41 protein-coding genes and 1 pseudogene are annotated in these 57,429 nt (G+C 45.1%); 25 read left to right on the top strand and 17 right to left on the bottom strand.

All coding sequences use genetic code 11. From position 1 onward, the window contains the following. Window positions 1-63 precede the first annotated feature (63 nt). The 5 genes from QUA23_RS25320 to QUA23_RS25300 are packed head-to-tail and all read left to right on the top strand — an operon-like array spanning window position 64 to window position 7,640. On the top strand, window positions 64-408 hold the full coding sequence (locus QUA23_RS25320) for a hypothetical protein (protein WP_333110567.1): 345 nt from the start codon (window positions 64-66) through the stop codon (window positions 406-408). Next, a complete protein-coding gene (dpdF, locus tag QUA23_RS25315) occupies window positions 408-2,954 on the top strand; it encodes a protein DpdF (protein WP_333078596.1) in 2,547 nt (848 codons plus the stop codon). The genes QUA23_RS25320 and dpdF overlap by 1 nt, the downstream gene beginning before the upstream one ends. Further along, on the top strand, window positions 2,951-3,829 hold the full coding sequence (gene dpdG / locus QUA23_RS25310) for a protein DpdG (protein ID WP_333078597.1): 879 nt from the start codon (window positions 2,951-2,953) through the stop codon (window positions 3,827-3,829). The genes dpdF and dpdG overlap by 4 nt, the downstream gene beginning before the upstream one ends. Window positions 3,830-3,831: 2 nt before the next feature. Then, window positions 3,832-6,924, top strand: a complete 3,093-nt coding sequence (gene dpdH, locus QUA23_RS25305) for a protein DpdH (RefSeq protein WP_333078598.1) — start codon at window positions 3,832-3,834, stop codon at window positions 6,922-6,924. After that, window positions 6,921-7,640: a hypothetical protein gene (locus QUA23_RS25300; RefSeq protein ID WP_333078599.1), complete on the top strand. Its 720-nt coding sequence runs from the start codon at window positions 6,921-6,923 to the stop codon at window positions 7,638-7,640. The genes dpdH and QUA23_RS25300 overlap by 4 nt, the downstream gene beginning before the upstream one ends. Before the next feature lie 122 nt (window positions 7,641-7,762). Here the strand turns inward: QUA23_RS25300 and QUA23_RS25295 are convergent, their stop codons facing one another. Together QUA23_RS25295 and QUA23_RS25290 are read right to left on the bottom strand one after the other, a co-directional pair. After that, window positions 7,763-8,599, bottom strand: a complete 837-nt coding sequence (locus QUA23_RS25295; RefSeq protein ID WP_333078600.1) for an SAM-dependent methyltransferase — start codon at window positions 8,597-8,599, stop codon at window positions 7,763-7,765. Window positions 8,600-8,743: 144 nt separating this feature from the next. Further along, entirely contained in the window at window positions 8,744-10,309 is a 1,566-nt protein-coding gene (locus QUA23_RS25290; RefSeq protein WP_333078601.1) for an ABC transporter permease subunit, read from the bottom strand. A gap of 251 nt (window positions 10,310-10,560) precedes the next feature. Here QUA23_RS25290 and QUA23_RS25285 point away from each other — a divergent pair. Further along, a pseudogene (locus QUA23_RS25285) lies at window positions 10,561-11,133 on the top strand (Uma2 family endonuclease). Window positions 11,134-11,266: 133 nt separating this feature from the next. On the opposite strand, the gene QUA23_RS25280 reads toward QUA23_RS25285, so the two are convergent. Both QUA23_RS25280 and QUA23_RS25275 read right to left on the bottom strand, forming a co-directional pair. Next, window positions 11,267-12,343 carry a branched-chain amino acid ABC transporter permease gene (locus QUA23_RS25280; RefSeq protein WP_333078602.1) on the bottom strand — a complete coding sequence of 359 codons (1,077 nt, stop codon included), beginning with the start codon at window positions 12,341-12,343 and terminating at the stop codon, window positions 11,267-11,269. A gap of 176 nt (window positions 12,344-12,519) precedes the next feature. Further along, complete coding sequence (locus QUA23_RS25275; RefSeq protein ID WP_333078603.1) at window positions 12,520-13,881, bottom strand: branched-chain amino acid ABC transporter substrate-binding protein; 1,362 nt, start codon at window positions 13,879-13,881, stop codon at window positions 12,520-12,522. A 324-nt stretch (window positions 13,882-14,205) separates the two neighbouring features. On the opposite strand from QUA23_RS25275, the gene QUA23_RS25270 reads away from it, so the two are divergent. From QUA23_RS25270 to QUA23_RS25255, 4 genes are read left to right on the top strand one after another with little or no spacing between them, the layout of a single operon-like run. Then, entirely contained in the window at window positions 14,206-14,502 is a 297-nt protein-coding gene (locus QUA23_RS25270) for a DUF1778 domain-containing protein (protein WP_333078604.1), read from the top strand. Continuing rightward, window positions 14,493-15,005 (top strand): GNAT family N-acetyltransferase, encoded by a 513-nt coding sequence (locus QUA23_RS25265; RefSeq protein WP_333078605.1) that lies wholly within the window; start codon window positions 14,493-14,495, stop codon window positions 15,003-15,005. The genes QUA23_RS25270 and QUA23_RS25265 overlap by 10 nt, the downstream gene beginning before the upstream one ends. A gap of 39 nt (window positions 15,006-15,044) precedes the next feature. Next, window positions 15,045-15,179 (top strand): hypothetical protein, encoded by a 135-nt coding sequence (locus tag QUA23_RS25260; RefSeq protein WP_333078606.1) that lies wholly within the window; start codon window positions 15,045-15,047, stop codon window positions 15,177-15,179. Beyond that, window positions 15,148-15,441 carry a nucleotidyltransferase domain-containing protein gene (locus QUA23_RS25255; RefSeq protein WP_333093931.1) on the top strand — a complete coding sequence of 98 codons (294 nt, stop codon included), beginning with the start codon at window positions 15,148-15,150 and terminating at the stop codon, window positions 15,439-15,441. Before QUA23_RS25260 ends, QUA23_RS25255 begins: the two co-directional genes overlap by 32 nt. Before the next feature lie 83 nt (window positions 15,442-15,524). Here the strand turns inward: QUA23_RS25255 and QUA23_RS25250 are convergent, their stop codons facing one another. The 5 genes from QUA23_RS25250 to QUA23_RS25230 all read right to left on the bottom strand — a co-directional run bounded on the left by QUA23_RS25250 (window position 15,525) and on the right by QUA23_RS25230 (window position 20,433). Continuing rightward, entirely contained in the window at window positions 15,525-16,013 is a 489-nt protein-coding gene (locus QUA23_RS25250) for a hypothetical protein (RefSeq protein WP_333078608.1), read from the bottom strand. Window positions 16,014-16,142: 129 nt separating this feature from the next. Continuing rightward, the gene (locus QUA23_RS25245) at window positions 16,143-17,132 is read right to left on the bottom strand and encodes an AAA family ATPase (protein WP_333078609.1); all 990 of its coding nucleotides are present in this window, start codon (window positions 17,130-17,132) and stop codon (window positions 16,143-16,145) included. Continuing rightward, window positions 17,129-17,800 (bottom strand): nicotinamide riboside transporter PnuC, encoded by a 672-nt coding sequence (gene pnuC, locus QUA23_RS25240; protein ID WP_333078610.1) that lies wholly within the window; start codon window positions 17,798-17,800, stop codon window positions 17,129-17,131. The genes QUA23_RS25245 and pnuC overlap by 4 nt, the downstream gene beginning before the upstream one ends. 21 nt (window positions 17,801-17,821) lie before the next feature. Then, window positions 17,822-19,273: an NAD(P)/FAD-dependent oxidoreductase gene (locus QUA23_RS25235; protein ID WP_333078611.1), complete on the bottom strand. Its 1,452-nt coding sequence runs from the start codon at window positions 19,271-19,273 to the stop codon at window positions 17,822-17,824. Window positions 19,274-19,401: 128 nt separating this feature from the next. Further along, entirely contained in the window at window positions 19,402-20,433 is a 1,032-nt protein-coding gene (locus tag QUA23_RS25230; protein ID WP_333078612.1) for a glycosyltransferase family 2 protein, read from the bottom strand. Between the two features lie 606 nt (window positions 20,434-21,039). On the opposite strand from QUA23_RS25230, the gene QUA23_RS25225 reads away from it, so the two are divergent. Beyond that, window positions 21,040-22,140 (top strand): glycosyltransferase family A protein, encoded by a 1,101-nt coding sequence (locus tag QUA23_RS25225; RefSeq protein ID WP_333078613.1) that lies wholly within the window; start codon window positions 21,040-21,042, stop codon window positions 22,138-22,140. A gap of 159 nt (window positions 22,141-22,299) precedes the next feature. Here QUA23_RS25225 and QUA23_RS25220 read toward each other — a convergent pair whose 3' ends face one another. Further along, complete coding sequence (locus tag QUA23_RS25220; RefSeq protein ID WP_333078614.1) at window positions 22,300-22,839, bottom strand: Dps family protein; 540 nt, start codon at window positions 22,837-22,839, stop codon at window positions 22,300-22,302. Between QUA23_RS25220 and QUA23_RS25215 the strand changes: the two genes are divergently transcribed. Beyond that, window positions 22,823-23,158, top strand: a complete 336-nt coding sequence (locus QUA23_RS25215; protein WP_333078615.1) for a hypothetical protein — start codon at window positions 22,823-22,825, stop codon at window positions 23,156-23,158. The genes QUA23_RS25220 and QUA23_RS25215 overlap by 17 nt on opposite strands. Before the next feature lie 411 nt (window positions 23,159-23,569). On the opposite strand, the gene QUA23_RS25210 is transcribed toward QUA23_RS25215, so the two are convergent. After that, window positions 23,570-23,785 carry a hypothetical protein gene (locus QUA23_RS25210; protein ID WP_333078616.1) on the bottom strand — a complete coding sequence of 72 codons (216 nt, stop codon included), beginning with the start codon at window positions 23,783-23,785 and terminating at the stop codon, window positions 23,570-23,572. A 362-nt stretch (window positions 23,786-24,147) separates the two neighbouring features. Between QUA23_RS25210 and hetZ the strand changes: the two genes are divergently transcribed. The 3 genes from hetZ to QUA23_RS25195 all read left to right on the top strand — a co-directional run bounded on the left by hetZ (window position 24,148) and on the right by QUA23_RS25195 (window position 28,959). Further along, entirely contained in the window at window positions 24,148-25,329 is a 1,182-nt protein-coding gene (hetZ, locus tag QUA23_RS25205; RefSeq protein ID WP_190736312.1) for a heterocyst differentiation protein HetZ, read from the top strand. Beyond that, on the top strand, window positions 25,322-26,392 hold the full coding sequence (locus QUA23_RS25200) for a hypothetical protein (protein ID WP_333078617.1): 1,071 nt from the start codon (window positions 25,322-25,324) through the stop codon (window positions 26,390-26,392). Before hetZ ends, QUA23_RS25200 begins: the two co-directional genes overlap by 8 nt. A 203-nt stretch (window positions 26,393-26,595) precedes the next feature. Then, window positions 26,596-28,959: a DUF3488 and DUF4129 domain-containing transglutaminase family protein gene (locus tag QUA23_RS25195; protein ID WP_333078618.1), complete on the top strand. Its 2,364-nt coding sequence runs from the start codon at window positions 26,596-26,598 to the stop codon at window positions 28,957-28,959. A 1,327-nt stretch (window positions 28,960-30,286) separates the two neighbouring features. Here QUA23_RS25195 and QUA23_RS25190 read toward each other — a convergent pair. Further along, window positions 30,287-31,069 (bottom strand): calcium-binding protein, encoded by a 783-nt coding sequence (locus tag QUA23_RS25190; RefSeq protein ID WP_333078619.1) that lies wholly within the window; start codon window positions 31,067-31,069, stop codon window positions 30,287-30,289. 538 nt (window positions 31,070-31,607) lie between these two features. On the opposite strand from QUA23_RS25190, the gene QUA23_RS25185 reads away from it, so the two are divergent. The 3 genes from QUA23_RS25185 (at window position 31,608) to QUA23_RS25175 (ending at window position 40,386) form a co-directional block, all read left to right on the top strand. Further along, entirely contained in the window at window positions 31,608-33,992 is a 2,385-nt protein-coding gene (locus QUA23_RS25185) for a GAF domain-containing protein (protein ID WP_333078620.1), read from the top strand. A 303-nt stretch (window positions 33,993-34,295) separates the two neighbouring features. Beyond that, window positions 34,296-39,749: an AAA family ATPase gene (locus QUA23_RS25180; protein WP_333078621.1), complete on the top strand. Its 5,454-nt coding sequence runs from the start codon at window positions 34,296-34,298 to the stop codon at window positions 39,747-39,749. A gap of 220 nt (window positions 39,750-39,969) precedes the next feature. Further along, window positions 39,970-40,386: a hypothetical protein gene (locus QUA23_RS25175; RefSeq protein ID WP_333078622.1), complete on the top strand. Its 417-nt coding sequence runs from the start codon at window positions 39,970-39,972 to the stop codon at window positions 40,384-40,386. 50 nt (window positions 40,387-40,436) lie between these two features. On the opposite strand, the gene QUA23_RS25170 is transcribed toward QUA23_RS25175, so the two are convergent. Next, window positions 40,437-40,862 carry a DCC1-like thiol-disulfide oxidoreductase family protein gene (locus QUA23_RS25170; protein WP_333078623.1) on the bottom strand — a complete coding sequence of 142 codons (426 nt, stop codon included), beginning with the start codon at window positions 40,860-40,862 and terminating at the stop codon, window positions 40,437-40,439. Between the two features lie 68 nt (window positions 40,863-40,930). After that, entirely contained in the window at window positions 40,931-44,002 is a 3,072-nt protein-coding gene (locus tag QUA23_RS25165) for a PAS domain S-box protein (RefSeq protein ID WP_333078624.1), read from the bottom strand. A gap of 505 nt (window positions 44,003-44,507) precedes the next feature. Between QUA23_RS25165 and QUA23_RS25160 the strand changes: the two genes are divergently transcribed. The 7 genes from QUA23_RS25160 (at window position 44,508) to QUA23_RS25130 (ending at window position 54,402) form a co-directional block, all read left to right on the top strand. Then, window positions 44,508-45,701, top strand: a complete 1,194-nt coding sequence (locus QUA23_RS25160) for an NAD(P)/FAD-dependent oxidoreductase (protein WP_333035122.1) — start codon at window positions 44,508-44,510, stop codon at window positions 45,699-45,701. A 377-nt stretch (window positions 45,702-46,078) separates the two neighbouring features. Further along, window positions 46,079-47,998 carry a S9 family peptidase gene (locus tag QUA23_RS25155; RefSeq protein WP_333078625.1) on the top strand — a complete coding sequence of 640 codons (1,920 nt, stop codon included), beginning with the start codon at window positions 46,079-46,081 and terminating at the stop codon, window positions 47,996-47,998. A gap of 168 nt (window positions 47,999-48,166) precedes the next feature. Continuing rightward, window positions 48,167-48,883, top strand: coding sequence for an HAD-IA family hydrolase (locus QUA23_RS25150; RefSeq protein ID WP_333078626.1), 717 nt, complete (start codon window positions 48,167-48,169; stop codon window positions 48,881-48,883). Between the two features lie 303 nt (window positions 48,884-49,186). Next, complete coding sequence (locus QUA23_RS25145) at window positions 49,187-49,810, top strand: DUF3859 domain-containing protein (protein ID WP_333078627.1); 624 nt, start codon at window positions 49,187-49,189, stop codon at window positions 49,808-49,810. After that, complete coding sequence (locus tag QUA23_RS25140; protein ID WP_333078628.1) at window positions 49,811-51,577, top strand: asparagine synthetase B family protein; 1,767 nt, start codon at window positions 49,811-49,813, stop codon at window positions 51,575-51,577. It abuts the gene before it with no gap. A gap of 132 nt (window positions 51,578-51,709) precedes the next feature. Further along, complete coding sequence (locus tag QUA23_RS25135; protein ID WP_333078629.1) at window positions 51,710-52,930, top strand: alanine racemase; 1,221 nt, start codon at window positions 51,710-51,712, stop codon at window positions 52,928-52,930. Between the two features lie 158 nt (window positions 52,931-53,088). Next, the gene (locus QUA23_RS25130; RefSeq protein WP_333078630.1) at window positions 53,089-54,402 is read left to right on the top strand and encodes a hypothetical protein; all 1,314 of its coding nucleotides are present in this window, start codon (window positions 53,089-53,091) and stop codon (window positions 54,400-54,402) included. Window positions 54,403-54,792: 390 nt separating this feature from the next. Here QUA23_RS25130 and argJ read toward each other — a convergent pair whose 3' ends face one another. From argJ to QUA23_RS25115, 3 genes are all read right to left on the bottom strand, one after another. Continuing rightward, window positions 54,793-56,034 (bottom strand): bifunctional ornithine acetyltransferase/N-acetylglutamate synthase, encoded by a 1,242-nt coding sequence (argJ, locus tag QUA23_RS25125; RefSeq protein ID WP_333078632.1) that lies wholly within the window; start codon window positions 56,032-56,034, stop codon window positions 54,793-54,795. Between the two features lie 325 nt (window positions 56,035-56,359). Further along, window positions 56,360-56,500, bottom strand: a complete 141-nt coding sequence (locus QUA23_RS25120) for a hypothetical protein (protein ID WP_190737482.1) — start codon at window positions 56,498-56,500, stop codon at window positions 56,360-56,362. 61 nt (window positions 56,501-56,561) lie between these two features. Next, a complete protein-coding gene (locus QUA23_RS25115) occupies window positions 56,562-56,756 on the bottom strand; it encodes a hypothetical protein (RefSeq protein WP_006631905.1) in 195 nt (64 codons plus the stop codon). Window positions 56,757-57,429: the final 673 nt, after the last annotated feature.

Raw genomic sequence — 57,429 nt, 5'->3', positions numbered from 1 at the left:
AGGCAGAGATTTTTGAGAAGAGTTATAATTCGCAAAGCCTTTGCCAGATAAGCTTTGCGAGTTTTGGGAGATGTCTATTGGCAAGAATTTTGTCATCAGGCGCGTCGGACTTCTGAAACATTGTTGGGCGATCGCACTTCTTTCATCGCACTCTGCGAACAACAGGCCCAAATTGCCGAACAGAAACTAGGAAAAAGACTTGCTCAACTGCACCTGCGTCTTAACCGCTTAGCTCAAAGCCAACAAACTTCGCATTCATTATTAGCGCAAGAAGTCAACATAGAAACTGCTTTAAGTCAAGCTATTTTAGAAGGAATTCGCCATCCCCGAATCAAGCTGGATTCTGTAGGATTCATCATTGTTTCTGGGCGAGTTCCCGTTCAATTTCTGAAAGAGGGGGATGAGTGATGGCTGATTCATTCCAAGATTTCAGAGACATTCTACAAACACGTAATCTACCTGCTGATACAAGTCAGTTTTCAGAAGCTTGTCAAAGGCGTTTGCTTGATGCCTTGGCTGCTGTGGGAACTCCTGACGCGCCAGAAAAAGGAGATATTGCTGCTTTAGTGCGTCACCTACTGCGGCGGGAAGATGAGCTACAGGGCGGAATGCCCCAACCTCTAGAAGTACCTCGGACTTCTCCTTTCCCGAATCGCGAAATTTGGCGGCAAAGCGGTATCAATATTTTGCGTGAAGGCTCGGATTACTATTTAATTAGCGCTCGTCCTTGGCAACCAAATTGGCTGGATTTTTCCGAACAATATCATCCAGACAAACCTGTATTTAAAGAGGAAATTCGCCGTAACTACGAGCCTGTAGCGGGAGATCCGTTTCTGGAATTGGTGGATTTGAAGAAATATCGGAGTGTAGGGCAACGCGAAGCAATTCGTGCTGTTTTGACTGCTCCTGAGAGTTCGACACTTGTGATTAATCTGCCTACGGGTTCGGGAAAAAGTCTCTGCGCTCAATTGCCAGCGCTTTTGCGATCGCAAATTGGTGGTGTCAGTGCGATCGTTGTGCCGACTACAGCACTAGCGATCGACCAAGAACGAGCTTTAAAACCTTTTGTTAACCATGCGACTGCCTATTATAGCGATGAGTCTGAGGCAGGACAACAGAGACGCAAGGAAATTCGCGATCGCATTCACAACGGCACCCAGCGCATCGTTTTCACCTCACCCGAAAGCTTGATGAGTTCCCTTGCACCCTCTCTTTATGAAGCCGCAATGTCAAAAAAGTTGAGGTATTTCGTAATAGATGAAACTCATATCGTCGAGCAGTGGGGCGATGAATTTCGCCCAGAATTCCAAGAACTTCCCGGCTTGCGAAGAGACTTGTTGCGTTTAACTTCTTTTACAACTTTATTGCTGACTGCAACCCTAACAGAATCCTGTTTGGATACCCTGGAAACTTTATTCGGCAAACCCGGCCCGTTTCAAGTGATATCTGCCGTGCAGTTGCGACCAGAACCCTCTTACTGGTTTGCTTGGTGCCAAAGTGAAGAAGTCAGAAAAGAGCGACTAATTGAAGCTGTTTATCATCTCCCTCGCCCTCTGATTGTTTACGCCACAAAACGCCAAGATGTGAGGCGATGGAAACAGGATTTGTTGCGTGCTGGATTCAAGCGGTGTGCCATTATGACCGGAGATTCTAGCCCAGCAGAACGCTCTCAACTGATTGAAGACTTGCGCGAGAGACGAGTTGATATAGTCGTTGCTACTTCGGCTTTCGGATTGGGCGTGGATCAGTCAGATGTTCGAGCCGTAATTCATGCCTGCATCCCAGAAACTATCGATCGTTTCTATCAAGAAGTCGGTCGAGGAGGTCGAGATGGCAAGGCAGCAATCTCGCTCACATTGCATACCACGGAAGACCTAAGAATTGCCAAGTATCTTAATGAAAATTCTGCAATTACTATCGAACGGGGTTTGCAGCGGTGGGAAAGTATGTTTTTAAATAAAACAATTATTCCCGATGGGCGGTTTCGCGTTCCCGTCAATATTCCTCCATCTTTCCAACTAGCAGATATTGACATGAACAGCCAACAAAATCAGGCTTGGAACATCCGCACTTTAACGCTGATGAGTCGGGCAGGTTTAATCGAAATTGATGCCGACCGACCGCCATTAATCAAAAATTTTGAATCGAAAGACGCTTATCAAAAAGCTTGGGAACTGCACCGAGAATCCCGATTTATTCGTATTTTAGATGAATCGCATCTGAAAGCCCAAACCTGGGAAAATAAAGTAGAACCAATTCGCCAGCAACGCCAAAACTGGAGCTATAGAAACTTGGAATTGATGCGCGAGGCTTTACGACCAGAACGCTGTATTTCAGAAATATTAGCTGAAGCTTACACAATACGCGATCGTGCAATACCAGAACCGAGAAAAATGGTTAGGATTTCTCCTGCTTGTGGTGGATGTCCTGTTTGCAGAAAAAACGGGAAATCACTATTTTCCGGAATTATGCCCACACCCTCACCTGTATGGCCAAATCCTAATTTTTGGGTAGGTGAAGAACTAAAAAGATTGCTAGCAGGAGATAAATTAATGCTGATTTTCTACGACTCTCTGGAAGAGAAAAGCTGGAAACTCCAAAGCCCTAAAGTTTTTAAGTGGTTAATCCAGCAGGGAATTAATAATTGGGTAGTTTATGATGAATTTCATAGTAGAGCGATCGCAGACCTAAATCAAATTGCCGGTGCTTTTCTATTCTTGTTTGAAAAATACCAACCCATTCTGATGCCGCGCATTCCTACCCTCATCTTTCATCCGCCCGGAAAGGCTATCCCTGACAACTATCTGTCACAAAACAGAAATTATGAGGCGCCGCTGATTATCGTGCTTCCATTAGATACACGAGATCCCAGTCGCAATGACCGCAAGCTGATCGATATTTTTTCAGGTAAATACTTTATGTTTAACCACTTTTGCACGGAGGTTAATTTATGAGCGTATTAAAAACTGCTTTGGCTACTCCTAGCCGAATGCGAGGCATATTTAGATATTTGCTTCAAGCCCCCAAGCAGCGTGAAAACAGGGAAAAACTCACTCGCCTGCTTTCTCCAGAGAAATTATCAGAAGGGAGAAACAAAAGTGCCGAACATCCGATGTTTGATGCTGCACTGCGAGAAAGTATCAAGTGCGACTTATTAATCGAAGAAAACGAGGAGATTGCTATTAATGGTCATCTTCCCGCAGCATCCAGACATCCTCAAACTGGCGATAAGTTGTTACCGGATACGCTGGTACAGCTATTTTTCGCTTCTGATAACGAAGATGAAGAAGATTTAGGTCGCTTAATAGCATGGTATTTAGCCCAAGATATTTATGATGCTCCCGGTACGTGGGAAGAAGTAGAACAGCTTGTCGCAGAACAGAGAGTTGCTGAGTCTTTAGATTTGAAAATATCCAGCAATACTCTGTTCGGTCAAGTCGCGGACTGGATGTGTTATTTAGGGTTTGCTTGGGGCCATGCTTTAGGAGGGAACAAAATAATAGTTGCTGAGCCAACTGCTTATCTCAGACGAAATTTAAAAGAGTTATTTCAAGGAGAAGTACAAGCTAAACTTTCGATCGGAGAGTTTGTCGATCGTTTAGCTAAAAAATGCCCGGTGTTTGAAAGCGGCCAATTTCGAGAACAGGTTGACGAAAAAATCGGTTTTCGCTTACCCAATCATTTATCCACTAGCACGGCTTTTGCTTTATTCCGCCTTGAGGATGATGGTTATATCCAGCTTATAAAAGAGTCGGATGCCGATTTATTCATCCTTCCAAGTGGCGACAAAGAAGCAGGATTTTCTCATATTATTTGGACGCGAGTATAACTATGACTTTTACAAAATTTGTTTGCTGGGATGTGGAGCGCGTTCGCCGCGTGATGGGTGTGGAAGCTACCCAAACAGCAGATAGTATATTTTTGGCAACTCACCATCCGATCGCCATGTACCGCCAGGAACTTATTGAAGTACCGTGGCGAGTTCGCTACAGTGAGGAACAATTTCTGAAAGATTTTCTGGCAGAACAAGATTTCGCTTTCGTACCAGTTTTAGGAAGTTCTGGCACAGGAAAATCTCACCTGATTCGCTGGCTGGCCGCCAATATTGAATCGACACATAGGCGTCGAGTTTTGCTGATTCCCAAAATTGGAACGAATCTCAAAGATATTATCAGTTTAATATTAAAAGGGATGGCAGGAGCAACCTTCGATGAATACCGGCAGCGTTTAAATCGAGCCACTAGCACCTTGACTGAAGCGCAAGCGCGGGAACAACTTCTGAATCAGCTTGCTGCTGCGGTTGGTCCAAATGGTCGGGGCGATCGCACTAAACTTTCTGAAGTGGAAGGTTACCTCGTTGATACTGTTGACTCTCTACTATACGATCCATTTTTCCGAGAACACTGGCTAAAAGATGGAGGTATTATTCATAAATTAGTTGTCCATATTCTCGGACATCGAGATACGGTAGAAATTGTTGAAGAACGGCGACAATTTTCGCTGGAGGACTTGCCTTTAAATGTTTTAAACTTGCCAAAAGCTGGGGAGCAAGCACGGGAATTTTATAGCGTGTTAATCGGCGATGAGGATATCCAAAAGGCAACTGTAGATTGGTTAAATCGGCATTTAGATGAAGCGATCGCTCAAGTTTTGAGCCTCGGGCGGGAAGACTTGCAAAGATTAATGCGAGAAGTTCGCGAAACTTTAGCCGAAGAGAAAGTAGAATTAGTTTTACTGATTGAAGATTTTGCCAAATTTCAAGGAATTGACCGCGAAGTTTTAGAAGCAGTTTTAGCGAGGCCGCAACAACCCGGAGGCAAATCTTTGTGCGCGATCCGAACGGCGCTAGCTTGTACTACGGGCTATTTTGACGGTATGAGGTTAGATACTGTAAAACAACGGATTACTTTTAGCGTTAATCTCGATGTCGGTACAGTTGGAAAACAACAATCTTTAGTGAATTATGCAGATATCAAACAATTTGTGGCTCGATATCTCAACGCGGTGCGTTTGGAGGATAAAATAATTCAAGATTGGGCTCAGTCTCGCAATTATGAAGATTCAGATAAAGAAGCTCTAAGTAGTGCTTGCAATGAATGCGAACACAAACTAGCTTGTCATGCAGGTTTTGGAGAAGCGGACGGTTTTGGTTTGTATCCCTTCACGCCTGAAGCCTTAGGGCAGATGCTTGCCAGGGTAAACCCCGAAACTTTTAAACCTCGATTTTTGATTAGAGATGTTCTCAAGTGGACGCTAGAAAATTCTATTTCTGATATTAAGCATGGAGACTTTCCTGCTAATTCTCTGCGAGAACACTTTGGTAAGATGCGGCTGAGTGCAATGGTTCAGGCCGATATTAAAGCCAAAGACCAACAAAATTACGATCGCCGCCAAACTCTCCTCGATTTGTGGACGGATAGTAACGAGCTTTGCGACTTACCTCCAGAAGTTCACACGGCATTTGATATTGCTGCACTTGGCGTGAAGGTGCAGCAGACCAAAGCTCGACCCTCTGTTTCGCAGGCTAAAGACTCTAGAACTTCGGTTAGTAATTATCGAGTTGAGCCACAATCTCAAATTGAAAAAATTCCCGATAAGTTGGCGAATCAACTGCAAATTCTCGATCGCTGGAATAACCGAGAAATTCTCCCGCAGGATATCGGTGGAGAACTGCGACCGTTGATTTACTCAGCTATTGTTGAGCGGATTGAATGGGATACAGAAATGCTACTTCAGGGGAGTTTTGCTGCTAGCGATAGTAAATACTTTAAGCGCCGAAACTTAATTTTTTACAGCCCAAAAGTTACGAGGGAGACGATTTCTGGAGTTAAACTATCTTTTCCTCTTAATCCTGACGATCCTGATGAGTTTCGAGAAAGCGCGATCGCCTTCCAAGGCATTTTACAATACAACCATTACAAGCATTGGAAGTTCCCCGATGGATCTCGCTACTTTCGCACCTACGCCAAACAACTGGAAAAATGGAGTCAATATGTCCTAGAGCAGATTCGCCTGTATCCCCGCGAGTCTGGGGAACCCTGCAACCCTGTCCCTGCGGCAGTTGAGCTACTGGCGATCGCAGCAACAATGGCAGGACATCCTACAAATTCGATTGAAGATTTGATTAATAGTTTGTTTCTCGATTTAGAAGCAAAAGATTTAGAAAATCGTTCAGTTAACTGGAAAAAGCTATTTAATAGCTTACAAAACCACCGCGAGGCTTTACTAGAAATTGTTAAAAGTCGCACGGCCTGCACAAAAGGAAGTTCTAAACAATTTCAGATTATTGATGTTGTACAAATCCTCGACCCATTGAAACAGGTTAGCAAATCTTGGCAACCTCAATGTGAAATTCCGCCAGATGTTCGAGAGAAGTTTCCCGAAATCGATAAAGCGCGTCAAGCTGCGGATGAACTGCTAGAAAAAGCGATTCAGGAAGAGTGCGATCGCCAACTTGCTGTTTACAATTCTCTAGTAGCTGAATTAGGGGAAGACATCAAGAGAAAAGATGTTACCGATTTAGTAAAGCGGGCGATCGATCGGTCGAAACAAGCTGGTGTATTTCGAGGCAGAAAGAATGTCGATGACCTAACATCTGTATTGGAACAGTTTAAACGAGTTGGGCTTTCTAGCTATTTAGAAACAATGAAGCGCGTGCAAACTGAGAAAGATAATCCCGATAGTAAACCGGGGAAGCTGCTTAAGTATCTCAGCGAAAATCATCAAAAAGCAATGACAGACGCTTCCGAATTTGTCGGCAGCACTAACAATTTTCTTGATGCTTCTATAACCGAGGCGAATAACCAAATTGAAGTTTTAGAAGTGTCAGGTGGTGCAACAGTAGAGTCTTGCCATAGGGCTATTGAAGATGGATTGGCTAAACTGCAAGAGCTCATTACTGAAATTAAAGGAGATATAATATGATTTTACAAAAATCCACTCAACTGATTAAGTTATCTGAAAAAAAAATTAATCTTCAAAAATATGCAGAAAATTTGCAAGGTTTTCAATCTAGACAACAACAGATTGAGCAAGCTGTCGCTGAAACTATACCTCTTGTTCAATCTTTGAGAGCTTTTCGCCAAAAAGGAATTACCAATTTTCATTTAACTCAAAAGGCTGAGATTTTGCTGACATTTATTGCTAATGTTGAGGCAGAATTTAAAAAAGATCCTGAATGGATGATACCACCACATGAAAATTTTAACAAAAAGAATTTCACTTCTAGGATAGAGCAATTACAAAATTCTCTGAGAGAGCAATTGAATCAATCTTGGTGGCTCTACCGAAGTCAAAAAATGCCCAGCACTAATAATGATAATGAAATCCTCCTGAATTCATTGGATAAAGTTTCGGCATTTAAGCCAACTGTCCAACGGATTAGAAGTTTATATTTGCAAATTCAGGAATCAAACTCAATTCCCGAAAGCTGTGAGGATTTTGAAAGAGTCGATCGGCTAATTGAGGAATTAAAGCAGTGCTGGGATGGCTTAAATTCTGATGAAGTTCCTGAAGCAGTGCTTCGTTTTCTGAGAGTGGCTGCTAATGAGGGTGCTACCCTGGGACTTTTAACGCCAGAGGTAAAAGATTGGTTGGCTAAACATGGTCTTATTGATTCTTTACGAATTCGCTTGACCTAATAAATGGTTTGCGATTGTCCAAGAAATCACTGGCGTACCCTCCTGCTTTTTCTAGCGTACAGACAAAGTGCGATCGTCTTTGCTTTGATAAAATGCGTCAGCCGCAAATTGTTTTAGTTTAGTCAAATCTCTTGAGTGACGCCCCCTACTGCATTCTCTAACGTACAAACAAAATAGAACTTAAAAAGATTAGATTCTAGCGAACGGCGAGGGCGATATTGTGCGTGTAAATCGGCCGTCGAAAAGTTTTCAATAACTTTGAGTTTGAGTTCGTCAGCTAAAGTTGCAATCTTTTCAAACCCAGTAATCCAGGGTGCATACATACTTTCGTATTTATCTATGTAATCATTGATATCTTGGTAGCCCGTTGTTCTCAAAATCACCTTTTCCGACATATAATCAAAGGACAATCGAAAATTATCAACATTGTCGCGAATTTGTTCTAACACAAATATTACCTCTTTTTTGGCAAGCAAGGTTGTGTTGCCTTCCCACAAAAAATATGTCGGTCGAGCGAAATCAAATTCACTCTGTTTCAGCAAGGAGATTAAACCGTCTTTTACGTAATCGCCGGGAAGGTAGCGAACATTAGCAGTAACTTTGTAAGCTTTTAGAGTTTCTTCTTTTAATTGAAGAGTCGCCTGGTCGTCTATTTCAAAATAAATCACTCCTTCTCCATTAATTCTAGCAGCACGAGTATCCAAACCCGAGCCTAAAATAACTACTTGTTTGCAACCTCCTAAAATTTGATTTGACAACACATCATCAAAATATTTAGTCCGCAACTTAACCATTTCTTTAGCCGCAGGAGAGTTTTGAGCTATTTGGCTAGCTACTTTTTTTGTTTCCTCATTCAGCCAAATTTTTACTACATGATCAGTGTAGAGAGGAGTTGCCTCTTCATTCTCTTCGGCTCTAAATTCCGCAACGATAAAAGCAGTACCAGTTACATTCTTCATGGCTAATCTTTCACCCTTACTAAGTAGTTGGTTACAAATAAACATTAGATGGGGACGGGGGTATTTATACCCCTAAACTCCCTTGCATCCTAGATTCTTAGCTAAACCTGCCTACAAAATACTATGGTTTTTGCCCTTACCTATTTATTGACTTCTCGCATCTGCTAAAGACTCATTGCTAGCTTCAGCATCCGAATGCAGTTCAGCTTGGTGTATCTTATCAGGAATCAGCCCCTCTGGCCGCACGAGCATCATAACAACAAGAGTTAAGCCGAATAGAAATAAGCGCATTTGAATCGGGTCTAAACTGGTTGCCAGAAAGTCCGCTAACTGGGGAATTGCAATCCTGGGGAGTACAAAAATATTCAGAAAACCTTTGAGGACTTGCGCTAATTGTGGCAGATAAAGCCGATCGGCAGACATGATAATGATAGCGCCCAAAATCACCCCGGTCATGTTGCCCAAACCGCCTAAAATCACCATACACAGGATGATTACCGACACCGAGAAATCAAAAACGCTGGGAAAAATTGCGCTGATATAGGCGGCGTAAAACGCGCCTGCAAAGCCCGAAAACGTCGCTCCCATCGCAAAAGCCGAAAGTTTGGTTTTGACCAGGTTAATGCCCATCGCACTAGCCGCTAATTCATCTTCGCGCATGGCATTCCACGCCCTCCCCAAGCGGGAATCTCGCAGCCGCGAAATCATGAAGTAAGCGAAGACAACTAGCAGTAAAATTAGGTAGTACCAGGGAAAGTAGTTGCCGGTGCTGAAAGTGCCGACGATGGGGAGAGATGGACGCCCGATCGGGTTTATTCCCGCTTCGCCGCCGGTGAGGTTAAAAGGTCGATCGCACCCAACCAGACACAGCACCAACTCGGGTTTACCCAAAACAGCCGCCACAATCTTCGAGACTGGTTCGTCGATCCGAATCGCCGTTAAATTCCTAAACACAACCGGGATAATTTCGCCAAAACCGAGAGTAACAATCGCCAAATAATCGCCCTTGAGCCGCAGTGTGGGAATACCCAGGATTACGCCCGCGATCGCAGCTACACCGGCCGCGATCGGCAGTACCACCCAAAAGTTCCAAGCAATATTTAACTGCCCAGAAGATAGCAAAGCCGTCGTGTAAGCGCCGATCGCAAAAAACGCCGCATATCCCAAATCCAACAAACCCGCAAAACCCACAGTAATATTCAAACCTAGCGCCAACATAATAAAGATTTGAATCTGTACTACAGTAGCAATCCAGCCAGTCTGAGCATGAATGTCGATAAAGGGAAACAGAATTAGAATAAAAGCTAATGTCACCAGAGTTGCCAGCCGCTGGCGTTCCCCCTGCAAACCCTGCAAAGCACCCATTAACGTAGCTGTCAAAATTGCGATCGTCAAACTGCAAATCCCGTACAGCAGCGTCGTCGGCAAAGCCACAGCAGATTGACCAGAAAAAGGTCTAATCAAAACCCCTTCTACCACACTCGCAACTAATAGCCAAACTCCCAATCCGAATCCCGCTAAACTGCCGATTGTCGCACCCATTTTCGGGCTGTAAACCTTCTGCTCTCGACAGCTAATAAAGCCCGCCGCAGTACCCATCAGCCAGCCGATCACGGTGCCGCTCCAACCGCCGAATAACAAAACAGTTAAAGAGGCGATCGCCCCTAAAATACCAGTCGATTTAATTGCTTTAATTATTTTTTTTGACATAGGAAGAAGTTATGAGTCATTAATCAGTAGTTAGATGAAAGAATGCTAGGAATCGCAGTTTATAGATGCGACTGACGCGGGCCGTGCCAAATTCTGCATCAATGAATGTGATAGGCTGCTTATCGTGGAAACGATCGATCGGGCTAGCTACAGTTTAGAGTCTTTTGAGTTCGATTATTGCACCAAAAGTGACGAAACTTCAAATATACTGGAACTGTTACCCCAACACACTTCAAACGGGCGATCGCTATATGGTACAAGCACCTCAAAAAACTATCACCCTCGACGACTTTTTGCAACTGGCAGAAACCAAACCCGCTAGCGAATACATCAAAGGTGCGATCGTACAAAAACCTATGCCGTAAGGAAAACACAGCAAAATTCAGGGAGAACTCATCACAAGGGTTAATGCAGCGGGCAAACCTCAGCGGATTGCTTGGGCATTTCCAGAACTTCGCTGCACCTTTGGCGGACATTCTATTGTTCCCGATGTAGCCATTTTTGTTTGGAATCGCATTGCCCTAGACACTGACGGTGAAATTGCCAATACATTTAATGCTCACCCAGACTGGACAATAGAAATTTTGTCCCCAGCCCAAAGCCAAACCAAAGTTACAAACAATATTTTGCACTGTTTGAATGCTGGTTGTCAGATGGGTTGGTTGGTCGATCCGGATGAAAAAAACATTTTAGCCTATCCCGCAAGGTAGCAGCCGATTTCGCTACAAGAACCGACAGATATACTTCCAATTCCTAAATTTATGCCGCAAATGCAGTTGACTTTAGGGGAAGTTTTTGGCTGGCTCAAACCAGGGAATATTTAAAACGTAAAATAACCTAAAACGTAAAACGCGATCGCTGTTAGTTCCCCAAATGTTTAAACAAGTCGGGGGTCAGCCTATGCTGTTTTTTTATGTCTACTTAAATGTCTCTTGCCATTATTTAAACCCCCCAATTTCAAACCTTCTCCTGAACATTCTCGCCCAACAAACCCCCTGGCCGAAAAGCCAAAATTACCACCAAAACCCCAAACACCCAAGCATTAGTCCAACGGCTCGACAAATACTGATCGCTCAAAGACGACAGCAACCCAATCAAAACCCCTCCTAACATCGCCCCCACAATATTGCCAATTCCCCCCAAAACCGCCGCCGTAAAAGCCCTCAAACCCGCCGTAAACCCCATCGTAAAAACAATAGTATTGTTGTACAGACCAACCAGAATCCCAGCCGAACCCGCCAAAGCTCCCCCAATCAAAAAAGTCAGAGCAATAATCTGATCCACATTAATTCCCATAATCTTAGCAGCATCGCGGCTTTGAGCAGTTGCCCGCATCGCCTTTCCCAGACGAGTGTACTGCACAAACACATGAAGCAAAACCATCAATACCACCGCCACCACCAACACAATTAAATCTTTCGTAGTAAATACAATACTCGTTTGAATTCCCAAAGCTTTGAGGATATCAACTCGCGGCAACAAATCGGGAAAGCTTTTCGGAGCGGCCGAATTAGAACCCATCACCGGAAGAAAAGCTTTCAATCCTCCCCAAAACAGGCCCATATTTTGGAAAATAAAAGAAACTCCAATCGCTGAAATTAAAGGAGCCAAACGGGGAGCATTTCGCAAAGGTCGATAAGCATACTTTTCGACAACAATATTCAGTCCAGCACAAAACACCGAACATACAATTAAAGCGACTAACATCACCGGTATAGCAATACCTAAAGGCGCGCCGTCTTGAATGCCAAAAGCCCCGAACACGGTTAGGGAAGCAAAAGCACCCAACATATACAAATCGCCGTGAGCAAAATTGATTAACTCAATAATTCCGTAAACCATCGTGTAACCCAAAGCAATAATTGCAATCAGCGCCCCGTTGACAAGACCAACTAATAGTTGTTGGATAAAAACTTCAGGATTGCTGGCTATTTCTCCAACTATTTTTGGCAGATCAAATCCTGCGATCGGGCCTAATAGCAAAACTATATAAACTACACCTAGATATAAGAGAATACTTTTCCAGTTCTTCATGTTTTTGAGTAATTGGGAATTGGGAATTGGGAATTGGAAATTAGGAATTGGAAATTAGGAATTGGAAATTGGGAATTGGAAATTGGGAAGTTAAAAAATTTAAATAATTTTTCTTCCTTCTTCCCTCTTCCCTCTTCCTTCTTCCTTCTTCCCTCTTCCTTCTTCCTTCTGATTAATTATTCCGTCTTGAGCGCATTCACGAACTCCCACTTACCACCTTTAACAACATTTCCTGACATTGTAGTCAAGCTCGTGTCGCCGTTGGTGTCAAAACTCCAAGTGCCGAGTACCCCGTTAAAATCTTTAGTTGCCAAGACAGCTTCGCGGATAGCAGCGCGGTCATTTTTGCAAACTTTATTAATTGCGCCGATCGCAACTTTAGCAGCTTCATAGGCGTATGCTGCATAAGCTTCCGGTTCAGCATTATATTTTGCCTTGTAACTTTCGTACCACTTCGCACCCACACCAGTCAATTCTTGAGGAGGCAAGCCGCCAAAAGTAGCATAAACTCCTTCGGCATCTTTGCCTCCGGCATCGATTAAAGCTTGATCTTTAATGCCGTCCGGGCCCATGAACTTAACTGTATCGGCCGCCATCCCGACATTTCTCATGTCTTTAATTATTTGTCCCGCGTTGCTCTGAGTAGTGCCGCCGAAGTAAATCAGGTCTGGATTTAAAGCTTTGATCTTATTCATTAACGCCTTGTAGTCGCTAGCTTTAATATCAATTCCCTCTCTTCCGAGGACTTGAATTCCCAACTTTTTAGAAGTTGCTTCAAAAACATCAGCGATGCCTTTGCCGTAGAGTTCTTGGTCGTCGAGAATGTATACTTTTTGCACGCCTAAAGATTTTGCCCAGTTGCCAGCTACAGCTCCTTGAAGGTCGTCAGCGGGGACAACGCGGGTGAAATTGCGAGTGCCTGAGGGATAATAAACGTTGGGTTCTTTGGCTTCGCCTTTTCCTGGTTTAGTCAGTCCCGGATAAGTGTTTGCCGGACTGATCATGACGATGTTAGCTTGGTTGAGCACGGGAATGGAAAGTTTGGCTGCACCGGAGTTATAGTGACCGATGGCGGCAACTACCGAACCGTCAGCAACGGCTTTGTTCGAGTTGGAGGTTACTTGGCCCGGGTCCCATTTGCCGGCGGCGGCGGTGGCATCGTCGAGCACTTCGTATTCGATTTTGATTTTTCCGTCGCAAGCTTTGGAGTCGGTTTCGGCAAGTGCTTGTTTGATGCCGTTGACCATTGTTTGAGATTGACCCAAGGCGCTACCTGTCATCGGGAGCATGGAGACAATTTTGACTGTATTTGGGTCGCCGGGGCTGCTGACTGCGACGGGAGTGGCTGCGGGACTGGTTCCGGGGCTGCCTCCGGGAGTTGTGGCGGAGGGTGCTGGAGGATTTTGACAGCTAGCGCACAGAGAGGCTATTCCGGCGGCAAAAAGTAATTTCCGCAATTCTCCGACGCCGAGATTCTTTGTTGAGTTGATTTTTGGGGATGTGGCACTTTTGCCCCCTGACTTCTGGGAAAAGTTCATAGGTTGGTTTGTTTGTTGCTTGCGTCTTAGCATATTTTCACTGTTTTAAGTATGTAGTCAAGAGTTAGCACAAGTTTAAAAAATTTGTGTCAACTATCAACAACACACCTACAAAGGCAACATCAGGACTGGGGCCAGAACTCCTGTCTCAGGGGCGGCGGGGGCTGCCCGTACAATGCGTTAGTTCACGATTCCATCGCGGTTTACTAGATCCGCGATCCCAGATTTTAGTAAATGTGTTGACATTGTGTATACAAAAAATTAGCATATAAATATGCTGCTACTAGCTCTAATTACTAATGTGTCTAGCCAGAGGTAACTGTTATGCACCCGCCAGCATCTGAAGGGTCAGTCAGTCAGACCCGCGATGTGACAATCAACATTCGAGCTAAGCCGAATCAACGCGCTCTCATCGATCGCGCGGCCCAATTACAGGGAAAGAGCCGATCGGAATTCATGCTTGAATCAGCTTACCAAAAAGCTCAAGATGTGATTCTAGACCGCTGTTTTTTTGGGTTAGATGAAATTAAATTTAAGCAATTTTTGGCGCTGCTGGATGCACCGCCGACGCCAAATCCGAAGCTAAACGCATTACTAAAAACAAAATCTCCGTGGGATTAGATCGAGATTTAGAACAACTGTGTCCGCCTGAAAAACTGAACTCGTTACATCAAATAGAGACCTTTGATTCAGGCAACATTCAGTTAGATGAATGGCTCAAGCGTCGCGCTCTGAAAAATGAGTTAGAGGGGGCTTCACGGACTTATGTTTTGTGCGATCGCCAAGCAGTCATTGCGTACTATTATCTTGTAAATGGAGCAATAGCACTAACTGCTGCAACGGGTAAAGTTCGGCGCAATATGCCCGATCCGATTCCTGTTATGGTGATTGGACGGCTTGCAGTCGATCGCAACTGGCAAGGCTCGGGCATCGGACGCGCTTTGCTGCGGGATGCAATTCTTCGCACTTTGCAAGCTGCTGAGATTGTAGGGATACGGGCAATTATCGTACACGCTATCTCCGGAGATGCGAAGCAGTTTTATCAGAAGTGCGGGTTTACTGTTTCGCCGATCGATCCGATGACACTCATGGTGAAAGTTAGCGATGCCATTGCTTCACTTTAGCTCAGACGTTAGTTGCTCTCGTTGGAGGTTTCCTCGCGCATGGTTGAGTTGCAATCCGATGTAGAATATGTGGTGAGCGATCGATTAAAAGTCTCTCTGGATGCGATCGCGCAATTTTGCCAGCGCTGGAACATAGTCGAGTTTGCCCTGTTTGGCGGGCGTGCTGCGGGATGATTTTCGCCCTGATAGCGATGTGGATGTATTAGTTACTTACCAGCCATCCCACCGCCTCACGCTGTCTCATTTATTGAGTATGCAAGAGGAAATAGAGCATTTATTTAACGGTTGTGTGGATTTGGTTGAAAAGAATCGGTTAGAAAATCCCTATCGGCGATCGAACATTTTGAAAACGCATCGAGTGATTTATGCAAGCGGGATATCATGCCCGGTCAAATTCCTCCGCTTAGCGCTTGAGGGCGATCGATCCGGTTTGTAGTGAGGACTTTAGTCCGCAGGATCGAAGGACTAAAGTCCTCACTACAAACTAATTTTAATCAATATCATTCAATCGGACATCAACTACGGTAGCTGACCTAATTTTTGAGTAAGAATCGCTACAGCCACTTCGTAATCCTTTCCGAGGAGGTAAGCGAAATGATAATAGCTGGCTAGATAGAAATCGCAACTAAACTTCTGATAGCGATCGCAGATCGCCAGAAATCCATAACGGGCATCGCTGGGCTTTGTGAACCAATCACGATGGTAAGAGTCCTGAAGAAAAAGGGTGAGTGTCTGTTGGTCAGCACTCGGAATCAATCGAATGGGATGGATGCTGGCATGGTGCGATCGCGGCACTGGCAGCAGCAGGTTATACTCTTCAACTGTGAGAAAATCTGCCCGATTATCTTCGGCGATCTCAAAGTAGGATTTCTCCGGTAACTTGAGAAAATGGTGCCACGCCATCCAAAATTCGTGTTTGCTGTCAAATCCTGGATCGATATCTAATCGCCATTGTTGATATTGACATAAATCATCGAGAACATCTTGGGGCAAATCCGTGAGTTTCATGAATCGTTTCCCTCCAATCCTTTTAACCGCCTAGTTCGACTATTCTAATAAATATCTAGAGAAGCAAGAGATATTTCAAAAGAGCGATCGCCCGCACATAAAAAGTGCGCGATTGCACTCCACTTATTCCTAATTCTCTAGCTCCTTTAACGGTTCAAACACCAACAGTGAATCGATCGCCCCTATTGCCTCCGACATTCGCAACTCGTGCGTTCCTCCCACAATAATATACCGCTTTCCTTTCTGCTGAAGAACCTCCACAAACTGCTGGTGCATAGTCATTCGTAAATGTTCGCTTTCTCGCGTTCCATCCTGAACAAACCCGAAATCCGGCTGAGTCAAAATATACAAATCGTAGCGGCGGCTGTCTGCAATTTGCTCGACTGTCTGGTGTTCTGAACCAACGTAACGTTTGTGCCAAATACAAGTAGCTAAAGAATCTGTATCGCAGATAACGACTTTGTTAGCGCGAGTAGCAATATCGTCTTCTATAGCAGCTTGTTTCTTGGCAATTTCTACAAATTCATAGCTGTCCCAAATTTCAGGATCGGGCGAATATTGCCTGCCTTCCCAGTAACACCTGCCGTATTCGGGAACCCAAGCAGTTTGATAGTGCTGTGCGAGCGATCGTGCCAGGGTAGTCGTGCCGCTCGATTCTACACCCAGCACGCAGACTCGTTTGGCAAAGTAGGCTTTGGCTGGGGGAGTCAGCATTTGCCAGTGTTCGGCTAGGTGCGATCGCAATTGCGTTCCAGAAATCGGGAATTTGAGCCGTTCGCGATCGACTGCACAGTGTTGAGATCCCATCAGTTTTGCCCAAGGTTCCCCGTAATCTTCTGAAGTAAAAGCAATATCGGGTTTTCGCCCGGAAAGCACCTCAAGAGTCCTCTGAGCCCAAGGTTCGGGGGCTTCCGGCAAATCGTCGAGCACTTCGATAACTTCTGCGTCGGGATGCAAAAATCGAATCCAGTCGGCTCTAACGGTTCCTGCAACTGCTTGATTTGTTTTGTAACAGGCGAGAACGATTAAATGGTCAACCTTTTTTTTAGCTTCTCGAATTAAGTAGTCGTGTCCTTTGTGGAAGGGGTAAAATTTGCCTACAGTAACACCGAGTATCATAAAGATTGCTGCTGTTTTAACTTTTGTTCCGAGTAAATCCGCTGAAAATTTTGTAGTCCGTGAATTGCCATCAACAAAAAAATCGCGTACAAAATACTCGTCAAATATAGCCCCCGCGAGGCATACAAGGGCACGTAAACCGTGTCTGCAACAATCCACAAATACCAGCTTTCGAGATAGCGTTCCATCAGGTACAACTGGGCGATCGCGCTTAAGATGGTGGTCAGGGCGTCCCAAAAGGGTACTGCACCGCCCAAATATACTAATACTGTTCGCAAGCCAAATACGCCAACTGTAACTAAGACTGCGGTGAGGATGAGCCAGCGTTGGGAAATGCGACATACAGGTTTTTCTGCGCTGTTTTCGCCGCCCCGCAGCCAAATATAAATTGCTTGCAAGCTCGTGATTAAATAGAAGAATTGAATCGCAACTTCGCCGTAAAGTTTAACTTTATAAAACACAGCAGCGTAGGCGATAACTCCGATTAAGCCGATCCACCAGCCTAGGGGATTGTTTTTAGCAAGCAGCCAAACGCTCCAAGCAGAAGCGATCGCGGCTATCGCTTCGATTAAGTCGAGTTGGATAGGGACAAACCGCTGCACTGAAAGCAGGAGCACGAAGATGCTTGCTGCGGAGCCGATTAAGTTCGGCAGGTTCGCTTTTTTCATGGCAAGCCCTATCTCGGCTGGCTATATGGACTGCGAAATCAAATCCGAATCCTTCTTTTCTTTTGAGCGATCGACACTAAAATCTTCATAGTACGATCGCTCAGTATTCACATCCCACAAATCGTGCTTTTCGCCGAGAATATTTCTCACCGCCAGCATTCCCGTCAGCATAGAATGGTCTTGGTTGTTGTATCGGTGCATACCGTTGCGCCCGATCGTCTGCAAATTCTCAATTCCCTTCAAAAAACCTTCAAGTACCTGCAAGTGTCCTCGATATTCCCCATCATAAACTGGATAAGCTTTAAGTTGCCGTATGACAACTCCATCTTCCACCTCGGCAGTTGTTGCTAAACCCAAACCAACCAACTCGCGAGTTGCTAATTCGATAAGTTGCGCGTCCGACATTTCCCAAATCTCGTCGCCTACGCTACAGAAATATTCCATTCCTAAACAACTTTTGCTGACATCAGGAACTAAAGCGAGGCTCCAATTCTTAAAATTTTGAATTCGTCCAACTTTGGCTTCGGGAGAGTGAATGTAAATCCAGTTGTCAGGAAACAAATCTTTGCGATTGACAATCAGTGATACAATCAAAAAATCTCGATATTTGAGCGATCGCGCGGCGTGCAATACCTCTTCGGGCGGCTGCGGTTTCATTCTTGCTACCAGCGCCGATACCGGCATACTCGTAATGAAGTTATCAGCAGAATATTGAACTAATTCTCCGTTTTGCTCCGCAGTAATACTTTTAATCTTATTACCTTCACGCTCAAAGCTAATGACTTTAGTATCGAGATAAACTTTGCCGTCTTTATTCTCCACAGCTTCCGCGAACTTTTCCCACATCATCCCCGGCCCCAAAGCCGGATAATCAAACTCTTTGATTAATGTTTTAGTGTCGTTGCTGCCAAACAAAGCATTAATAATTGCTGTCGTCAGCGACAATCCTTTAATCCGCTGCGCCGCCCAATCTGCTTGAATTTCAGAACAAGGAATGCCCCAAACTTTTTCAGTGTAAGTCTTAAAAAATGTTTTATACAAGCGTTCGCCAAAACGATTGATCACCCACTGTTCAAAAGTTTTTTCTTCCCTAAGTGGCCAAATTCTCACTTTCAGATAACTCAAAATAATCAGCGTACTCTCAATTATGCCCAAATTAAAGAGAGTATTGAAGGCACTGATCGGATAGTTAAAAAATTTACCTCGATAAAAAATTCGCGACAATCGTGGCACTTTAATAAACTCATTTCCCAGTACCTCTTGCCACAACTGCTGCACGGCTTCAACTTTAGTATAAAAGCGGTGGCCGCCAATGTCGAAACGATAGCCTTTGTAGGTTTCGGTGCGAGCTATTCCCCCAACTTTATCACCTTTTTCTAGTACAACAGGGATAATGCCTTGCTTGACGAGCTCGTAGGCAGCAGTCAAGCCCGCAGGACCTGCACCGACGATCGCAACAGGATAATGTTTCACTCAGCCTACCTCCAGCTTTTTTATCGAAACTATACAGTTATTTATAACTTGTCAAAGGGATAGATGCACCCGTGAATACCCTGAGAAACTCTCGATCGATTTGATATTTAAGCACAATTTGCCTTGATTTATTGAGCCGATACCGGCAACCTAACTTTCCCAGTCACAGGCTTTTTTTGGTATAAGTAGCGACCTGTCCCGATCGCGAATGCCAGTCCGCTGTAAAAGTAGAAAAGCCAGTGCCACGGAATAGTTTTCAGCGCAAATAGGATACCGTGTTTACGATGAAAAAATCGGTAAAGGGGTGCATTAATTGCTACCAGTGGTATGGCCAGCAAACCAGCCAGTAGCAGAAAGCTCAGCGACCAGCAGGTTCCGACAATTGCCAGCAGGACTGCATAAGTTAAAATCACGCTGATGCGGTTTGAAACTTGCAAGTTGAGGTCGTTATTCAATTTGCGATCGCGCCAAATCAATTCTGTCCAAGGCAGTGCTCGGTAGAAAAAGTCAGCTTTCACCATACCCATAGGTTTCCACCGTTTTAAATGTTTCACCTGCAAGGTTTTGCACAGCCGAATGTTATAACCTGCTTGTTTCAAACGGTAGCCGAACTCAATATCTTCGATCGAAGCTTGGCGGTAACTCTCATTAAAGCCACCCATTTGCAAAAAAATTTCCCGGCGAATCACTCCGCAAGCGCCCCAAAAAGTCGAAGCTTCTTCGTTACCTGTTTGGTGCACGTAGTGGTGCAGCAAGTTCCTGTACTGCGATAGAAAATCAGGATCTCCAGGAGCATCGTCGTAAGAACCAATGAAAGCAGCTAAGTAGGGATTATTTTTGAACACCGATATCGCATAGCCCACGGCTTCTGGACAAACAGCGACATCAGCATCCACAAAAAACAGAATATCTCCCTTTGCAGCTTGGGCACCCAAATTCCTTGCCCGCGCTGGCCCCCCGCACTCGGGAATCCTGATGACTTTGGCGCCGAATTCCTTGGCCAGACGCCAAGAACCGTCGCTTTCGCCATCTGCTACTACAATAATTTCGATCGGCCTGGGCACAGCTTGAGCCAGTTTTGACAAACAGGTGCGAAAGTAAGCGCCCCCGTTGTGGACTGGGATAATAACGGATACAGTGGGGTCGGCGGTAGAAATCATTACCTAAATTGTTTAAATTGCAGGGGCTAAAATTTGCTGGAATTTTATTGGTGCTATTTTACGAAGGGTAAAATCAGCTCTACTTTTTTATTTATAACTCGATTTCTGTTTGTCTTCAACTAGATTTTTTTTTGGTATTTTCGATTTGATTTTCCCCATTCTTACCTCTATTTTACGCCATATCTTGCTGAGACTGACCTGATGTAGACAACAGCTTTACAAAATCTTTAAATATATCATTGTTTGTGTAAACTTGAGAAAAAGCCGCAACAGCATTTTGGTGTGGCTGTGTTGCAATGCACAAGAATTTGATTTTATAAGTAGGCACACCGTATAAAATCAAACATCTTTTATACTGACACCCCGGAACTCTCAGCACTTGCACGGTACAATTTCTTTTACAGACCTCATCCGCGAGTGACTCGTGCACCAAGTCTCGATCGCGACTGGGGACTCAATGCACATTTTATGAGTTTTGGCAATATATTTTAAATATACGTCTTAAAATTTCCGACGCTGTACGATCGAGCTTTGGTAATTTGCTAACATACCCTTAGCCAGCTCCCTGTGAACCAAAAGTTTTACCTAAACCATTTTTTACATTACATGAATACCTCACAAAACACTTTAAATCAGCCATTAGTTTCAGTGATCGTACCAGCTTTCAACGCTGAAAATTTTATTGCTAAAACCTTAGAGTCTGTCTTATCTCAAACGTATCAAAACATAGAAGTTTTAGTAGTTGATGACGGCTCTACAGATACAACAGCCCAAATCGTCAAATCTTTTGCTCAAAAAGATAGCCGAGTCAGCTTATTCCACCAATTAAATGCCGGCGTCGCCGTCGCCCGCAACCTAGCAATTGAGAAATCAAAAGGCGAATATATTGCTCCCATCGATGCGGACGATATTTGGTATCCGCAAAACCTAGAAAAACAAGTGAACTGCCTGAATTCCTCAGCACCCTCTGTCGGAGTTGTCTATTCCTGGTCTGTTGATATAAATGAAAAAGACTTGCTCACAGGTGGATTTTATAACTCCACCATCGAAGGAGAAGTTTACAAAGCATTAATTTATAAATATTTTATAGGCAATGCCAGCTCATCTCTAATCCGCCGCGTTTGTTTTGCAAAAGTCGGCGGTTACAACGGCAAACTTAAACTAGAAAATGCTCAAGGCTGCGAAGACTGGGAACTTCACCTCCGCATAGCCGAACATTATCAATTTAAAGTCGTGCCAGAATACTTAGTTGGCTATCGGCAGATTGCCAGCAGTATGTCTAGCAACTATGCAGCCATGGCAAAATCTCACTCTTTAATTATGGCAGATGTCCGACAGCAACATCCCGAAATTCCCAGCAGCATTTATCGCTGGTCTAGCAGCAATTTTTACATTTACTTAGCTGTTAAAAGCAACCGCAGCGGCAATCACCGGAGTACATTATCTTGGCTGTATCGAGCTTTCACAGAAGATTTATCAATGGCTCTTTTGCGCCACAATTTGTATCTACTGTCAATAGAAAGTATATTAAAAATAATAGTTCCAGCATCAACTGAATCTGGGTTAGAGTTAAAACAAGCATCAGAAGCGAGTGAAGGGACGACACTTGCTAGGATTGAGACGCGAACGAAGGCTCACAGAATGTTGCCGTCGCAGGTATACGAAAGAATGCGATTCAACAGTTTAGGAAATAGAAAATCTACATAAACTCAACATTGAAAAACCCGGTTTTTTGAATAAACCGGGTTTTTCAGCAAGCTAGAGGGTTTTTAATTCTGCCTGGTTGCTCGATCGAGAATGAGGAAAGAGAGTTAAATAAAAAAATCTAAATTTTCCCTTCTTCCTTCTTACTTCTACTTAATCTTTCTAAGCGTGAGAAGCTGTAGGAGTTTGAGCTTTTGGCTGCTGGCCGTCTGGCGCAAGGGATTCGCCTTCAATAAACGAGCGCAACATCCAAGCCATTTGCTCGTGCTGTTCCATCAAACCAGTCAAAAAGTCTGCGGTTCCGTCATCCTTAAACTCTTCACCGCACTTTTCGACGTGTTGGCGGAGATTGCGAATAATCAGTTCGTGGTCGTCAACTAAACGCGACACCATCTCAGTCGCTAAAGGCAAATCACCGATATGTTCTTTAATCGAGCCATACTTCAGAAAACCCTCAGCAGTACCAATTGGATAGCCACCTAAAGTTCTCACCCGTTCAGCCATAGCATCGATATTTAGTGTTAACGCTTGATAGTGTTCTTCCCACAACTGGTGGAGCGATCTAAACTGCGGGCCCACTACATCCCAGTGATACTTTTTGGTTTTGATTAACAGGAGATAAGCATCTGCCAGGTCGTGATTCAATAGTTCGATAACGCCTGCACGCTGCTCGTCAGATAGACCTATGTTTAACTTACGCATTGAAATTGTTCCTTCAACTCTAACTTTACATTTATTAGAACAAATTTACCCAACCACTTACATCAACCCAGAGGACGATCGAAGACGATCGAACTTTAGTAAAATATCTGCTTTTCAGGTTAAAGTAATTGCAATATTGATACCCTTAGATAGATGCAATAAAACTTATTGTTCTGGAGCACCTTGGCTTGGTGAACACAGCGATTGGGCCGCCGGTGATTTCCCTCTCACTCCTGCTACAGAAAAAGGCTGGAGTCTGATAGCCCGTACAAATCCAGGAATTTCTGCGGAAGTTAAGCAATATCCCACCGAAGGTTAACCAAAATCCACACACTTAATTGTGCGGGCTGCTTTCAAGGACTGCATCAGGGACTTGCAATTAAATATAACCCTGTTATCCTAGAAGGCTAGGAAACAGATTTTCTGGCACGAGCAGTTCTGACCTCTGTGATTGGGATGCTAGAAATGAGATTGAGTGCAACCGCTCAATCGACGTTTAAGGATGCTGCCAAGAAACAGACGGGCGATCGCCATCAAAACTTTATGACCAAAGTGGCTGAAGACTACTTTAATGTTTGAGCCGGGAAAGTAGAAACATTTCTAGGATGGAACCCTTGATAGTGTTCAAATCGGCTTACACGAACAAAGATAATCTTGGGTTTGTTAAATAGCGATAACCTGAATCAAAGAGAGGTATATCATGACCTGTGAGGCAGTCGATAATCGTTGCTCATCCTTGCTCAACCCTCGATACTACATTGACCAAACTAAAAGTTTGTTCAACCACGGATTTTGTTTTCACTAAAACCCAGCCTTGGGTCGATTGCGATCGTACAACCACCTGAATAATCCATCCCAAGCGATCGATCACTGATTTGAGAAACCGTTGACCGCTGTCACCTCGATCGACATCTACCAAATACAGCCACGCAACCCTTTGTCCCATCTAGTAGACCACTGGGAGAAGCTGTGTGTTCGCTTAACCTTCAGGAACACTTGCGCTCGTGTGACCACCACAGCACTAAACCGAAGATATCAAGGGCAGTGTAGCGTTTTCGGCCCGCATGAAGGCTTTGTCAAACCCGACACTCTGATGAACCATCGTTATGGCAACTGTTTAAACCTGGTTCTTAACGGATGGCGCCTCCAGGACAGATAAAAAAAACAGTCCTCTGTGTTTGCGCGAAGGAGGAGATAGAGGGAATTGCAGTTTGTCCTATCTGGGGAATACGGGGTAAAGTAACGGTAGGAAAGATTTATCCATACTTTTACTAACTGTGCTACTTTCATTGTTAGCTGTAAACCATCATGCGGGAAATCTGCCAGAGCGTGGAAACCATATTTCAACTGCTGTTAGACGAACTCAAAAAGTCCACTCGCGCGTCTGAGCAGAACTGCCAAGATGTAGCAGGGCGACTCGCAGCAGAAGTCAACAGGATATGCACTGAAAGCCAGCGGATTCAAGCCTCCGGAGATATAGAAGGTTCAGCCCAGAGCCTCGCTCAGCACCGCTTGCAACAATGCCTCCACTATTACAATTTAGGCTCCGGGCCCGGGCGAGTAGAATTGCACAGTACCCTCAGCGCGATCGTCTATCGCTACATCACTCCTCCGCAGGTACAGTCTAGCTATCAGGCGCGAGTAGAACTGATCAAAGATTTTTTGCAAGGATTTTATCTCGAAGCTTTAAAGGCATTCCGGCGCGAAACCCAATTGCCACCTACCTACAGTCCTCGCACTCGCTTAGAATTAGCAGAGTACATGGCCTTTGTAGAGCGCTTCGGCAAGCGGCGCATTCCTTTACCTCGGAACCGCAGCCAGCAACTAATTATTTTACGGGCCCAAACCTTTTCCCAGCAGCAACCCAAAGAAACCTCCGTAGATATGGAACAAGCCGCCGACGGAGGGGCTTCCGATTCCGACCAAACTTGGAACGACACCTCGGTACACTCCGTGCGGGAAGCGATGGCTGGACAGGGTTCGGCGGCAATTCGTCCGCTAGGCGACGAGTCAGAATCTCTGCGGCAAAACGTGATTGACGAATTAGTGGGTTACTTGAAAGAGCGCAACCAACAAGACTGCGCCGATTACTTCGTGCTGCGCTTGCAAGACTTGCCGACTAATGAAATAGAGTCGCTTCTGGGCATAACTCCCCGCCAAAGAGATTATTTGCAGCAGCGCTTCAAGTACCATTTGCTCAGGTTCGCCATGTCGCACCGCTGGGAACTCGTTCACCAGTGGCTGGAAGCAGACTTAGATCGAAATTTGGGTTTGCTGCCTTCTCAGTGGCAGGCGTTTGGCGAGCAAATTGGTCCAGAGGGACAGCGTTTGCTAAAGTTGAAACAACAAGGTCTGTCAGAGTCAGCGATCGCGCAAAGCCTCGGCAGCACGGTAGCCCAGGTACAGAAACGGTGGTTTAAATTGCTGGAACTTGCCTGGGAATTGCGAAATCGTTCAGATTCCGGAGAAGGGGCATCTAGTGATGAATAACGAAACGAACAGGGATGCAGAGGCTTTCGATCGCCATTTTTTAGACTGGATATTGCAGGCGCCGATCGCGAATACCTCTAACGAAGATGAGGAAAACCTCTATCCATCCCCTCGCTCAGAAGAGTGGGGCGACACAGAAGACAATTCCGGGGTGGAATACTGGGAATGGGACGAACCAGACCCGCTGGACTATCAAGTGGGGGCGCACAGCAATGCACCCGCACAACCGCAGACAATTGGAGAAATACCGACCGTGCAAGACCGTTTTCAGACCTTGTTAAAAGAAAGGCTTAGAGCCGAAATTGAATCTAACCCGCCGCTGTTCCCCTGGGAAACAGAATTCAAAAGCTACGACCACGATTACCCAGACGATGTAGCCCCGCAATGGGTTCCTCCCCTACACCTCTGGACTCCCCAACTACAAAATATCAGGTGGGGCCGCCTGCCAATTCCGATCGCACAAGGGGTTTTTGCTCAACTGCTAGAACCTTGTCAGGAACTGGTAATGTCGTCGCTGCGGCAAGGCTCGAAGTTAGTTCGCGCTGTAGATAGCTTGTTTCCGGGCCAGTCTCACGAACTCAACGAGTTAGCTGGTTTAGTGCTTCGAGGTTCTTTGCGGGGACTTCTAGATTTAGAAGATTTCCCGACTTACGAAGCGGCGAGTACCGATCAACAAATGGTGCTGTCGCTGTTGGCCGCGAGGGAAATCATTGAGTCTCTAACTTTGGATTGTCCTGTGAATCAGCCGCCTGTTTCGCGGGAGTGGCTGACTGGTTTGGGTTCGCTAACTCTGGAAGCTCAATACCTGTCGAACCGCAACAGAGAACAACCAATGCCGTGTTTAAGAGTTGACTGCCAATTTCCGGGGGCAGGAAGTTTGGAACTCAAGGGAGGAGATGCCGAAGCAACTGCACATCGTCCGAATTCCGGGCATTTAAGTGTGGAGTTGTTTGACCCACAACCGAACAAGACTTATGCTCTAGAAGTTCGATTCCAAAACTTCGAGACCAGACCTTTGATGTTTGCTATTCGTCCAATTTTAACTGGACAAGATAGCAACTAGAAAGGTCTAATTAGAGTAAATAATTTAGGTTTTTACTCGCTGGTTTGACCTCACACAAAAACAAATGCAATTCCTCGACTACTGTCGTGGAAAGCCAAAAATTTTAGATCTTAGTTAAAGCCCGCAGATTCATCGGTGGAGTCAATCTAAAATCTAAAATCTCCAATCTACAATCTACTGCTCGTTGACTTGGATGGGTGCACATGACAACTGATAACCTGCGAAATATACCTGTTTTGGGTAAACTGTGGGAGCAGATCGAGGCCATGCCTCCGCCGGTGATTGAGGATTCTTTACTGCTGCGAATCCTAGTTCAGTTGTTGGTAATTGTGGGAATTGTAGCTACTGACGTTGCTGCTGAAGAAGCCCAGAACCTGTGGGCTGTGCCTGTTAGTATTGTGGGAGCAACTTGGAGTTGGTATCGCCGCCGCGATCGCAATGTAGCTGCTAAGTTCTGCATAGCTATTGGAATGCTGGTGGCGCTGTTCGCTTTTTTTAGCCGCTTGGTGGGAGAATTGAATGATACGCGGTTAGTGTTGGCGCAACTGTTAATCCAACTTCAAGTGCTGCACAGTTTCGATTTGCCTCGCCGCAAGGATTTAGGCTACTCGATGGTAATCGGGCTAATTTTGTTAGGGGTAGCAGCGACTCTCAGCCAAACCTTGACTTTTGCGCCGCTGTTGTTGGTGTTTTTGGCTTTAGCGCTTCCGACTTTAGTTTTGGATTATCGATCGCGCTTGGGATTTGTGAAGCCAGAAGCCATTGGCGAAAAAGCACAAGGTAAAGGGAAAAATGAAAGCCTGTCGCTATTTGCTGCTACTTTATCCCCAAAGTATTTTGGTTGGCTGCTGCTGATAACTGTCGGGTTGGGGCTGACTATTTTTGCGTTTTTGCCGCGTCTCCCTGGCTATCAGTTGCGGACTTTTCCGGTGAGTGCTCCTATTCAATATCAGGGGGAGTTTGACTCGCGCAGCATTCTAAATCCGGGGTATGTCAGAGGGGGAAATCAAAAAGGAACTGGCGGAGGAAGGGGGAGAAACCCAGACTCTGGGCCAGGAGAGGTGGACTCTACTTTTTATTACGGTTTCAACCAGCGCATTAATCAAAATTTGCGGGGGGAAATGAAACCCCAAGTGGTGATGCGCGTGCGATCGCAGGCTGCGGGTTTTTGGCGGGTGTTGGGATTCGACAAATACACCGGCCAGGGTTGGGAAATTTCTCGCAACGAACAAGCTGAAAAGGTGAATAGGCCTCGCTGGTCTTATCAATTTTATCTGAATCCTTTTCCGAATGCGCGTCGCACTCAAGAGGTGATTCAAAGTTATACTATTGTTGCTCAGTTGCCGAATTTGATTCCGGCTTTAAACAAGCCGAGGGAACTTTATTTTCCGACGACAGAGGTGGCGGTTGATGCGGAGGGGGGTTTGCGATCGCCTTTGGAATTAGCGGAGGGCGTGACTTATACGGTGATTTCAAATGTGCCTTTTCGCGATCGCTCTTTGTTAGGAAAAACTGGTACTAATTACCCGAAAAATATTCGCAAGTTCTATTTGGATGTGCCGCCGAAAATAGCCCAGAAGGTGCGAGAAAAAACTGAAGAAATATTGGCGGCAAGAACTAGAGTATCTCAGTCAGACAGACCGATCGATTCTCCTTACGAAAAAGCTTTGTATTTGGCTCAATATTTAAAGCAAAATCCGAATTACAAAATAGAAAAAGCTTTGCCTTACTTAGAAGAAGGTGAAGATTTAGTCCAAGCTTTTCTGTTTGGCTATAAAAACACCCAGGACGGCAAAAAAGTTACAGGTGGATATCCCGACCACTTTTCGACGGTACTGACAATTATGCTGAGGTCGATCGGGATTCCGGCGCGACTGGCGGGCGGTTTCGATACGGGAGAATTCAACCCGTTTACTGGTTACTACGTTGTGAAAAATACCGATGCTTTCTTGATGACGGAGGTATATTTTCCCAATAATGGCTGGTTTGCTTTTAATCCGATTCCCGGTTATCCGCTGATTCCGGCTTCGGTGGAAGACAACCAGACTTTTAGTGCGCTGGAATCGTTTTGGAAGTGGGTCGCGGGTTGGCTACCGACTCCTCTCAGAAGCGGGCTCGATTCAGTCATAGGTTTTGTAATTGGCTGGATAACTTTGATTGTGGGCTGGTTTCTGGGACAGTTTGCTAAGGGCTGGGTGGGGTTATTTACTGGCTTGATTGCTGCGATCGCCTTTGGCTTTATTGGCTGGTTAATTTGGCAAGTGTGGCGCAAGTGGCGCCACCGCCGGTGGCTGGCGAAGTTGCCGCCTGTGGAGGGGGTTTATCAGGAAATGCTGAAGGATTTGGCGAGTAGGGGATTTGCCAAGCAGAAAGCTCAAACGCCTTTGGAATATGCTGAGGCAATGCGCGGGAATCATGCAACTGATGAAGCTGAGGTGATTGATGAAGTTTCGCAAGCTTACGTGCGGTGGAAGTATGGCGGCGAAGCGGGTAATTTGAACCAGTTGCGGCAGTTGGTGGAAAACTTGAGGCGATCGCACTTGAAGAAACTCAAAAAGTTAAGATAAAAATCGGCGATCGAAAGAGACTGTTGGCGAATGTCTGATGGGTTTGACCCATCAGACATTCGCCGTCCTGAATAGGCAGAATGACGGTGTAATCAGACACCATATTACAGCACTTTCCGATGCTATGAGGTACAGTAGCAGCAATGAATGAACTAATGTCTTAAAGGGTTCGGATTCATCAAATTAAGGGCAACTGCTATGATCGTGTCAATCATCTCTGGGGTCTTGGGAGAAAACATTCGCAAAGAAGATTTAAGCTGCGACCACCACATTTAAAGAGGATTAAAATCAGAAGAGTAAGGGGATAAACAAATAACCCTTGCACCTACGCTTCCAATCATTGAACTGATTGAGGTTAGTTTATGGGCGGGTAAATTATCCATTACCACTACCGCACAAGAGCCACAACTGAGGGCATAAAAACTTATTAATAAATACAGAAGATGCTGCATCGTCCATTGAGTCATTCAGGGTCATTAATGCCAGCACTTTCTTAAGATTAATTGCGCCAATAGCTGTGACGAACGCTCCTCGATAAAATGGTTTGATTCCTCCTATTCTTGTCGCCAAAGGAGAAGGGGCATGACTTCTAGCCAAACGAGCGCATCATGGCTGTTTCGTCTAAAAATACGCTTGTTTTGGGTCTCGATATTTCGGATTTTTTCCCAATACTCAACTCTTAGTTTTTGTACTCTTTCTGTTCCGGCTTGGCTACTGTACCATTTTTTTTTCGCGTGAACCCTAATTTTTGTTTGGGGCGACACAGGCGGTACGACTCACCGATTTTCCAGTCTTCTATCCCCATAATTCACACAATTCGCTCAAAGTAGCATGGGGATGACTAGCTAAAGCATTCTCTCACTTCCGTTTCTGGATCAGTTAAATGACTGAATCGAGGTTTTTCCCTCTGCGCAAGGAAGTAAATTTTCCTCAGTTTGTTGTTGCTTGACCAGTTTTTGAACTAGACTTTTAGTAACGCCAAAGCGGGCAGCTACTTTCCTCGCTTGACATCTTCTCTGCCAAGTGCGGTGTCACTATTTTTGAGCGGAGGTCTAAAATATAGGATTTCATGAGCTTTAGCTATCAGCAGGTGCTTTTCACTTAATTGAAGCTCATAAAATCGGCAAGTGCTGTATATACTTTCCCCGATTTTAAATTTCTACTTTTAGATGAGGCTAAAAAATCTCTAAAGGCATAAATGTTTTAATATCAATGCTGCAAAGTACGGTGGCGTATAGATAGACTGCCCGCTATCTGTAGGGACACGGTACTGCCGTGCCCCCTACCCGGAACTCGCTCTATAGCTCGTCTAATTCCCTACACATAACTAAGCTAAAAACTGGAATTGAGAACCGTTAACTGCCAATGCAAACGGACTAGCTTGTTCAAATGCACCAGTAAGTTCAAAGCTGTTGGTATTTAAAACTATCCCCACAATCTGTCCGGTAATTATGTTTTCAATCACCATGTCGTTGATAATTCCGTCATTATCGTAAGCAATCAAATTGTCGTCTTCAAAGAAAAGGTCGAGTTCTGTTAAACCGTCCGTCAAGCCGATGCGATCGCCCTCGTCAAAGTTAAAATCGGTAATGATATCTGCTCCATTTATACCAAATGCTTCATCGTTGCTTCTGAGCACAAATATATCAGCACCGAGGCCTCCCGTGAGTACGTCAACTCCCCGATCGCCCACCAAGAAATCGTCGCCCTCATTGCCGAATAAATCGTCGTCTCCTTGCCCTCCCCGCAGGATATCGTTCCCGAACCCTCCGAAGATAAGGTCATTTCCGGCGTCGCCCCTCACTACGTCGTTGCCATCATTTCCATCCAGGCGATCGTCATCTTTACCGCCGTAAATTATGTCATTTCCGCCGCCACCAGCGATAATATCATTGCCATTATTTCCTAACAGACGTTCGTTGGAATCCGATGAACCTCCTATAGTATCGTTGCCATCAAGTCCCCAAACTCCCCAGGGAAAAGACGACAAATTTCCATTCCCTACGTTAATCTCATCGGGTGTAGCGAATGCCAAAAGACGTGGCCCGCCGCCAGCAAATACAGGAAATCCCGCCACATCGCTGATAAGATTGTTAACCGTTAAAGCCATAACTATGTCCTTTAAAAAATCCTGTTAGCTGTATTATACATTTTAATTATTCCCTTGCCAAATAGCAAGGATGTTTGAATTTTAGCCGCAACTTTTATTTCCTCAATTAATGACAAGCAACCTGCTGGTCTATAGTCAATTACAATTACCAATACTTCGCCTACGCGAACGTATAAGTTATCAATTCCCAATTCCCAATTCCCAATTACCAGGGCTGTGCTTCATTCAACCCAAACCTGCTATAGATCTCGCATCAGTGTCAAATAGCATTAGTTGCTGACACTATCCGCTACTGCGTACCGCTTATAATGGGTGTTACCCCCCAGGCGGTAAACACGTTAATATCACCTATAACGTCGAGACTGAGAGGTTGTTTGTGAATAAAAGTAAAAGTCCCTGGGCCCATCGTCCGAGAAAAAACCCAGTTTCCGATACCCATACACAAACTTTACACACAGGATCTAAGCTCTTTACAAAGCCATAATCGCCGATCGCTGATATTTTTTGGCAAAATCCACTGCTTTCAGGTGTTTTACTCATGTCTACTCCTAAATCGTCTTCCCATCAAAACAACAACTCCGTAAAATCACTGCCAGCGACAGATATCGTCCCAACAAAGCAAGACAGTAACAACCTGCCCAGCGAACCAAGTATAGAACAGCTACTGGAAGCTTTGGCGGGTCAAGTACCCAGTCAATCTTCTGAAATTGAACCCTTGAAAACGTGGAAACAAGATTTACAGCGATTGTTTCAATTTCTCGGCGACCGCCGTGTTTTAATCGCAGTAATGCAACCAGGAACTTTTGCCCTGCGGTACGCTAACGCAGCATTTTGCCGCTTGGCCGGTTGGGAGGAAACGTCCTTGGCAACTCAATCTACCAACGGTTTGTTTGCAGAAACCGACATCACTCTGCTGCAACTGTTCGAGGATGGGGACGCTAAAACAGCAGAACAATTGTACCGCCGGCATCTTTTGCACTGGGTATTTAAGCAATATTATCAAATTGACATCGACGGTTTGCGGGTGCTAGACGAACCTGTCACGGCGAGTGTAAAAAACCCCAAACACCGAGAACCTAGATTTATTGAGTTTTGGTTGGGTTCGGAACAGTTAAAAATTACTCGAATTGACTCAAAAATAGATGAATTTGTGGATGTTTCTTTAAGATTAATGCCTGTTGCGGAACGGGAAGCTTGGCTGATGCAGCCGAATCAATTGGAAAATTTAGCCGATCGATTGCAGTTGGATAATTACCGCGTAGAAGGTTTGCTGCTGCTAGAAGGTTTTGATGTCACCGTACAGGAGCAAATTCGCCGGCTGACTCAGCTATTGATCGATCAAGATTCGATGCTGCGGCCAGACAAATTTGAGAAAATCGATCGGTGTTTGCGATCGCTTTTCAATGCTGACGGCACTTTGCTGCTGCGGCCCGACGGCGAACAGGTACAGCTATTAGTTGCAAAAGACGGCCAACATTTGCAGCCGATTCTTTATTCAATGCACTCCCTAGAAGCTTCTCACTTTTTGAAGGCCACAGCAGCAAATCAAGTTTGGAATGTGCCAGACTTGCGTAGGGAGTGCGAAACCGAGTGCGATCGAACTTTGCGGAGAATGGGAACTCGATCGATGCTGCTGGTGCCCCTGGTAGTCAAATCCGTCACCCGCGAGGGGTGTGGCGTGCGGATTTTGGGAGTCGTGGGGCTGTTGTGCGATCGGCCAAACCACTTCAACGGCATTGACTCTCAACACGCCCAAGAACTCATTCCCGCCTTCATTGCAGCCCTGCGGCAAGCCATCCAGGAAAGGTTTACCCACATTCACAACATCCACCCCGCAGTTGAGTGGCGGTTCGCCCAAGAAGCAGAAAGGCGAAGTTGGGGACTGCCCCCAGAAACAATCGTATTTGCTGATGTTCATCCGCTGTACGGAATTTCGGACATTCGCGGTTCTAGCGACGAAAGAAACCGAGCCATTCAAACAGATTTGCTCGAACAATTCCGCTTAGGTTTAGTCATAGTTGATGCCGTTTGCGAAACACAAACTACCCACCTCGGCGAGCAACTGCGGCTCGACTTGCTCGACTACATTCAGCATTTAAAACAAAAAGTAACAGTCGATATGGAGGTGCGAGCCGCCGAGTATTTAAACGAGCATTTAGAAGTATATTTTGACTATTTTGTGCAGTGCGGGCCCAAGGTTCAGGCAGCCGTTGAAGCTTACCAAGCAGCCTGTGAAAATGAACATAACTGCGTTTACAGCGATCGCAATCGCTACGACCAAATGCTGAACTTAATCAGCACCAAACTCCAAGAAACCTGGGCCCGCTGGCAAGAAAAAATGCAGCAAATTCTTCCCCACTACTGCGACATCGAATGCACCGATGGCATGGATCACATGATTTATGTAGGAAAATCGATAGATCCCAAATTTAGCCAGTTTCACCTACACAGTTTGCGGTACGAACAACTGCGAGCAATTTGCGATTGTGGCCGCACAGTTTTTCGCCTGCAAGCCGAGTCTCAAATTAACATGGAACTCGCACATTTAGTATTAGTGCAAAATACCACGATCGACATTTTTCACAACGAAAATACTGAAAAAATGTTTGATGTCAAAGGCACTCGCGACATCCGCTACGAACTTGTCAAAAAGCGGATCGAAAAAGCCGTTGACAAAGACGCACAAGAGCGGATTACCCAGTCGGGGATGTTGACTGTCGTTTATTCCACCGAGGAAGAGTGGGAAGAATATCAGCAATACTTGCGCTACTTGTCTCGCGAAGGTTGGGTAGAGTCCAAAGTTCAGACGGGCATGGTAGAATCACAACAAGGAGTCAGCGGTTTAAAATTCGCCCGCGTGCGTATTTTACCTGAACCGGAATCTATTTGTACTATCTGTGAAGTTACGGTAGTCAGCGATTGAGAAGCCGTTCAATTGCCTGTTTGAGGCCCAGTGCGATCGCTCCCATCTCCTGCTGTTTGAGGCCCCGTGCGATCGCTCCCATCCCCCTGGAAAACTGTGCACCGAAAGCATTCGGGACTCAAACACAAGACCGAGATTACATTTAAGATGTTTGTTGACACCAACGACCAAGCCCACATTTTTACTTAATGTATATTCCGTGTGATTTGGAAATTGCAAAATACATGATCGGAATCACACAAAATTAATATTAAGTAGTGTTAATCTAATGAGGCTCGGCTCCTGTAATTTATAACTTAAGTGATGTTAACCTTATCAGAATACCAAATAACTTCTACCCTGCACGAAGGGGTCGAAACAATAATCTATCGCGGACAAACACCGACAGATGCGCCCCCAGTAATTTTGAAAGTTCTCAAAGCCGAATATCCCTCCCTCGAAGCCATTACCAGGCTCAAACACGAATATCAAATCAGCCAAAATTTAGACAGCGAACACATCGTCAAAGCTATCAGTATCGAAACATTTGACCACCGATTAGGAATCGTTTTAGAAGACTTGGGCGGCGAATCCCTCGCCCAACTGTTGGAAAGAGAAACCTTGAGCCTGCAAGCAAATTTAAACATCGCCATCCAAATAGTCAAAGCCTTACAATACCTGCATTTTCAGCACATTATTCACAAAGACATTAAGCCCAGCAACATCATAATTAACTCGCAAACAAAACAAGTAAAACTCACCGACTTCGGCATTGCTACAAAACTCAACAAAGAAAATCCGCAATTTAACAATCCCAACTCAGTCGAAGGCACCTTAGCCTATATGTCACCCGAACAAACCGGGAGAATGAACCGCACCCTCGACTACCGCACAGACTTTTATTCCCTTGGTATCACATTATATGAAATGCTGACTGGAAAATTACCTTTCCGCAGCAACGACCCATTAGAAATAGTTTACAGCCACATCGCAGTTCAACCAATATATCCCCATCAAATCAATTCAGAAATACCTGTCGCCCTCTCTGAGATAGTGATGAAATTAATGGCAAAAAATGCCGAAGATAGATATCAAAGTGCGGCCGGATTGTTAGCCGACTTAGAAACTTCTTTGCATCAGTTAGAAACCACCGGACAAATTGCCGAATTCATCCCCGGACGCTTAGATATTCTCAGCCAATTGTTAATCCCCCAAAAATTGTACGGTCGGGAAAATCAGGTTAATGAATTGCTAGCAGCATTTGAACGTGTAAGAGCGGGTTTAGCCAACAATGTGTTAGAAAAAGCAGCAACCTTAGAACCAAACCCGCCCCCATCAGGAAGCAGCGAATTAATGCTAGTTTCAGGCTACTCAGGCATCGGTAAATCAGCAGTTGTCAACGAAGTTAGCAAACCAATTACCAGATCAAAAGGTTACTTCATCAGCGGCAAATTTGACCAATTCAAACGCAACATTCCTTATGCTTCATTAATCCAAGCATTTAACTCCTTGCTGCGGCAATTACTAACAGAAAGTGCACTTTCATTAGAAATATGGCGCACTAAAATTTTAACAGCATTGGGAACAGACGGCCAAGTAATTGCCGACGTAATTCCCAAAGTTGAATTAATCATCGGCCAACAGCCAGAAGTCCCTGAACTCGCCCCTGTAGAATCCCAAAATCGATTCAATCGGGTATTCAAAGAATTTATTCGCGTTTTCGCCCAAAAAGAACACCCCCTAGTTATCTTTTTAGACGATTTGCAGTGGGCAGATTCAGCAACATTAAAGTTGATGCAAATACTGATAACTGACCCTGACCAGGAATATTTGTTGCTAATCGGTGCCTATCGAGACAATGAAGTTAGTCCGACCCACCCCTTAATTCAGACTGTAGAAGAAATTGAAAAAACTGGTACCATAGTCAACAATATCGTCTTGCAACCGCTGGATTTAGCAAATGTGACTGAATTAGTCACTGAAACACTTCACACTTGCACAGAAAAAGTAACAAATCTAGCTGATTTAATCTGGAATAAAACGGGTGGCAATCCTTTTTTCTTGACCCAATTACTCCAAGCACTTTATCAAGACTCTCTTTTAAAATTTGAATTTAATCACATTACAAATGAGGGAAGTCAAAGTGGCTGGTATTGGAGTATTGATGAAATTCAAGCCATTGGAATCACCGATAAAAGTGTGGTGGAACTGGTAGCTTCTCGCATTGAAAAGCTGCCTGCACCCACCCAAGAAGTGTTGAAGCTAGCAGCTTGCGTGGGAGATAAATTTGCTCTGGATGTGCTGTCACTTGTTAGCGAAGAATCAGCTAATACGACAGCAACTGAACTTTATTCAGCTTTGCAAGCCGGGTTAATTCTGCCCTTGAGCGATGCTTATCGCATTCCTTTAGTTTTCGATCGAGCCGAATCAATCAATCTCAAGTTAGATACTTCGCGGGTTATTTACAAATTTTTGCACGATCGCGTTCAGCAAGCCGCATATTCGCTAATTCCCGAAGGCCAAAAGCAATCCACCCATTTAAAAATCGGTCAATTACTATTACAGAATACTCCCCCCGACAAGCTAGAAGAAAACATCTTTGATATCGTCAATCAATTGAATGTCGGAATTGACACGATTAGCCAACAGTCGGAAAAAACTCAGTTGGCACAATTAAATTTAACTGCTGGACGCAAGGCAAAAGCGGCGGCTGCGTATGAAGCTGCTGTTAGGTATTTGCGAGTTGCTATGGAATTATTGCCTGCGGATTCTTGGCAAAGCAACTATGACTTAACTTTAGCAATTTATGAGTCAACAGCAGAATCTGAATACTTAAATATCAACTATGAATATTCAAAAAAATTGGTTGACATTGTAGTGGAAAAAGCTAAAAACTTACTGCAAAAAGTGAATGTTTATCAACTTCAAATTCAGTCTTATAACGCTCAAAATAGATTTGTAGAAGCCCTCAATACAGGACTGGAAGTCCTGAAACTGTTAGGCATTTCTTTTCCTCAAAATCCCAAGGCGCTAAATATTGCTGCGGGACTGATTAATACAAAACTGAGCTTGGGATTGAAACGAATTGAGGATTTAGCTAACTTGCCAGAAATGACCGCTCCCGACAAACAAGCAGCCATGCTGATTTTATCAGGGATTCTCAGCAGTGCTGTTCCGGTCAAGCCCCAACTGGTACCGCTGCTGGCATTTAAGATGGTCAAGCTGTGCATTAAATATGGTAATTCGCCTTATGCAAGTATTGCTTACGTTTTTTATGGCGTAGTTATGTACAAGGTAGGGGACATTAGTTTGGCGTACCAATTCGGTCAACTGGCAATTAAGATGTTAGACAAATTTCCCTCCCGTTCAATTAAAAGTAGAGTTTATTCACCCTTTGGTTGCTTTATTAACCACTGGAAAGCACCTGTAAATTCCGGATTAGGCGCTCTCAAAGAAGGTTTTAAAACTGGGATGGAAACTGGAGAATTAGAATATGCTGGTTATTCTATAACTGAATATTGCTTCAAAAAAATGTCGACAGGAGAGCCTCTAGATTTGGTGGAGCAGGAGGCTGGTAAATATATGAAACTAATGCAGAAATATCAACTAGAAATGGCTGTACATTATATAAGTATATGCAGGCAGACAGCCCTCAATTTGCTGGGTAAATCTCTCGAACCATGCGATTTAGTCGGCGATAACTTTAATGAATTAAAAACACTCCCGGTTTTAATAGAATCTCAAAGCTTTTTTGTAGTTAGTGCGGTTTATCATGCCAAAACTCAGCTTAATTTTATCTTCAGAAACTACGCGCAAGCCTTAGAAAATTCAAGGTTATTTGAGAAAAATGAGGAGTCGGTAGCCGGATTTTATATGGTTGCTCTGAATAATTTTTACTTTTCTCTCAGTCTCCTTGCTTTGTATTGCCAAGCTGAGAGAGGGGAACAAAAGCAATATTTAGAAAAAGTGCTGCAAAACCAAAAGAAGATGAAAAAATGGGCAGTTCATGCTCCGATGAATTATCAACATAAATACGACTTGGTTGCAGGGGAAAAAGCGCGAGTCTTGGGGCAAAATACCCAAGCAATGGAATTGTACGATCGCGCAATTGAGGGAGCGGCAAAAAACGGTTACATTCAAGAGGAAGCATTAGCCTATGAATTAGCCGGAGAATTTTATCAAGCTTTGGGTAAAGAGATAGTTTCTCAAGCATATCTGACTAAAGCCTATTATGCATATATCCATTGGGGAGCCATAGCTAAAGTTAAACACTTAGAAGCAACACATCCTTTCTTAGCAGCACAGACGCGCACAATTCCAACCCCAACCCTCGATGTCACCCGCACAACCACTGGAAATACTACCAGTAGTAGTTTAGGCGATTTCTTAGACTTAGCTACTTTTATTAAGTCGGCGCAAGCCATTAACGGTGAAATTGTTCTCGAAAAATTGTTGACCAAATTAATCAAAATTATTTTAGAAAATGCGGCGGCTCAAAAAGTAGTGCTGCTGCTGCTGAAAAACGATATCCTCTGCATAGAAGCTACTGGCAGTTTTGCGGAGGATAAAGTGACACTTTTACCCTCTATTCCCGTAGAAAATCGTCAAGATGTTCCCCTGTCTGTGATTAATTACGTACACCGCAGTCAAAAGCATCTGGTTTTAGACAATGCGACTGTCGTCGAACTTTTTAAGGTAGATACCTACATTCAGAAATATCAACCAAAATCAATTCTCTGTTTGCCGATTATTTATCAATCTCAGCGGCGCGGAATAATTTATTTAGAAAATGCTTTGACAGTAGGGGCTTTTACAGCAGAGAGAGTAGAAGTATTCAAAGTGTTAATTTCTCAAGTTGCTATTGCTGTAGAAAATGCTGGTTTGTACGCGCGCGAGAAAGAAAAATCTCAACAGTTAGAAAAATCTTTTAATGAACTGCAACAGGCGCAACTGCAACTCATTCAAAGCGAAAAAATGTCGGCTCTCGGCAACTTGATTGCAGGGGTTGCTCACGAAATTAACAATCCGCTCGGTTTTATTGCGGGCAATCTTGATGCTGCTGCTGAGGCGAGCTTAGATTTGATTGATTGCTTACAACTTTACCAAGAAAAATTTCCTAATCCTGGAGATGAATTACAGGATAAAGCATCGGAGATCGATTTAGAATATTTGATCGAAGATTTGCCGAAAATGCTTTTATCCATGAAATCAGGTACAGAGCGCATCCGCAATATTAGCACGTCTTTGCGGACTTTTTCCCGCGCTGATAGTGCGAATAAAGTGTCAGCAAATATTCATGACGGCATCGACAGCACTTTGATGATTTTACAGTATCGCCTGAAAGCTAAAGATACTCGCCCGGCGATTAAGATTATCAAAGAATACGGAGATATCCCGCCAGTTAAATGTTATTTTGGGCAACTGAATCAGGTATTTATGAATTTGCTGGCAAATGCGATCGAGTGTTTTGACGAATTCAATCAGGGTCGCACTTACGCTGAAATTGAAGCTTTACCGAATACGATCGCCATTATCACTCATATCGGGGAGGATAACAACAGCGTGGTGATTAAAATCAAAGATAACGGTCAAGGGATGTCATCTGAGGTCAAGTCGAAAATATTTGACCATTTATTTACTACTAAAGGAGTAGGAAAAGGTACGGGTTTGGGGTTGTCTATCAGCCGGCAAATTGTAGAAGAAACCCACGGCGGTAAACTAACTTGCGAATCGGTGCTGGGAGAAGGTACGGAATTTGCGATCGCCCTGCCGCTTTGATAAAATTTATTCACCACACTTACGCAATCAGTCATTGCCAATTGTTTAATCTCACATCTCAAATCTCAAATGGTATGACTTGTGCTTAACACACAATTGGAAATTTGTCAATTCCTAAATATCTATCAAATAGTCCACAGTTCACTGTTTAAAGCAGGCAGTATGCAGTTACATTGTTAGCTAAATCATGTAATAACTGTATTTGATAGGAGTTTTTCGAGTGAACGCTGCCGAACAAGCCAAAAATATAGAAGTTGCCAGCAAAATTGCTGCGGTTGTTAATTTATTCAAGTCCGAATTCCCGGATGCAAAAGTCGATTTGAAACCTTGGATGAATGACCAGGATACCAGAGAACTTGTAGATCCAGATTCGATCGACATTGGCTTCCATTTTCCCGGTAGAAGCCGCTTATTGCAAAGCCGCAGCATTTTGATTCAAATCCGATTTTACCAAGATCCGGTGGAAGGATATCGGCGGGCGATCGGAGTTGAGGCCGCCGGTTACGATCATAGCGGTCAGCAGTGGCACTTTTCCACCGTGGAAAAGTGGAATTTTCTCGGCCAAACCGAACCTGCGGTGGAGTCGGCGCAAAAACTCAAAGACTTTTGCCAGCAGATATTCGATTTGTTTAATTAATCTTTTTGAGGACTTCAGTTTTCACTGCGAACCTGTTTGTAGTAAGGACTTTAGTCCTTGCTATTATCGCAATTGTCGATCGATCTACAGCCAACCGGATAAACAGATTTGTAAGTAGTCGATCGCTTGCCAAACAAAGTATAGCGGTTGTCGCGGACTTGTTCGTAAACGCGATCGCCCATCCACTTCATCCCCGGCATTGCCCGATAAGCAGCCACAAACACCTCACCAGCAGGCAATATCCGTCCGATTTCCTCCGCCGCATCGCTGCCCTGCCAGCGACGTTCTGGATTCTCTGCATCTATCAAAATCATCCCCATTTCGCAGTCACCAGAAGTTATTCCAAAGCGCTCTAATTCCTCTAGATCTTGCATGGAAATATACTCAAAACTCTGGCCTTTATCTAAATTTTCTAGTAACTGCACCAAGGTAACGCAGAGATTGCAATTGCCGTCGTAAATTACGTTATATTTCATGGTTATGGAGAATTAGGAATCAGGAATTGGACATTGGGCATTGGACATTGGGCATTGGTAGTAAATAACTACTGACTATTCCCCACAGGAATCTCGATCGCAAATTCCGTGCCTTGACCCGGTGCGGAATCGCATCTAAGCTGCCCGCCGTGCTTTTCCACCACTATTTGATAGCTGATAGACAGCCCCAAACCAGTACCTTTACCAGGTTCTTTCGTAGTAAAAAACGGATCGAACAGCCTTTTGTGAACATCTATCGGAATCCCCGGCCCGTTGTCAGCAATCCGAATCACAATATGAGAAGGATGCCGCATTGAATCATCAGAAACTGCAGAATCTGCCTGCATCAAAGCATCCTGTTCATATTTTACATCCGTACAAATCCGCAGCGTCGGCGAAGGACAATAAGGAATAGGCGCCAGTTGTCCCTCTGCCCAGTGTCCAGTCTCCATTGCCTCTTCCAAAGCATCAATTGCATTGCCAATAATATTCATAAAAACCTGATTCAACTGTCCTGCATAACACTGTACGCGGGGCAAATTGCCGAACTCTTTGAGGAGCACAATTTTAGGACGCCCTGCCGTTTCTTTCAACCTGTGCTGCAAAATCAACAAAGTGCTTTCAATCCCTTCGTGAATATCCACCTGCTTTTGTTCGGCTTCATCTAATCGCGAAAAATTCTTTAATGACAGCACAATTTGGCGAATTCGCTCGGCTCCCATTTTCATCGAATTTAACAGGTTAGGCAAATCTTTGAGCAGAAAATTTAAATCTACATCATCTATCTCTTGTTGAATTGCAGGTGTTGGGTTCGGGTATTCCTGCTGGTAAAGTTGCAGCATTTTTAGCAAGTCTTTAAAGTAATCGTCAGCGTGCATGACGTTGCCGTAAATAAAGCTAACTGGATTGTTGATTTCGTGAGCAACACCAGCAACTAATTGCCCCAAACTTACCATTTTTTCATTTTGAACCATCATGCTTTGAGTTTTATGCACGTCCCGTAGGGCTTTTGCCAATTCTAGATTTTTAGCCCTCAATTGACTTTCGGAAAGCTGCACCGCTTCTTCGGCGTGTTTGCGCTTGGTAATATCTTTGCGAATTGCTACATATTGATGAGGTTCTCCGCTGGTATTTAAGCAAGGTACAATCGTAGTATCCAACCAGAATAATGTACCGTCTTTAGCTTGATTTTTCATTTCTCCCCGCCAAACCTTTCCCTGGCGGATGGTTGACCAAAGCTGCTTAAAAAACTCGGCTGGGTGATAACCAGAATTAACAAGTCTGTGGGTTTTACCGATCAGTTCTTCTCGGGAATATTTAAATAGTTCGCAAAATTGATCGTTGACATAGGTAATGGATCCGAATTCGTCGGTATTCGAGACAATCGCCGATTGATCCAAAGCAAATTTTTCAAATTCCAACTCTTTGAGAGTTTGGCGCAATTCTGCTTCGGCTTGTTTGCGATCGCTAATATCGGTAATCATCCGCAATACCCCGGAAAATTGGCCCTCAGCGTCGAACATCGGCGTCGCCGACACGATCGCCCACAAGTGAGATCCGTCTTTGCGAGTAAACTTAAAATCGTGTCGTTCGCGAATGCCTTGCCGCCTGCGCTGCACGTAACTTTCTGCTATTTTCCTAGACTCGCAGTCGATAAACTCAAATAGCGATCGCCCCAGCATTTCCTCCACAGTATACCCCAGCATTTCGCCCATCCGAGAGTTAGCCAAAGTCGTGATACTTTCGCTGTCAAACATCCAAACGCCCTCAGAAGCCGTCTCGACAATGCAGCGGTAATAATTCTCCCTCTGCCTGAGTGTTTCCTCTGCTTGCTTGCGATCCGTAATATCAGTTTGCACCGCAATAAAACCTTCGAGTTCACCAGTTTCTTCATAAATTGGGGCAATCGAAAGCGCCACCCAATAACCCTTTCCATCCTTTTTGTAATTGTAGATTTCCTGATTAAAAGGCACGCCTGCAGCCAAAGCCGATCGCAGTTGAGCAATAGTTAGCGGGTCTGTTTGAGAGCCTTGCAGTACATCACCCGGTTTTTTTCCCTGCATTTCTGCCAGCACATAACCACTAATCCGAGTAAATCCTTCATTTACCCATTCAATGCAGCCTTGAGCATCAGTAATAATCACACCATTTTGCGTTTTTTGAGCCACAATAGCCAACCGCGACAATTCGGTTTCATTTTTTTTTCTTTCCGTAATATCTTCAGCAATACCCAGAATGTACTTGGGCGCGCCCGAATCGTCAAACAAAGGAACTTTTTTCGTGTGCAAAATCCGCTTGCCCCGGTGGGGAAGTTGGATAGTTTCTTCTGGCCAATCGACACCTTTTCTCGTTGCTAGCACTTCTAAATCTTGTGCTTGCAAGTAATTTGCTTCCTCTGAGGTCAACAAGTCAGCAGCATTGTTTAAGAGCACTTCATCCCTCGAATAGCCAAACAATTCTTCGCTAGCAGTATTCCAATAAATAAATTTTTGCTCTACAGCATCTTTAATAAAGACGCTAATCGGCAGATTTTGGAGTACCGCATTCAGAAAATCTTGAGTGTTTCGCAGGTTCTCCTCAGCTCGCTTTCGTTCAGTAATATCCAAAATCACTCCGTCGAGATAGACAACCCCAGACAGAGAATTTGCGATCGGCGAAACCGGCGAAACCACAGCCGACAAAAAGCCCTCCATTTCCCCTTGTTCCTCTTGTTTTCCTCTAGCCTCTTCCGCCTCGCAGCAAACAGCTTTGCCTTTTTCGTAAACCCAGCTAATTTCGCCGTCAGCCCGGACAATGCGGTATTCAAGGATGTACGAAGTTCTGGTTGGTACACTTTTTTTGACAGCAGCATCCACATTTTTGCGGTCTTGAGGATGGATAATGCTGGCAAAAGAACGGACGCGATCGTTGATAAAATCAGAAGAGGGATAGCCTGATATTTCATGAACAGCCTCGCTCAAAAACGCCATTGTTCGTGTTAATTCCCCGTCGTCCGTATACTCGCAGGTACAGCGGTAGACAGCACCGGGAATATTAGCTACTAAATTTTTATATCGTTCTTCGCTTTTTAACAAAGATGAGCCGTCTTCGTTATTACGATCGCCGTTCTTAAATTTAGAAGAATTGGAAGAAATTTGCATGGTTTTTTTTTCACTTGTGAGTGCGGGGGCAAGTGGTAGAGTAGATGACCCTATAAAAAGTGAATTTAATGTGCGAAATAATTCGTTATAAACTAATATAGTACAAAATTAGTTCTGCGAACATTCAGAAAATTTGAGGGCGGGTAATAGGTAAAGCTAATCAAGGCTAGAGATATAGAAAACAGTTCGGAAACGCATTGTTAACGGATTTAATGGATTTAACTCACGCCCAGAGCACCATACTCAAGAACAGGCTTTCCGGCCTGTTCCACAACAAGTGCATTTTCTTATGGGGTGGGCAGAAGAGTCCGCTCATAAAAAGCTTATTGATAATGGTGCTCTAGGTGTGAGTTTAACGGATTCAACAGATGGATGTTGAGGTTCGAGGGAAAGAGGGAAGATTTTCCCATTTTCCCAGTCTCCCAGTCTCCCACTCCCCCCTTCCCCGCTCTCGTTAGAATAAGATAAGTTTCCTTGCTACCGATCGCCCCTCAAACAAAACACCATGACTCAACAACAACCCCGGATTTGCATTCTCGGCGGAGGCTTCGGCGGACTCTACACAGCCCTGCGCTTGAGTCAGTTACCCTTCTCCAAAACCGAAAAACCCGAAATTGTCCTAGTTGACCGCCGCGATCGATTTTTGTTCGTTCCCCTGCTGTACGAACTCCTGACCGGCGAACTCCAAACCTGGGAAATTGCCCCCCCGTTTGCCGAACTCTTGGAAAACACAGGCGTGCGCTTTTGTCAAGGTACTGTCTCCGGCATCGATGTGGAGGAAAAGCGAGTGCAGTTGCACGACGGGCCAGAAATTCCGTGCGATCGCCTTGTTTTAGCTTTAGGCGGCAAAACCCCTCTAGATATGGTCAAGGGTGCGGTTGAATATGCTTACTCGTTTCGCACCCTCGACGACGCCTACCGCTTAGAAGAAAGACTGCGGTTTTTAGAAGCCAGCAACAACGACAAAATTCGGGTGGCGATCGTCGGGGCCGGTTATTCAGGAGTAGAATTAGCTTGTAAATTAGCCGATCGACTCGGAGAAAAAGGTCGCGTGCGGTTAGTTGAGCAAAGCGACATGATTCTGCGGACATCACCGGAGTTTAACCGCGAAGCCGCCAGCCAAGCTTTAGAAAAACGGAAAGTGTGGATCGACTTAGAAACAGAAGTAGAGGCGATCGAAGCGGACACAATATCCTTACTTTACAAAGGACAATTAGATGTTCTCCCCGTAGACATAGTGCTGTGGACAGTAGGAACTCAAGTTAGTCAAGCAGTACGATCTCTACCCCTCAAACAAAACCAGCGCGGTCAATTAATCGTCAATCCGCAGATGCAAATTATAGACCATCCAGATATATTTGCCTTGGGAGACTTAGCTGAATGTTACGATGCAACCGGTCAAAAAGTCCCCGGAACAGCCCAAACAGCCTTCCAGCAAGCTGACTACACCGCCTGGAACATTTGGGCCTCCCTCACCGGCCGCCCATTACTTCCTTTCCGCTATCAGCCGCTAGGAGAAATGATGACATTAGGAATTGACAACGCCACCCTAGCCGGTTTAGGAATTAAACTCGACGGACAACTAGCCCACATTGCTCGCCGCTTAGCTTATCTCTATCGGATGCCAACATTTGAGCATCAGCTAAAAGTTGGTTTTAATTGGATTAGCAAGCCGATTCAAGAGTTGCTTAAAAGCTAATCAATGCTTCTTCAAATAGATACAGCAGATTCTACGTTTATAAAGTACACCCCCGATCGATCTATACCCGTAGGGGCACTCCAAGAGTCCAAAGCCTGTCAATTTAAGGCTGTTTCCCTCACTCAGTCAGTCCGGCAGGGGTTGAAACCCCTGCCTCAAAGCTGAAGTCCTCTAAAAGAGGACTATAGACATCTCCTAATAAAATTTGGGAAGCCTTGCCGTATTTTGACAAAAACCTCATTTTGGGAGATGTCTAATGAATTATTCAGTCCTCTTTTAGAGGACTTTAGCTATAAGCACCGTGGAATTCATTCCCTGGCGGACTGGCGGACTGGCGGGCGAGTGCATCAGCTAGAGAATCTTAGCCCAAATAAAAAATGCAAAATTTAACATTTCAACACCAAAAAACAGAACTTCCGCCCCTAATTCAGCGGGAAATTCTGTTCGGAAACCCAGAAAAAACTAGCCCCAAACTTTCACCCGACGGCAAGTATATCGCCTACATTGCACCCGATGAACACAACGTTTTGCAAGTGCAATTGCGTACCGTCGGTCAAGCAGACGATCGCCAACTAACAGCCGATAAAAAACGCGGCATCCGCATCTTTTTCTGGACTTACAGTGGCGAAGAACTCATTTATCAGCAAGATATTGATGGTGATGAACAATGGCATTTATTCTCAGTCAATATCCAGTCAAATCAGGTTCGCGACTTGACACCATTCCAAGGTGTTCGAGCTCATCCGATCGCCCTTGACCGCAACTTCCCTAATGAAATTTTAGTGGAAATGAACATCAGCGATCGCCGCAAACACGATGTTTACCGCATCAACCTGCAAAACGGTGCCGTTGAACTCGACACCGACAACCCCGGTAACATCATGGGTTGGACTTGGATTGCTGACGCCCAATTTCAAGTGCGGGCGGCGACAGCCACAAATGCCGACGGCAGTACAGAATTGCTATTTCGAGAAACTGCCGATAAGTCTTGGGAAAGCTTGCGACGCTGGGGCCCCGACGACGAAGGCGGTGCCGTCATGTTCTCAGAAAACGGCAAAATTCTTTACATCATCGGCAATCACGATGCTAACGCCAAACGTTCGATCGCACTCGACTTAGAAACCAAACAAGAAACTAATATCGCCTCTGATCCAGAATACGATGTCGGCGATATTTTGATACACCCGACCAACCGAGAGATTCAAGCAGTTTCCTTCTACAAAGACAAGCAAGAGTGGCAGATTTTAGACCAAAGCATAGCAGAGGATTTTGAGGATCTCGGCAAATTCCGTCCCGGCGAATTCTCCATCACCAGTCGCAACCTCGCCGACACTACTTGGCTAATTGCTTACAGGACAGACGACGGCCCAGTCTACTACTATACCTACGATCGCGCTTCCAAAACTTTCACCTTTCTGTTCAGCAACCAACCCAAACTCGAAGGGCTACAACTATCATCAATGGAACCCATTTCTTACACCGCAAGAGATGGTTTAACCATTCACGGCTACCTGACAAAACCGGTTGGTGTCTCAATACCCGTACCGACAGTCTTGCTGGTTCACGGCGGCCCCTGGGCACGCGATACCTGGGGTTACAATCCACAAGCCCAATGGCTGGCAAACCGAGGTTACGCCGTTTTGCAAATCAATTTTCGCGGTTCCACCGGCTACGGCAAAGCCTTTCTCAATGCCGGCAATCGCGAATGGGCGGCTAAGATGCACGACGACTTGCTAGATGGGGTTAATTGGCTGGTAGAAACAGGAATTGCCCAACAGGATAAAATTGCGATTATGGGCGGTTCCTACGGTGGTTATGCCGCCTTAGTGGGATTGACTTTTAGTCCTGATGTTTTTGCCTGCGCCGTCGATATTGTCGGGCCAAGCAATTTGATTACGCTGCTGCAAACGATTCCCCCTTACTGGGAACCGAGAAAAGCAAGCCTGTATCACCGCGTGGGCAATTTGGAAACAGAACCAGAGTTTTTGAAATCGATCTCGCCTTTATCTTTTGTCGATCGCATTCAGAAACCTTTACTCATCGCCCAAGGCGCTAACGACCCGCGAGTTAAATTAGCAGAAAGCGAGCAAATTGTCAATGCCATGAAGCAAGCCGGCAAACCTGTAGAATACGTGCTTTATACAGATGAAGGACACGGATTTGCGCGGCCAGAAAATCGGCTGCACTTTTTTGCGATCGCCGAAGAATTCCTAGCCAAATATTTAGGAGGCAGATTTGAACCTGCAGGCAACCTTGCCAATCATTCTGGCTTGGTGAATCCGCAAACAACTAATTAGAAGGAAGAAGGAAAAAGGAAGAAGAAAGAAGGAATTATTCAAATCTCTTTTCTCTTCTCTTCTCTTCTCTTCTTTTCCTCTGTGTTCTCTGTGTCCTCTGTGGTTAAATCATTCCGATGCAACCGGATGTGCGATAAGTCCTCTTTCCTCTTCCCTTTTTCTTCTCAAATGACCAAAATTATTTTTCTAGATGCCGCAGGTACACTATTTGATGTTCGCGGTAGCGTCGGCGAGGTATACGGACAAATAGCCCAGAGGTTTGGAGTAACAGTTAAGAGTGAAGAGTTAAATGCAGCATTTTTCCAAAGCTTCGCCTCAGCAAGCCCGATGGCATTTCCAGGGAGAGAAGCGGCAAAAATTCCCGAATTAGAATTTGAGTGGTGGCAAGCAGTTTCCGCAAAAGCATTCCAAATAGCAGGCATTTTCCACCAATTTTCAGACTTTTCCACATTCTTTGTGGAACTCTACGCTCATTTTGCCACCGCCGAACCTTGGTTCGTCTATCCCGACGTATTGCCAGCATTAAATAAGTGGCAGCAACAAGGAATTGAATTAGCAGTAGTATCGAATTTCGATTCCCGAATTTATCCAGTATTAAAAGCACTAAATTTATCCGAATATTTCACATCAGTGACAATTTCTACCGAGGTTGGTGCAGCAAAACCAGACTCTCAAATTTTTACTGCTGCTTTGCAAAAGCACAACTGCACTGCCGAGAATGTGTTGCATATCGGCGACAGCTTCAAAGCAGATTATTGTGGTGCTAAAAATGCGGGATTAAACGCAGTTTGGTTGAATCGCCAACAGGAAAAAATAAATTCAGGAAACTTGAATTTAACTGATTCCCAAAAAGTAGAAGAGTTTCCTAGTCTAGATTTTATATAAGTCAGTCCTGGCCGCACTCCGACAAAGAAACAGGTTTTTTTTACCTGATCGGCGGGTTGCAACCCGTCTTTTCGTAAAAAACCCGGTTTCGCATGATTCCCCATGCGTCCAGGACTATAAATATGAATTTTATGAGCTTAAGGTTATGATTTTTATGAATTGACTTAGAGAGCTGTTTATTGAATAATATGAGTAATTTAACCGCAGAGAGCGCAGAGGGCGGTGAGTTCGAGAAGAGAGAGGCGAACGCTATATTTAACTTTCTAGTGGGAAAGAACATTACAGATACTAATCGTGAACTTTATGGAACCTCGACTCACTCAAACTCAGTTAGCACAGGTAATCGCTGAAATCGACAAGTTATCGCAGCAGCGCGAGTTAGAATTGGCCCCGGATCAGGTAAGAGAAATTTTACGGGAGTTGAATCTGCCTGATGAGCTTTTAGAAGATGCGATCGCCCAAATGCGCCGCCGCGAAGTCCTAGAAAAACAGCAGCGACGCAACCGTTGGCTCGCTATCGCCTCGACAGCCGTTGTCATCTCTGCGATCGGGATAGGTGTGCTGTTCGGGCAAAATCAGCAACAAAAAACTGCTCAAGTTGTGGGAGGAGAAGACAGGATTGCGCTATCGAAAAAAGGTGGTGACAGCCTTACTCAAGTCAACCGTCAAATCAACCCCCGCATCTACTACCAGGTGACATTGAAAAATGCTCCGATCGGCAATGAGTTGTCTCTGCAATGCGATTGGATTAATCCCAGCGGTGACATTGTTCATCAGGGCAGGTATCAAACTCGCACGATCGATACTGCGGTTTGGAATACCTACTGCTTTTACGATCTCGGATCTGCTGCCGCCCCAGGCAAATGGGAAGTGCGGATGTCCCTGGATGGGCGCGTCATCAGCAGTGAACCTTTCACGGTGAAATAGATGGGTGCGATCGACAAACCTTCACATTTTATCGGTTATTGGGGACTGGACGATCGCACAAAAACGCTCAGCCGTTTAGCCCCAGATTACCACATTCGGCAGGGCAAATTATCCGAGTGGGCGATCGCCTCTGCATCTGTACTCACGGCTGACACAGTGACGCTGAATGCTTGCGGGCGATTTCAGCCAACCGATTTACCCGGAGATGCTTGGGCGGCGGTAGAAGCGAAACAGCTACGGCTGGGGCGCGATCCGTTTGGGCGAGTGCCGCTTTACTGGATGCAGTTGGGAGAAACGATTTGGTTTTCGACGCGGATGCAATTGCTGCTACCGCTGATTGCTTCCCCTCAAATTAGCCCGATCGCGCTACACAGCTATGCTTGCTTTTCCTACGTGCCCGCGCCGTTAACTCCGATCGACCAAATTGCATCTGTAGCAGCCGGAAGCGAGATGATTTGGGAAATCGCCGATGTTAACGATCGGCCGAAAGTACGGGCGGCGAAGCTATCCTGTAGGGAATCGCTGCAATCGGCTTGGCAAGAAGCGCCCCAATTACTGCGCTGTGAGGATGAGGCGATCGCACAATTGCAAGGGCTGTTGCAACAGGCGATCGATCGACAAGTGGCAGATTTGCCGATCGACGAACCCGTGGGCGTTTTACTCTCCGGCGGCATCGATTCTTCCCTGGTGACGGCGCTGCTAGTGAAAGCAGGCTTGCAAGTGCGCGCCTATGCCCTCGATTTTGGTGTCGAAGCCTATTCCGAACTGCCCTACGCCCAACAGGTGGCGGACTTTTTCGGGATTCCGCTGATCCGAGTGGCGGCGACGGGCGATGCAGTGTTGCGGGCGATCGGGCCAACCGCCAGAGCCCTCGATTTACCCTATGGAGATGGCACAACAGCCCCGCTGTTTTTGCTCAAACAGGCGGCGGCGGAAGACGTGCGAGTTGTATTCAATGGCGAGAATGGCGATCAGCTATTTGCTGGATGGACGAACAAGCCTTTGATTGCAAACGGAGTTTACAGCGCAGAACATCCCGCCGGAGGAGAAACTTTTGAACAGCAGTATTTGCGGACGTTTCAGCGATTTTATGGTTATGAAAAACAGATTTTTTCGCCAGAAATACTCGATCGCATCCAGTCTCACGATTTGAGCGTTTACCTGCAAGACGCGATCGATCCCGAAACCTGTCCTTCCCTGCTAGCGAGGCTGCGGCGGGCTTCGCTGATGCTCAAAGGTGCTCAAAATATTCAGCCGAGGGCAACAGCATTGGGGTTTGCTTGCGGTTTGTGGGTGCGATCGCCCTTCTGCGACCCCGACCTCACAGCATGGACGTTTCAACTCCCTGGCGAGCTGCTACTGCAAGGTGCGTGCGAAAAATACATCCTCAAAAAAGCCTCTGAACGCTGGTTACCGCCGGAAATTGTCTGGCGGGAAAAGCGCGGGATGGGTGTGCCGTTGAAGGTTTGGTATTACCGGGAGTTTTGGGCTGCGATCGGCGATCGGCTGAATCCGAATGTGTTGCGATCGGAAAATTGCTGGCAGCCCGATTTGGCCGACGCGATGTTATCGGGACAACTCGGAGTTGCTATGCGCGATCGCTATATTGGCAATAATCTCTGGCTGCTGCTGATGTGGCAGGCATGGCGAACCGAGATTTTAGGCGAAATTCCGGGCAAGCGATCGCTGGATCATGTGTTTTGGTTGCCACCGGCGATCGGGCAGCGCATTTGGAAATATCGAAGGAGGTTGACTGTTGATTGTTGACTGTTGACTGTTGACTGTTGACTGTTGATTTTACAATCTTCCTTGTTCCAAACATCCGTTAAATCTCTTACAAAATCCGTTGCCAAACATCCGTTACATCCGTTAAATAATCCGTTGCCGAACTTCTTCTATATGACTGAATCTTTGCTACAGAATGAAACCAAAATACATTCGCCGCCGTTCTCGGAAGCATTAGCCCAGCGACTTTTGTCAACTTATGGTTCGCCCTTATATGTGTATCAGGCCGAGATCCTCAGTCAGACTCTTGAGCATATTACGCGATCGATCGACTATCCCCGCGTTCAGTTTCATTTTGCTAGCGTCACCAACGGCAATATTGCTCTGTTGCAATTGATTCAGCAAGCTGGTTGGGGGCTACACGCGAATACACCGGGGGATGTTTTTTTGGGACTAAAAGCGGGTTTTACGAGCGATCGCATTGTCTACACCGGCAGTAATCTCAACAAAGCGGATATTCAGCAATTGATTGAATGGAAGATCGATCGATTCAATTTCGATAGTTTGTCGCAACTCCAGGATTTTTGCGAATATTCGCGCAGTCAACCGCGATCGCTCCGTGCCGAAATCGGACTGCGCCTCAACTCACCGGAATTGACGGGAGACAGTCGCATTGGAGTGCGTCCCGCCGAATTCGAGAAAGCCAACGAAATCGCGCAGCAGCAGGGGTTGAGGATTACCGGATTGCATTTTTATCGGGGGACAGGAACGAACGCCACGAGTGCTTTTACGCAGGCGATCGATCGGCTAATTGCGATCGCCCAACAGTTACCCGATTGGAAAACCCTCGATTTTGGCGGTGGTTTTGGCTATCCCTATCGAGGCGGTGCAGTGTTTGACTGGCGGGAGTTTGGTGCGGCGATTACTGAACGATTAAGTGCGCTATCTCGCCCGATCGAGTTGGTGATTGAACCGGGACGATCGGCGATCGCAGGTTGTGGCGTTTTGCTTGCGAAAGTTGTGTCGGTGAAGTGGTTGGGCTATCGGCAAATTGTCGGTGTGGATACGACTGTATCAAATCTATCGGTGCCTGCGGTGCACGGGGGCTATCGGGCGATCGCAACTTGGGAAACCGACGATGTATCGCGACATGAAACGGATATTTGCGGCAACACGACTTATTCGCGGGATTATTTGGGGCGCAACTGTTGGCTACCGAAACTCAAAATTGGAGATGCGATCCTGATTTTGGATAGCGGGGCTTACGGCTATGCGATGTCGTCACATTTTCTGCACCGCCCCCGCCCTGCTGAGGTGTTGATTGATGCTAAGGGCGATCGATTAATTCGACAGCGAGAAGACTATTCTATCTTGTTAAACGGGCAAATATTTTAATTGGGCATTGGGCATTGGGCATTGGGAATAGTTTCTTCCTTCTTCCTTCTACTTATTATCTCTCTTCTCTTCCTCTGCGCCCTCTGCGGTTAAATCATTCCGAAACAACCGTCAACGATATAAATTCATTAAATCAATCAGGAGTAAGCGAAATGGGAATGAAATGCGTCCAGTGTCAAACCGACAACATTTTGAGCGATCGTACCACCAACTCAGGTCGCTGTAAACAGTGCAACCATCCGTTTGTGTTTGAACCCACTACCGTCACTGATAAAAAGTTGGCATTCACCGATCCCTTTTTCAAAAATGTGATCGAAAAGATTTCCAGCCAAAATATGTTGTTTTTTACACACAAACAGTTTTTGTATTTTATTGACCAAAAGCTTAAATCTCGCGTGCCACAAACCACTTGGATTGTTTTATACTTCTTTTATGGCGTATTTGTGGGCATCTTCGCCCTTAACTGGGCTCCTGCTATTTTTCCGTCACAATTCGCAGTTGTTATTCCCTTCGCTCTCTACAATTTAATTTGGATATGGGTAGTTTTCAACTACAGCAAATCTCCTACTCAAGGTATTCGCGGCAGAAGAAATAATGCTAAAATCCTCCAGATATTAGGGGTAATTATTTTAGTGCTGGGCATTTCAGGAAGCCTGATATTTGATTATTTTTCAGGATACATCGTAGCGATTACACTAGGGCTATTTTCCTACTGGCTCGGCATTTCACAAAAAAATCGCCTACACGAAATTAGTGAAGTATTTATTGTCAATGCAGCGCAGAGCGATAAATGGCTGCGTGACTGGCAAACAGTCAACGGTACATTAGAAAAACTGCTGCCTCCTGCTCATCAAGAAGCTTTACCCGCCACCATCGATCCCGAAGTTAGCGCCTACAGCTTCGATCGCGCAATTATCTGTGACAGTGACGAAATAGCTCAATTCCTCATTGCCAACAACGTCCATTTTGAAAACAACTGCGCCATTCTTAGTATTAGTGGCTATCCCCAAAGCATCTTCAACACCGTAATCGAAATGCTGCGCCGTAATGCCGATTTAAAAGTGTATGCACTGCACAATGCGAGTCCTGGTGGGGTTGGTTTGGTAAATCAACTGCGAACTAATCCAAACTGGTTTGCGAATCAAGCGGTGACGATTTTTGATTTGGGAATTTCTCCCCGTCAAATCTTAGCAACCCGTGATATGTTTGTGCAACAATCTCAAACAATGGCACAAACCGCCCGTCAATTACCTGACGCTGTAAGGCAAAGTTTAACAGCAGAAGAACTAGCATGGCTGGAGGCAGGCAATTTTGTGGAATTAGAATCGTTTATGCCACAGCGGTTGTTGCGCGTGGTCAATTATGGACTTGCCCAGAGTGGCGATCCGCAGACCAATGACGGCTTAATATTAGTGGATAATGCTGTCGGGTATGGTGATGGCTATGTGTTTGTCTCCGATAGTTTTGGTTAGGGCTTGCTTTCAAACTTTACTAGCAGAAACGCACAAGCAGCTATATACACTGTTAGCAAAATTGTTCCAATAAGCATTAGCAATTTTTGGAAAAGGAAAAGGTCATACATTACACTTATTCGTAATAAGCTTAAAAAGCGTTGGAACTTAGTCTGAGTAACATTTTTAGCTATCTTTAGTGAAAATCATAGAACGCTGATATTTGTAAGAACTTCAAGGATTTTCAAAGGAGGAGCAAAAAAACTGATATTTACTCGCTGAACACAAGTTTCAGATTTTGGGATTTCCCCCCTGGGGGGGATTTTAGTTTAAATTGTGTGAAATTTGCCTTCAACTTTCTCTCGTCTGGTTTTGTTTGTGTAGGCGCGGTTTCTAACCGCCCGGACTTATTTAAGTCGTATACTCCGCATTAATCTTCACGTAGTCGTAACTCAAATCGCATCCCCAAGCTTTCGCAAAACCGCTGCCATTCCCAACACTAACCTGAATTACAACCGTATCAGCCTTCAAATATTCGCCCTCTGCAGCCGCTTTCATATAATTACTTGCAGCCGCGCGATCGAACTCTTTAGGTTGTCCGTTTTCCATCATCAAAAAATCCCCCAATTGAATCCGCAAATTCTCTTGATCGAAAGGTACGCCAGCGCGCCCCGCCGCCGCCGCAATTCTGCCCCAATTCGGGTCGCGTCCGAAAATAGCAGCTTTCACCAAAGAAGAACCGACAATTGTTTTGGCAATTTTACTCGCAGAAACTTCATCCAGCGCGCCACTAACTTGCACTTCTACCAAACAAGTTGCACCTTCGCCGTCACGGGCGATCGCCTTTGCTAAATGCACGCAAACTTCTGTCAGCATCGCCTCTAATTTTTCAGCATCTGCCCCCATTTCCGTAATTGCCGGTGTGCGGGATTGACCGTTTGCCAAAGCAATTAGCGAATCGTTGGTACTGGTATCGCCGTCTACAGTAATTTGATTGAAACTTCTGTTAGCCGCCCGACTCAGCATTTCTTGCCACAAATGCGATGACACTGCTGCATCGCAAGTTACAAATGCCAGCATTGTTGCCATATTCGGGTGAATCATTCCCGAACCTTTGCAAATGCCGCCGATGCGGACGGGTCGATCGCCAAACATGGTTTCTAGGGCGATCGTTTTCGGCACTAAATCAGTCGTACAAATAGCCTTAGCCGCGGCATCGGAACCAGTTTCCGATGCCTCAGCAATTAATCGCGGAATTCCCGCCCTCAGCGGCTCCATTTTTATTCGCTGTCCGATGACGCCAGTGGAGGCTAAAAGAATAGATTCTGGAGGAATATTCAGCGCTTCTCCCAACAATTTGGCACTTTCGAGGGCATCTGCCAAACCTTGTTCGCCAGTAGCAGCATTAGCTTGTCCCGCATTGCACAAAATTGCTTTGGCGCTGGGTTTAGCTTGCAAACGCTGGCGGCAGTAGTCCACGCAAGCGGCCCGGACAGTGGATGTGGTGAAGACTCCGGCGGCGATCGCGTCTACCTCTGACAAAATTAAACTTAAATCCGGCAAGCCTGAAGGCTTCAAACCCGCTGTAATTCCCGATGCTCGGTACCCTCTGGGTGCTGTAACTCCGCCGTCAATTTCTTTCCAGTCCGACATCATGACCTCCCTAGTAGCCTTCAATCTGCTGAAAGGGGATTATATCAAGTTTCTCGGCACAAAGGTCTTTTATGGTTTGTGATGTATACTTTTGAGGCTATCCGACTCTCGTTTAGCTCACCCTTTGCTCAAACGGCTCTCTATACAAGCAGTACGATCGAGATATTACCAATTCCCCATTCCCCATTCCCATAAAACTAATCGCGGCTTCCAATCAAGAGTTAGAACTCAAGAAGAAGTCGCGACGGTTTTGTAATTGACATTATTAATTTTTAGCTGGCAAACAACAAACTCGATTCAACTATCTCGCCGTTGAAAAAAGGGGTTATTTGCGATCAATATTCGCTGGAGAACCAGCATCTAAACCAACTTCAGCAGCCACACGGCTCAGCATGGATTCCTGACGGTTTTTGACGACGTGTTGATGGCGCATCATCAGGGTGCGGGCTTGTTCTTGAGTTGACATAACTGATTTCTCCAAACTATAGGTAATGACTTCGTAGACAATTGTCGAAATTGAGCTTGCCCTAGCTCATAGTGGCGTTGCTGCGATCGTAACTGGCTTGAAAGCTGGGCTGCGGTTTGCCTTGAATGTGACCCCAGTAGTGCGTATCTTCCATCCCGACTTCGGTGGCGGTGCGGTTGAGCATGGATTGCTGGCGGTTCTTCACCAGTTGGTGGTGGCGCATCATCAGAGAGCGAGCTTGATTTTCGGTAGACATAGGGGGTTCCTCCGTATTCTTTAGATTAATGTTGGGCTGGTTTTTTCTTCTCTTCTATCACTATAACAGACAATTCTGTATCTAAAGCTACCAAATTAAAATTGTCACAAAACTTTACAATTGGGCTGTGGGGCGAGAATCTCGATCGAGGTTGCGGGGAGTGCGATCGAGCTTGGGCTGGTTGATTCAGCCTCAACCTCAAGCAGCCGTTGGCAAAAGTTGAGAATATTCATCTTCTAGGAGCCACATTTTAGCGGCGACGTAATTGCTAGTCGCCAAAATAACTTTATAATTTGGTTCAGAGTTATAGATGCAGAATTTTGCCTCTCAACGAAGTCGAATTTGCCTTAGTTAAGAGTAAATTTAATAAGTAGCGAATCACTATTAGATTTACAATGATTAAGCAGCTACGCTCAAGCATAGTCAAGTTTTTTTTAGTCAACTAGATAATAGAGTTGGGCTAAGTGAATCGCCTCAAGGGGTGACAAGGGGGCTGCAAATCAGGTAGAATAAGGGTTTGAGCCAACCGTAACCGAAAAAAATTGGGGGTCGCAGCGACCCCCACACAAAATATATGTTCCCTCAATTATACCAACAAGTTTTCGAGACGCATCTAAATCCTCGCCAGTATCTAACGCTACAATTGTTAGTGTTAATGTTACAAAGCTATCGA

The organism is Microcoleus sp. Pol1C5 (assembly GCF_036701115.1).
Classification (GTDB): Bacteria; Cyanobacteriota; Cyanobacteriia; order Cyanobacteriales; family Microcoleaceae; genus Microcoleus.
This window is presented reverse-complemented; position numbering and strand designations above follow the sequence as displayed.

Bases quoted from the DNA above. Each gene is read 5' to 3' on its own strand.
- dpdF (WP_333078596.1), top strand. From the start codon at position 408: ATGGCTGATTCATTCCAAGATTTCAGAGACATTCTACAAACACGTAAT.
- dpdG (WP_333078597.1), top strand. From the start codon at position 2,951: ATGAGCGTATTAAAAACTGCTTTGGCTACTCCTAGCCGAATGCGAGGC.
- dpdH (WP_333078598.1), top strand. From the start codon at position 3,832: ATGACTTTTACAAAATTTGTTTGCTGGGATGTGGAGCGCGTTCGCCGC.
- QUA23_RS25300 (WP_333078599.1), top strand. From the start codon at position 6,921: ATGATTTTACAAAAATCCACTCAACTGATTAAGTTATCTGAAAAAAAA.
- QUA23_RS25295 (WP_333078600.1), bottom strand. From the start codon at position 8,599: ATGAAGAATGTAACTGGTACTGCTTTTATCGTTGCGGAATTTAGAGCC.
- QUA23_RS25290 (WP_333078601.1), bottom strand. From the start codon at position 10,309: ATGTCAAAAAAAATAATTAAAGCAATTAAATCGACTGGTATTTTAGGG.
- QUA23_RS25280 (WP_333078602.1), bottom strand. From the start codon at position 12,343: ATGAAGAACTGGAAAAGTATTCTCTTATATCTAGGTGTAGTTTATATA.
- QUA23_RS25275 (WP_333078603.1), bottom strand. From the start codon at position 13,881: ATGAACTTTTCCCAGAAGTCAGGGGGCAAAAGTGCCACATCCCCAAAA.
- QUA23_RS25270 (WP_333078604.1), top strand. From the start codon at position 14,206: ATGCACCCGCCAGCATCTGAAGGGTCAGTCAGTCAGACCCGCGATGTG.
- QUA23_RS25260 (WP_333078606.1), top strand. From the start codon at position 15,045: ATGGTTGAGTTGCAATCCGATGTAGAATATGTGGTGAGCGATCGATTA.
- QUA23_RS25250 (WP_333078608.1), bottom strand. From the start codon at position 16,013: ATGAAACTCACGGATTTGCCCCAAGATGTTCTCGATGATTTATGTCAA.
- QUA23_RS25245 (WP_333078609.1), bottom strand. From the start codon at position 17,132: ATGATACTCGGTGTTACTGTAGGCAAATTTTACCCCTTCCACAAAGGA.
- pnuC (WP_333078610.1), bottom strand. From the start codon at position 17,800: ATGAAAAAAGCGAACCTGCCGAACTTAATCGGCTCCGCAGCAAGCATC.
- QUA23_RS25230 (WP_333078612.1), bottom strand. From the start codon at position 20,433: ATGATTTCTACCGCCGACCCCACTGTATCCGTTATTATCCCAGTCCAC.
- QUA23_RS25225 (WP_333078613.1), top strand. From the start codon at position 21,040: ATGAATACCTCACAAAACACTTTAAATCAGCCATTAGTTTCAGTGATC.
- QUA23_RS25215 (WP_333078615.1), top strand. From the start codon at position 22,823: ATGTTTAACTTACGCATTGAAATTGTTCCTTCAACTCTAACTTTACAT.
- QUA23_RS25220 (WP_333078614.1), bottom strand. From the start codon at position 22,839: ATGCGTAAGTTAAACATAGGTCTATCTGACGAGCAGCGTGCAGGCGTT.
- QUA23_RS25210 (WP_333078616.1), bottom strand. From the start codon at position 23,785: ATGGGACAAAGGGTTGCGTGGCTGTATTTGGTAGATGTCGATCGAGGT.
- hetZ (WP_190736312.1), top strand. From the start codon at position 24,148: ATGCGGGAAATCTGCCAGAGCGTGGAAACCATATTTCAACTGCTGTTA.
- QUA23_RS25200 (WP_333078617.1), top strand. From the start codon at position 25,322: ATGAATAACGAAACGAACAGGGATGCAGAGGCTTTCGATCGCCATTTT.
- QUA23_RS25195 (WP_333078618.1), top strand. From the start codon at position 26,596: ATGACAACTGATAACCTGCGAAATATACCTGTTTTGGGTAAACTGTGG.
- QUA23_RS25190 (WP_333078619.1), bottom strand. From the start codon at position 31,069: ATGGCTTTAACGGTTAACAATCTTATCAGCGATGTGGCGGGATTTCCT.
- QUA23_RS25185 (WP_333078620.1), top strand. From the start codon at position 31,608: ATGTCTACTCCTAAATCGTCTTCCCATCAAAACAACAACTCCGTAAAA.
- QUA23_RS25180 (WP_333078621.1), top strand. From the start codon at position 34,296: ATGTTAACCTTATCAGAATACCAAATAACTTCTACCCTGCACGAAGGG.
- QUA23_RS25170 (WP_333078623.1), bottom strand. From the start codon at position 40,862: ATGAAATATAACGTAATTTACGACGGCAATTGCAATCTCTGCGTTACC.
- QUA23_RS25165 (WP_333078624.1), bottom strand. From the start codon at position 44,002: ATGCAAATTTCTTCCAATTCTTCTAAATTTAAGAACGGCGATCGTAAT.
- QUA23_RS25160 (WP_333035122.1), top strand. From the start codon at position 44,508: ATGACTCAACAACAACCCCGGATTTGCATTCTCGGCGGAGGCTTCGGC.
- QUA23_RS25155 (WP_333078625.1), top strand. From the start codon at position 46,079: ATGCAAAATTTAACATTTCAACACCAAAAAACAGAACTTCCGCCCCTA.
- QUA23_RS25150 (WP_333078626.1), top strand. From the start codon at position 48,167: ATGACCAAAATTATTTTTCTAGATGCCGCAGGTACACTATTTGATGTT.
- QUA23_RS25145 (WP_333078627.1), top strand. From the start codon at position 49,187: ATGGAACCTCGACTCACTCAAACTCAGTTAGCACAGGTAATCGCTGAA.
- QUA23_RS25140 (WP_333078628.1), top strand. From the start codon at position 49,811: ATGGGTGCGATCGACAAACCTTCACATTTTATCGGTTATTGGGGACTG.
- QUA23_RS25135 (WP_333078629.1), top strand. From the start codon at position 51,710: ATGACTGAATCTTTGCTACAGAATGAAACCAAAATACATTCGCCGCCG.
- QUA23_RS25130 (WP_333078630.1), top strand. From the start codon at position 53,089: ATGAAATGCGTCCAGTGTCAAACCGACAACATTTTGAGCGATCGTACC.
- argJ (WP_333078632.1), bottom strand. From the start codon at position 56,034: ATGTCGGACTGGAAAGAAATTGACGGCGGAGTTACAGCACCCAGAGGG.
- QUA23_RS25120 (WP_190737482.1), bottom strand. From the start codon at position 56,500: ATGTCAACTCAAGAACAAGCCCGCACCCTGATGATGCGCCATCAACAC.
- QUA23_RS25115 (WP_006631905.1), bottom strand. From the start codon at position 56,756: ATGTCTACCGAAAATCAAGCTCGCTCTCTGATGATGCGCCACCACCAA.